A 57,032-nucleotide genomic window follows, 5' to 3' on the forward strand; every position below is an offset into this window, starting at 1 on the left:
GTGCCTTTGTAGATCGGCATGTCGATCGACGGGCTGCCGTCCGAGAACGACAGGGTGGCTTTGGTATCAGAGATGTTCATGGCACTTCCTTCTTGTGGGAGTGGGTCTACAAAATAAAACGAAACCGGGGGGCGCCGCAACGTGCCGCGTTGGCGAATCGGATGCCCATAGTTCGCTTACGCTAGCCGCAGCTTCGCCAGCAAGGCGTGCACGTGCGGCAGGTCGAGCTCGCCGGAGAGCTCATTGCGCCCCAGCAGCAGGTCCAGCAACGGGTTGTCAGCCAGATCAAGCAGGCGCGTCAGCGCATCGACCTCGTCGTCGGTCAGGTCCTGTTCGTGCGCGTCGAGAAAGCGCGTCAGGATCAGATCGTTCTCGAGCAGGCCACGACGTGCACGCCAGCGCAGGCGTGAACGGTTGGCAGGATCGGCTTGATGTGTAATCACATTAAAATCCGTTGTTGGTTCGACATCATACTCCGGCTGCCATGATTCGGCAGTACGGTACTTTTACGGTAATGCACACATTCGTCGAGCGCAATGCTCGACGCACGTCTGGACACCGGAACGCGTGCGACGTCCTTTGGGGCGCCGCACGCATTGCATCGCTTAAATCGCGCGACGCACCAGCAGTTCCTTGATCTTGCCAATCGCCTTGTTCGGATTGAGGCCCTTCGGGCACACGTCCGTACAGTTCATGATCGAGTGGCAGCGGAACAGGCGGTACGGATCTTCCAGGTTGTCCAGGCGATCGTTGGTCGCTTCGTCGCGCGAGTCGGCGATGAAGCGGTACGCTTGCAGCAGGCCGGCAGGACCGACGAACTTGTCCGGGTTCCACCAGAACGACGGGCACGAAGTCGAGCAGCAGGCGCACAGGATGCACTCGTACAGACCGTCGAGCTCTTCGCGCTCTTCAGGCGACTGCAGACGCTCTTTTTCAGGGCGGATCGACTCGTTGATCAGGTACGGCTTGACCGAGTGATACTGCTTGAAGAAGTTGGTCATGTCGACGATCAGGTCGCGCACCACCGGCAGGCCTGGCAGAGGACGCAGCACGATCGGCTGAGTCAGCTCGTTCAGGTTGGTCGTGCAGGCCAGGCCGTTCTTGCCGTTGATGTTCATCGCGTCCGAACCACACACGCCTTCACGGCACGAGCGGCGCAGCGCCAGCGAGTCATCGACATCCGCCTTGATGCGCTGCAGGACGTCCAGCAGCATCTTGTCGGTGTCTTGCAGCTCGACCGAAACGTCTTGCATGTAAGGCTTCGAATCCTTGTCCGGATCGTAGCGGTAAATTTTCAGTTGGACAGTGCGTGCCATGTTTTACCTATCTCATCACGGCCGCCGGGCGACAATCGCCCGGTAGCCACAAAATATTTAGAAAGTACGTGCTTTCGGCTTGAAGGTCTCGACCGTCAGCGGCTTTTGCACAACGCCCTTGTACTCGAGGCGGTTGCCTTCGGAGAAGAACAGCGTGTGCTTCATCCAGTTCGCGTCGTCACGGGTTTCGTAATCGCTGTGGGCATGGGCGCCGCGCGATTCCTTGCGCGCCTGGGCTGAAACGATAGTCGCTTTCGCGGTCTCGATCAGGTTGTCCAGCTCGAGCGCTTCGACACGGGCCGTGTTGAACACCTTCGACTTGTCCTTGAACGACACGTTCTTGCGACGCTCGTCGAGTACCATGATTTCCTTGACGCCCTGCGTGAGCAGCTGGTCGGTGCGGAACACGCCGCAGTACTTCTGCATCGTGGCGCGGATATCGTTGGCGACGTGCTGCACTTTTTCGGTGCCGGTCGACGTTTCCAGGCGGTTCAGGCGATCCAGCGCGAAGTCGGCAGCGTCAGCCGGCATCGGCTTGGCCACTTTCTTCTTCAGGTCGGATGCGACGACGTGGTTGCCGGCCGCGCGGCCGAACACGATCAGGTCGAGCAGCGAGTTCGTGCCCAGGCGGTTCGCGCCGTGGACCGAGACGCAGGCGCATTCGCCGATCGCGTACAGACCGTTGACGATCTTCTGACCGCCCGCGCCGTCCGGTGCCACGACCTGACCATGGATATTGGTCGGGATGCCGCCCATCTGGTAGTGAATCGTCGGCACGACAGGAATCGGTTCCTTGGTCGCATCGACGTTGGCGAACTTGTGGCCAATTTCGAGGATCGAAGGCAGACGCTTCTTGATGGTGTCGGCGCCGATGTGGCGCAGGTCCAGCAGCACGTGGTCCTTGTTCGGACCGCAACCGCGGCCTTCCTTGATCTCTTGGTCCATCGAGCGCGACACGAAGTCGCGTGGCGCCAGATCCTTCAGCGTCGGCGCGTAGCGCTCCATGAAGCGTTCGCCGTTGCTGTTGATCAGGATACCGCCCTCGCCGCGCACGCCTTCGGTGATCAGGACGCCCGCGCCCGCCACACCGGTCGGGTGGAACTGCCAGAACTCCATGTCCTGCAGCGGCAGGCCGGCACGCGCCGCCATGCCCATGCCGTCACCGGTGTTGATGAAGGCATTGGTCGATGCGGCAAAGATACGGCCTGCGCCGCCGGTAGCGAAGATGGTGGTCTTCGCTTCCAGGATCATCACGTCGCCCGTTTCCATTTCCAGTGCCATCACGCCGACCACGTCGCCTTCGGCGTCGCGGATCACGTCCAGCGCCATCCATTCGACGAAGAAGTGGGTGCGGGCACGGACGTTACGCTGATACAGCGTGTGCAGCAGCGCGTGACCGGTACGGTCGGCTGCTGCGCAGGCGCGCTGGACCGGCTTTTCGCCGAAGTTGGCCGTGTGACCGCCGAACGGACGCTGGTAAATCGTGCCGTCAGGGTTACGGTCGAACGGCATGCCGAAGTGTTCCAGCTCGTACACGACCTTCGGTGCTTCGCGGCACATGAATTCGATCGCATCCTGGTCACCCAGGTAGTCGCCACCCTTGACGGTGTCGAACATGTGCCAGTACCAGTCATCCTCGCTCATATTGCCGAGCGAAGCGCCGATGCCGCCCTGCGCCGCCACGGTGTGCGAGCGGGTCGGGAAGACTTTCGACAGGACAGCAACGTTCAGGCCGGCTTCGGCCAGTTGCAGGGATGCGCGCATGCCGGAACCGCCGGCGCCCACGATGACCGCGTCAAAACGACGGGTAGGAATTGCAGTTTTGATAGCTGCCACGATTACACACTCCAGAGAATTTGCACGGTCCAGGCGGCGCAAGCGAGCAGCCAGAAGATCGTTGCCAGCATCAGGAACAGACGCAGGCCTGCCGATTTAACATAGTCCATCCAGATGTCGCGGATGCCGACCCAGGCGTGGTAGTACAACGCGAGGAAGGTCACCAGCGAGAACAGCTTGAACCATTGGCGGGAGAACAGGCCTGCCCAGCCTTCGTACGTGAAATTCTGCCCGGTCAGGAACGCGACCAGCAGGATGACCGTGTAGACCGCCATGACGATGGCGGTGATGCGCTGCGCCAGCCAGTCCTTGACGCCGTAGTGTGCGCCAACGACAAGGCGGCGCGGGCCGATATTATTCTTGGTTGCCATGATTTAGAACACTCCGAACAGTTTCAGGCCGACCAACGCGGTCAGCGCCAGGCTGATGACCAGGACCCAGCGGGCGGTCGACTGGGCTGCATCCTTGTCCAGGGCAATGTGATTGTCCATGAACAGGTGACGGATGCCGGCGGTAAAGTGGTGCAGGTAAGCCCACGACAGGCCCAGCAAAATCAGCTTGGCGAGCGGGTGCGAAACAATGCCGGCAAAATAGACGAACGACGATTCCGACAACAGGCTTTGCTGGAACAGGTACAACAGGAAAGGCAAGGCCAGGAACATGCCGGCGCCGCTGACGCGGTGCAGGATCGACACGATCGCCGATGGCGGCATGCGATATTTGCTGGTGATATCGGTGATGCCGATATTGCGGAACTCCGGCCGCCCCTTCTGCTTTGCTTCTCTCACGGCTTCGGACATGATGGTACACCTCCCTTATGACAACAATTTTTATGTGAGCCCTATGGATTTTCGCTGATTTCCCTGTCCTGGTCCGTTCACGCGACGCCAGGTGGGCGGGACAGCGGGCGTAGGACCGGGTCATGTCCGCCGCACACCCAAAACCAAACTATTTTAGTCTCTCTTGCCGACTTTCGCTGCAGGCAAAATTTACCGCTGCAAAGTTTTCCCATACTGCTGAGCTACTTGTCAGGACAGCTCGTTCTGATAGTGATGTTGTTCAGTCAAGTACATGCCACGGCGCAGCTCGACTGCCTTGTCGCCATACGTGAACGAGACCCGCTCGCCGCACAGCAACGGCGTGCCCTCGGGCACTTTCAAATACTCGGCCGTGGCGGCATCGGCCGTCACCGCGCGGATCTTTTCCGTCGCGCGGATCATGCGGGTGCCAAATTCCGTTTCGAACAGGCCATACATCGGGCCCTTGTATTCCACCAGGCGCTCGGCGCTCAGGCCCTTGAACAACTGGCCCGGCAGCCACAGCTCTTCCAGGATGGTGGGCTTGCCCTCGAACGACTGCACGCGCTTGATGTAGACGACGGCGTCGCCCGCTTTCAGGTCGAGCAGGCGCGCCACCTCGGCCGGGGCCCGGATGCGCTTGACCTCGAGGAAGCGGTTTTCGGGATGGTGCGGCAGGCCTTCGTCGGGCCGCAGGCGCAGGAAGCGAAAATGCGCGCGTTCTTCGGCGTGGCTGGCAACGAACGTGCCCTTGCCCTGGCGGCGCAAGACCAGGTTTTCGGCCGCCAGCTCATCAATAGCCTTGCGCACCGTGCCCTGGCTGACCTTGAAACGGCCGGCCAGCTCGACTTCACTCGGCATCATCTCGCCCGGTTTCCACTCGCCAGCCTGCAGGCTTTTGGTGATCAGGGCCTTGATCTGCTGGTACAGCGGCCGGAAGGACGGCGAGCCGCTGGCGGCAGGGTCGGCAGCCGGATTGGACGAGGTGGAATTCATAGACCGGGATTTCACCACAAAAGTGACATACCGTCCAGCTTTTGAGGCATTCAGATATCTGTCTTATATAAGACATAAGATATGAATTGACAGCGTTCATGGGGCAGGCATACACTCATGCCCGACCGGGAGTCGGTGGCACTCTTGCCAGAGTACGCGCGCGACACCCGCGATTGACTTTTGAATAGCCCGGCCGACGCTTTTTGTTATCATTGCAGTCTGATTAAAGTCTGATTGCAGCTGAGCCCTACAAGCGTATGCTCGGCGTCGACCTCGGTGCAAACCGTTTTCATTCCCACTTTTGGAGATTCATCATGGCTAAAACCCCAATGCGCGTCGCTGTGACCGGCGCTGCCGGCCAGATCGGCTATTCCCTGCTGTTCCGCATCGCCAACGGCGACATGCTCGGCAAGGACCAGCCGGTCATCCTTCAGCTGCTCGAAATCGACAACGAAAAAGCACAGAAGGCGCTCAAGGGCGTCATGATGGAAATCGACGACTGCGCATTCCCGCTGCTCGAAGGCATGACCGCGCACTCGGATCCAATGACCGCGTTCAAGGATGTCGACGTCGCCCTGCTGGTCGGCGCCCGTCCACGTGGCCCGGGCATGGAACGCAAGGACCTGCTCGAAGCCAATGCCCAGATCTTCACCGTGCAGGGCAAGGCACTCGACGCCGTCGCGTCGCGCAACGTCAAGGTCCTGGTGGTCGGCAATCCAGCCAACACCAATGCCTACATCGCCATGAAATCGGCACCGAACCTGCCAGCGAAAAACTTCACCGCGATGCTGCGTCTGGACCACAACCGCGCGCTGTCGCAAGTGGCTGCCAAGACCGGCAAGGCCGTCAAGGACATCGAAAAAATGGTCGTCTGGGGCAACCACTCGCCAACGATGTACGCCGACTACCGCTTCGCCACCGCCGGCAGCGAGCAGGTCAAGGACCTGATCAACGACCAGGAATGGAACGCCAACACCTTCCTGCCAACCGTCGGCAAGCGCGGCGCTGCGATCATCGAAGCGCGCGGCCTGTCGTCGGCAGCCTCGGCCGCCAACGCAGCCATCGACCACGTCCGTGACTGGGTCCTGGGCACGGATGGCAAGTGGACCACGATGGGTATCCCGTCGGACGGTTCGTACGGCATTCCTGAAGGCACCATGTTCGGCTTCCCGGTCACGACCGAGAATGGCGAATACACGATCGTGCAAGGTCTGGACATCGATTCGTTCTCGCAAGAGCGCATTAACCTGACCCTGAAAGAGCTGGAAGAAGAAAAAGCCGGCGTCGCACACCTGCTGGGCTAATCAGTACAAGGCGCATGGCAGTTGCCATGCGCCAACCACGCCGTGCCCGTCAACCGGCACGGCGGTGTTTTATGCAACCAAGCGTTGTCAAGAAATCTATGCATCCTTCCGAGGTTTTATTCCAGGGCAAACGCCAGCCGCTGCTTCTCCCTGCCTGCGATCACTACGCCGGCTCAGAGAAACTGATGCGCAAATCGCTGACCCTGCAACAAGAGCTTGGCCCCTTGTTTGACATCACCTTCGACTGCGAAGACGGCGCCCAGGCCGGCGTCGAGCACGAGCACGCTGTTTTGGTGGCGAGCTTGCTGAACAGCGAAGAGAACCGCTTTAACCGCGTCGGCGCGCGCCTGCACGAGCCGGCCAGCATCCACTTTGCCAACGACGTCGCCCTCATCGTCGGCGCCGCTGCGGCGCGCCTGGCGTACGTGGTGCTGCCGAAAGTCGACGGCGTCGACGAAGTACGCGGCGCCATCGAGTTGATCAACAAGTATGCGCTCGCCGCCGGCCGCGCCGCCCTGCCCGTCCACGTGCTGATCGAAACCCACGGCGCGCTGCGCGACGCCTACGCGATTGCGGCGCTGCCGCAGGTCGAGTGCCTGTCGTTCGGCATCATGGATTTCGTCTCGGCCCACTACGGCGCGATTCCCGCCAGCGCGATGCGCACGCCGGGCCAGTTCACGCATCCACTGGTGGTACGCGCGAAGCTCGAGATGGTGGCGGCCTGCCACGCGCACGGCAAGGTGGCGTCGCACAATGTGACGACCGACATCAAGGACAGCGCGACGGTGGCAAACGATGCCCAGCGCGCCGGCGCCGAGTTTGGCTTCACCCGCATGTGGAGCATCCACCCGGACCAGATCAAGCCGATCCTCAAGGCGTTCACGCCGCGTTTGTCCGAAGTCAATGAAGCCACGAATATCCTGACCGAAGCGATGGTGGCGGGTTGGGGACCGATTGCGCAACACGGCCGCTTGCATGACCGTGCGAGCTACCGATACTATTGGTCGGTGTTGCAGCGGGCCAAGCTGGCCGGCCTCGCACTGCCCGAGGCAGCTGCAGCCATCGTCAACCTCTCCGACTCCCGATAATCCCGACCATGGCCACCCTCCTCTCTCCAATCGTTGCTGCCTGCGCACTTGCCCTTGCCACCGCCGTCGCCTGTGCACCGGCCAACGCCGCCACACCGGTAGCGCACCCGAAAGCCTCCGCCGTACTCGCTGCTGAAGCCGCCAAAAAGCCGGCGAAGGCTGCCGCCAAGAAGCCGGGCAAGAAAGCGAAAGCTGCTGCTGCCACCGCTGCCGTTACGGCCGCCGTGATGGCCGCCGACCCGCTCGAGGTCGACGAACCGGACATCACCGATACCAAGACCACCGAGTACGATTGCGAGCTGGGCAACAAGATCACGATCTACACGAACGACAACGATGCGGCCCATATCGCTTTGCGCTGGAAGACCCGGCTGCACCGCCTGGCCCGCATCGGCACCACCACCGGCGCCTTGCGCTTCGAAAATCCGCACTATGGCCTGATCTGGATCGGCATTCCGTCCAAGGGCATCCTGCTCGACTCGAAGCTCAACCGCCAGCTGGCCAATGAATGCAAGAACGCCACCCAGTCCGCGATCGTGGCGACCGCGGCGCCGGAGGCGAGCAAGACTTGAGCCGCGGCCTGGGTTTCCCGGATCCAGACCGTCCTGTCGCCTGATGTTATTTGATACTGTTGAAATAACAACGTTGTTGATAACAATATTCCACTGAAGGAGAGATTATGTCTCGCAACACCCTGAATACACTGAAGGAATTCCCGATCGGCGCAGGCCAGAGCGGCCAGTTTCACTCGCTGCCAGCGCTGGCGGAATCCCTGGGTGTGAACCTGTCGCGCCTGCCGGTGTCGATTCGTATCGTCCTGGAATCCGTACTGCGTAACTGCGACGGCAAGAAGGTCACCGAAGAGCACGTCAAGCAGGTCGCCGGCTGGAAAGCCACCGCCGAGCGCACCGACGAGATCCCGTTCGTCGTGGCCCGCGTCGTGCTGCAAGACTTTACCGGCGTGCCGCTGCTGGCCGACCTGGCCGCGATGCGCAACGTCGCCGCCAAGATGGGCGCCGATCCGAAGAAGATCGAGCCACTGGTGCCGGTCGACCTGGTCGTCGACCACTCGGTCACGATCGACCACTTCCGCGAGCCAAACGCACTCGACCTGAACATGAAGCTGGAATTCTCGCGCAACAACGAGCGCTACCAGTTCATGAAGTGGGGCATGCAAGCCTTCGACACCTTCGGCGTCGTGCCACCGGGCTTCGGCATCGTCCACCAGGTTAACCTGGAATACCTGGCGCGCGGCGTCATGAAGCAAGGCGACGTGTACTACCCTGACACGCTGGTCGGCACCGACTCGCACACCACCATGATCAACGGCGTTGGCGTGGTCGGCTGGGGCGTGGGCGGCATCGAAGCCGAGGCCGGCATGCTGGGCCAGCCGGTGTACTTCCTGACCCCGGACGTCATCGGTGTCAACCTGAAAGGCAAGCTGCGCGAAGGCTGCACCGCGACCGACCTGGTGCTGACCGTCACCGAACTGCTGCGCAAAGAAAAAGTCGTTGGCAAGTTCGTCGAGTTCTTCGGCGCCGGCACCCGCTCGCTGTCGACCACCGACCGCGCGACCATCGGCAATATGGCGCCTGAATACGGCGCGACGATGGGCTTCTTCCCAGTCGACGAAGCCACCGTTGACTACTTCCGCGGCACCGGCCGTACCGAAGAAGAGCTGGCGGCGTTCGAAGGCTACTACCGCGCCCAGGGCATGTTCGGCATCCCGCAAGAAGGCGAAATCGACTTCACGCGCGTCGTCGAGCTGGATCTGTCGACCGTCACGCCATCGCTGGCAGGCCCGAAGCGTCCGCAGGACCGTATCGAACTGGGCAACGTGAAGAACAACTTCACCGAACTGTTCAGCAAGCCAACGACCCAGAACGGCTTCAACAAGAACCCGGACGACCTGAACAAGCAATACACGACGACCAACGGCGTGAACGTGAAGAACGGCGACATCCTGATTGCCGCCATCACGTCGTGCACCAACACGTCGAACCCGAGCGTGCTGCTGGCCGCAGGTCTGCTGGCCAAGAAAGCCGTCGAGCGCGGCCTGACCGTGGCGCCGCACATCAAGTCGTCGCTGGCCCCTGGCTCGCGCGTGGTCACCAATTACCTGACCGCTGCCGGCCTGCTGCCATACCTGGAAAAGCTGGGCTTCGGCGTGACCGCCTACGGCTGCACGACCTGCATCGGCAATGCCGGTGACCTGACCCCGGAACTGAACGCCGCGATCACCCAGAACGACATCGTCGCCTCGGCCATCCTGTCGGGCAACCGTAACTTCGAAGCGCGGATCCACCCGAACATCCGTTCGAACTTCCTGGCCTCGCCACCACTGGTCGTCGCTTACGCGATCGCCGGCAACATGACGCGCGACCTGATGACCGAGCCAGTCGGCCAGGACAGCAACGGCGTGGACGTGTACCTGGGCGACATCTGGCCGACCTCGCAGGAGATCGGCGAGCTGATGCGCTTTGCCATGAACTCGGAAGTGTTCAAGTCGAACTACGCCGACGTCAAGGGCAACCCGGGCGAGCTGTGGGAACGCGTCACGACGACCGAAGGTCAGGTCTACAACTGGCCTGAGTCGACCTACATCGCCGAACCACCGTTCTTCGCTGACTTCGAGATGACCCCGAAAGCGGTCGCTACCGGCATCACCGGCGCACGCGCACTGGGCGTGTTCGGCGATTCGATCACCACCGACCATATCTCCCCGGCCGGTTCGATCAAGGAAGACGGCCCAGCGGGCAAGTGGCTCAAGGAACACAACGTCCTGAAAGCCGACTTCAACTCGTACGGCTCGCGTCGCGGTAACCACGAAATCATGATGCGCGGCACCTTCGCGAACGTGCGTATCAAGAACCGCATGATCCCGGTCGGTCCGGACGGCTCGGCAATCGAAGGCGGCATCACGCAGTTCCAGCCAACCGGCGAACAGATGTCGATCTATGACGCTGCCATGAAGTACGTGGCTGACGGCACCCCGACCATGATCTTCGGCGGCGAAGAGTACGGCACCGGCTCGTCGCGTGACTGGGCAGCCAAGGGCACCCAGCTGCTGGGCGTGAAGGCCGTGATCGTGCGTTCGTTCGAACGCATCCACCGCTCGAACCTGGTCGGCATGGGTGTGCTGCCACTGCAATTCATCGGCAACGACAGCGTCGACAGCCTGGGCATCACCGGTAAAGAAACGTACGACCTGAAGGGCCTGGAAGGCGAGATCAAGCCACAACAGCTGGCCACGCTCGTGATCCACCGTGAAAACGGCGAGTCGCAGGAAGTGCGCGTTCTGCTGCGTATCGATACGCCAATCGAAGTCGACTACTACAAGCATGGCGGTATTCTGCCGTTCGTGCTGCGTCAGCTGCTGGCGTAAGCGGTTTGGCCGGGCCCGCGCGAGCGGGCTGCGTCCAACGACAAAGGGCTGGAATCCTCGCGGGTTCCAGCCCTTTTTGTTGTTCGTCGCGGCTTCTGCGGCGCGATTACACCTCGGCCCACATCCTCAGCAGATTGTGATAATGCGCCGTCAGCCCAACCGTCGTGGCTGAATCGCCGTGCTCCCCCCGCAGCGCCTGGATATGCGTGTCCAGGTCAAACAACATCGCCCGCTTGCCGTCATCCCTCACCATACTCTGCGTCCACAGGAACGATGCCACCCGCTCCCCACGCGTCACGGGCCGCACCTGGTGCACGCTGCCGGACGGGTACACGATCGCATCCCCGGCCGCCAGCTTGACCTCGTGCGTGCCATACAGGTCCACCACTTCCAGTTCGCCGCCGTCGTATTCGTCGGGCTCGCTCAGGAACACGGTGGTCGACACATCGGCCCGCACCGCCGGCATGCCGCCGCGCTGGGCCCGGATGGCGCCGTCCACGTGCAGCCCGTAATGCTCGCCACCGGCATACGCATTGAAGTATGGCGCCAGCACCCGCAGCGGCAGCACGGCCGCGAAGAACAGCGGGTTGGCCATCAGCGCGCCGCTGACCACCTGACCCAGCTCGAGCGCGAGCGGCGTGCCCTCGCCCAGCTGGCGGTTGCGTTTGACCTGCGCGCCCTGGGCGCCGACGCTCTCGCGCCCGTCGATCCACTCCGGCGCCTGGTCGAGACGGGCGCGGATTGCCGAGACCTGTTCTGGCGTCAGCACGCCGGGGATATGCAGCATCATGATGAGATCGTGGTTGGTGCAACGAACAAAAAAATCCCCCCTGGCAGAGCCAGGAGGGGCGAATCCGGTCTCCCGGCGGGGGTGGTACTCCGTGAAGAGCATCTGCCAGCGCTTTCCCGGTCGCCGGCAGAGTCCAACATTCCTTCCGTCTTCCCACTGATGTTTGAATGAGAATTGTTCTCATTATGGCCGCTAGGTGCGTACTTGGCAAGCGTCTTGGTGCAATCGGTGCATACGGGGCGCGCCAGGCCCCCATTGTTCATGGCATATGGCCGAATCAACTACAATACCGGGGATAAGGGATTATCATCATTATCCGGCTCCGGCCCGCTCCACTGACATTCGATTCACTAACTGACAAGAGACTCACTCGCCCCATGCGTCGTCCTTCCAAAGATTCAACACCCAAACTTTCCGCAGAAAGCCAGCGCCTCGTCAGCCTCTCGCAAGCCCTCATGCAAGCTGCCAGCCGTGCCGAAGAACGGGCGTGGGAACGCCAGCTCGACACGCAACTGCAAAAGCTGCTCAAGACCAATCACCAGGACAGCATCGACAGTGCGCTGAACGCGTTGTTCAAGAGCGATCTGGCCTCGTACGACGTCCTGATGGACACCGTCGAAGCGGTCAGCGAATCGGCCATGATGGTCGAGCAAAAAGACGGCGTCGACGTCACCTGGCAGGCGTTGTTGATCGCTGCCCCGATCCTGGCCTGGACCCGGTTTTCGATCGCCACCGGCGCCATCCCGGCCGACCTGCTGTCAACGCTCGGCGCGCACTTTTCGGCCCACCTGCTCGCAGGCGGCACGAAGATGGCGATCGCCCCTACCCTGTATTCGATCGACCAGCTGCCGCGCACCCACGCCGAAACCTACGCGCTGACGCACAAGCTGGCCGCCGCCGCGCACAAGGGCGGCACGATCAAGCCGGCGCCGCAGTTGGAGGAAACCGCACCGTTCCTGGCCGACACGCGCTACATGCTGATCACGATCGTGGCGCCAGCGGGTGACCCGCTGTTCCGTTGGCAAGAGCCGCAGCATCAGCTGCACGTCGTGCAAGAGCGCGAACGCAGCCTGGAACAGTGGCGCACGCAAGCCACCGCCAACGTCGCGCGCCTGATGCCCGGCTGTGGCATCGAGCTGCTGCTGCCGGAAGCGTATTACGTCGCCTGCCGCGAAGCCGATAAGCTGATCCGTCCAATCTCGATCCGCGCCGCCGTCCACTATCTGACGAACACGCTGGGCGTGGAACCGTCCGACCTGCGCGCCGTCGTCGCCGGCTTTGGCGAAGAAGCACCGGACATCCAGATCGACGAATACCGCGTGGCCTTCACGATGCGCCAGAGCGCCGATGTCGTGTATGGCATCGTCTGGCCGCTGTACGGGCAAGAAGACGAGTCCGGCACACCGGTGGAAGGCCCGCTGGCCATCACGCACGATGCGCTCAGCCCGCTGAACGAAATCGTCGCGCACCTGAACGAAGCAGGCATCGCCCACATCAAGCGCATCAACGAACGCTACGCCGCCGAGTACTGCGACGACTGCGGCTCCCCCCTCTTCGCCGACCCAACCGGCGAACTGGTACATGCCGAAATGCCGGACGACACGCCGACAGGCAGCGAGCACTTCCACTGATATCCCACAGCCGGGGTCAGGTCTGACATTCGGACACGACCTCAGCTCTAGCCGATTTCACAGCCGGGGTCAGGTCTGACATTCGGACACGACCTCAGCCCTAGCCGCTCGCAACGATGTCGTGCTCAGAAGCAGGATCGCCAAGTGCCAGCTAGTTGCGATTATTCGACTGTCGAGATCGTGTCCAAATGTCAGACCTGACCCTCGCTTTTCGCTAACCAGTTTCAACGATGTCGTGCTCAGAAGCAGGACGGCCCGGTGCCAGCTAGTTGCGATTATTCGACTGTCGAGATCGTGTCCGATTGTCAGACCTGACCCCGGCTTTTCACACATGCAAAAAAAGGCCGGGCACTTGATCGTGGCCGGCCTTTTTTTATGACTGCGTTAGTGCATTACGCCATCGGGTCGATGGTGAATGCCGGCATGCGGGCGTTGGTGCGGGCGCTTTCCAGGAACTTGTCGGATGTGGCCAGTGCTTCGGCGATCGTGACGTCCATGTCCAGGTAGCGGTAGGTGCCCAGGCGGCCGACGAACGTGACGTTCGGTTCGTTCTGCGCCTTGTTCACGTACAGCTCGAGCATAGCCTTTTCGCGGTTCTGGCGGATCGGATAGTACGGGATATCCTTTTCTTCGCACTGACGGCTGTACTCGGCGTAGCAGATCGTCTTTTCGTGCTTTTCCCACGGCGAGAAGTGCTTGTGCTCGGTGATGCGGGTGTATTTCTTTTCGTTGTCGCAGTAATTGATGACAGCGTTACCCTGGAAGTCGCCGTCGGCGCGGAAGACTTCGAAGTCCAGCGTGCGGTAAGGCAGGCGGCCTTCGGTGTGCTTGAACCAGGCGTCGATCGGGCCGCTGTAGAACACGTGCTCGTATTCGCCCTTGGTGGCCGGATCGAACGTGGTGTTCAGGTGCACCGTCACGCCTGGCGTGTCGATGATGTTCTGCACCAGTTGCGTGTAGCCTTCGGCTGGCATGCCCTGGTATTTGTGGTTGAAGTAGTTGTCGTCGTAATTGAAACGCACTGGCAGACGCTTGAGGATGCTGGCCGGCAGTTCGCTTGGCTCCAGGCCCCACTGCTTGATCGTGTAGGTCTTGAAGAACGCTTCGTACAGGTCGCGGCCCACGAAGCGCAGTGCCTGCTCTTCGAAGGTGGTCGGGTTCTCGATCGTCTTGTCGCCCAGGTTCGCCAAGAATTCCTGCGCTTCGGCCGGGCCCATCGTCTTGTTGAAGAACTGGTTGATGGTCAACAGGTTGATCGGCAGGGTGAAGACTTTGCCGTCGGTGATGGCCTTGACGCGGTTGACGTACGGCTTGAACTCGGCAAAACGGTTGACGAATTCCCACGCACGCTCATTGTCGGTGTGGAAAATGTGCGGGCCGTAGACGTGAACCATGACGCCGGTCTCGGCATCGCGCTCGGAATAACAATTGCCGGCCACGTGCGGACGCGACTCGAAGACGTCGACCGTGTAGCCCGCTTGTGCCAGTTGGTTGGCGATCACTGCCCCGGAGAATCCTGCACCAACAATGGCGATGTTCTTTTTCATTCTTGTGTCCTGGTGATATTGGCAATGCCGGGGGAGGCTTGCGCCGGACCCCTGTCAAGGCCGTGGCACGCGTCGCCGCATCGCGAGTGTATTTAGTGGCAAAAGAATATCACCCAAACCCCCTTTTGCCCCGCACAATTGGACAAGGGGGTTTGTACGAAACCGGGGATGCAGCCATGGGGCAAAATGCCGTCCGGATGCGGTCTGAGTGAGGTCGAAAAGGCGTACGATGTGCTACCGAATGACGATCTATTTGCGGATCGCGCCCACCACGCGTGTGGCAAATTCAGCAGCGTTACCCGCGTGCCAACGCCAGACGATGACCAGGTCGTGCTCCGGCGAGACGACGATGTCGTTGCTGCCCGCGCCCAGCGCGGCAAACGTCGTGGCCGGCATGCCCGGCAGGTTCTTGCCCTTGGTATTGAGCCACCACAGGTAGCCGTAATCCGGGCCATTCGCGCTCGGCGTGAGCGCCGCCGTAACGTAGGCCGGAGGAAGTATCTGCTTGCCGGCCCAGTTGCCCTGGCGCAGCCACAGGTAACCGAAGCGCGCCATGTCCCAGCTGTCGATCCACATGCCGCCACCCCAGCGCGTGCCGCCACTGACCGAGGCCACCTGCTTGCCGTTCAATTCGACGTAGCTGTTGTGGTACGGAACCCATTTCCAGGTCGACGAGGCGCCGATCGGGTCCATGACCTGCTGCTGGAACACGTCCGGCACCGACTGGCCGAACACGCGCAGCAGCGACAGCGCCAGGCGGTTCACACGCGTGTCGTTGTATTCGTAGAAGGTGCCCGGCGTCTTGATGGCGCGCGGTTTCTTTTCACCCTTGCCGAAAGCGGCCTTGCCGATGAAGTTGCTGTGCTTGCCCCACAGCTCGCCATCCCATTCGGACTCTTGCTGCAGATGCTGCTTCCAGGTCACGGCCGCGTTATGCGGCGTCGCGTAGCCGCCATCGGTGACGCGCTGCGCCACCGGCTCATCGACCTGCAGGCGCCCTTCCCGCACGGCCACGCCCGCCACGGTGGCCAGCATGCTCTTGGCCACCGAGTAGGTCGGATCGACAAAGCGCGTGTCGCCAAACTCGGCCACGACATAGCCCTTGTAAATCACCACACCGTTGGTCGCGGCGCGTTTGGTCGGCATCGAGCCCAGACGCGTGCCGAAAATGGCTTCCTGGTCGGACAGGTCGAGCGGCCGCTCGGTCTCGCGCGATTGTGCGAACGCGATGGCGGCGGCGAGCGCCACCGGATCCATGCCGAGCGCCGCCGGGTCCTTGCGCGCCCACTCCCCGGCAGGCGGAAAGTAAGCCGCCCCGACTGCTGAGGCCGGCGCGGCCGAGGCGCCGGAAAACGCCAGACTCAGCGCGGTAACGATGACAACTTGGATGAGGCTGCGGCGCGCGCGATGGGTCATGTCGGGGTATCGGTCCAGGTGGAATACGGCGCCCTGATCAGGCTTGAATTGTAATAACGCTTGTCACCAGTGACTTCCTGGCCGATCCAGTCGGGCTTGTCAAACACGGCGTCTTCGGCCGGGAGTTCGATCTCGGCCACGACCAGGCCCGCGTTCTCGCCCAGAAATTCATCAACTTCCCAGGTAAAACCGGCATGCTCGATGCGGCGCCGGGTCTTTTCGACCAGGGGCCGCTCGCACAGGCGCTCGAGCAGTTCGGCGGCTTCAAGCAGCGGGATCGGATACTCCCACTCACCGCGCGAAGCGCCTTCGCTCTTGCTCTTGATGGTCAGCACGCCCTGCTCGCCCTCGATGCGTACGCGCACCGTGCGCGTCGGGTCGGCGCACAGATAGCCCTGGCGCAGCAGCGTGGCCGTGCCCAGCGTGCGCCAGCCATCGCCTGCCAGCAGAAACTTGCGTTCGATCTCGATGCCCATCGGGTCAGCCCAGCCCTTGCAGGATCGGTTGCAGCATGGCGGCGCCCAGGCCTGCGCTGCGCGCGCCGTTCCAGCCGGTGTGCGCGTCGGGCAGGTTGGCGTTGTCCTTGAACGGCATCTCCAGCGTCAGGGACAGGCATTTGTAGTGGTGGCCGACGTACTTCGACGCCAGCGTGAGCAGTTCGTCGTTGTACTTGCTGGCGGCGTAGCCGAATTCTTTCTGGAAATCCGGGCTGCAGGCGATGTAGCGGTCGATGAAGGCGGTTTGCTCCATGGCGCGCTCGGCCGTGAAATCAGCCAGCATTTCGCAGCCGGCCACGAAGTTGTACGGCAGCGCTTCGTCGCCATGGATGTCGAAGAACATGTCGATGCCGACTTCTTCGATCTTGCGCTTGACGCACAGTACCTCGGGGCTGCGCTCGAGCGACGGGTTCATCCATTCGCGGTTCAGATTGGCGCCGGCGGCATTCGTGCGCAGGTTGCCGCGCACCGAGCCGTCCGGGTTCATGTTCGGCACGATGTAGAACACGGCGCGCTGCAGCAGCGTGCGCGCCACCGGGTTGGCGCTGTCGAGCAACGCATCCATCATGCCTTCGACGAACCACTCGGCCATCGATTCGCCCGGGTGCTGACGCGCGATGACCCAGATCTTCTTTTCGGCCTGCGGATTGCCGATCACCACCAGGTTCATGTCGCGCCCTTCGACCGTGCTGCCGAGGTCGACCACGCGTGCGATCGGGTTGTCGGCCACTTCGCCCAGCAGGCGCAGGTGGCGTTCCCAGCTGTACGGCTCGAAGTACGCGTAATACACGCTGTCCGTTTCCGGCGTGTGCTCGATCGTCATCACCTGGCCATCGAACGTGGTCGGCACGCGGAACCAGTTGTCGAGGTCATAGCTGGCCACTGCCTGGTAATCCTCGAACCCCTTCGGATACGTGGCCTGGCCCGCGTTCAAGAAGCGCATCGTCACGGCCTGGTCGCGCGCACCCTGCAGGCGAAAATGGAACCACTGGTGGATGTCGGCGTGCGAGTCGGCGCGCAGGTTCAGGTCGATCCGGGACGGATGCTCGGCGTTGACGACATCGATCGATCCGGCGTCGAACATCGTGCTGATCTTGATGGACATGGTGATCCTTTCATGGCCCGCCGTGGAAGGCGGCGCAGGGTGACAAAGCGCCGGACGCGAGCCCGGCGAGAGGCGCGGACGAACAGTATTTACTGCGCGTCGAGGTCAATCAGATCCTTCGTATACATCGCCATGATCTGGCGCATCAACTCGACATTGCCGCGATCGAGCACGACCGTCAGGTCCGGCTTGGTCTCGAGGGCAAAGGTCATGCGGATCATGCCTGGCAGCTCTTTGCAATTGACGTACTGGACGCGCGGCGTGTTCGGATTCTGCCAGTCGGCCTCACCGATCACGGGGCCGGCGGGGGGCGCCTTGAGCTGCGGATCCTTGTTGGCCGGCAGATGCTTGAGCAGCCAGAACACGACATTGGCCGGGATATGCACGGCGACATCGCTCGCACCGATGGTGGAGAACTTGGTTAGCAACAGGTTACCAACCCGGTCGCAGGACATGGACAGGCTCTTGACTTGACGAATGACCGCTGGTTTCACGACGTTGATCCTCGGGGGAAGGTTGAAAAAGGCGCTGCGATTCTACCGCATCCCCCCGGCCTTTTGGGCAGTTTGCACCGCTGGACAGCAAAACGGGGAGCATGACGCTCCCCGTGAATTGCTGTGCCGGCGCGCTGTTGGCGACAGCGCGCTTATTCCTTGGCGCCACCGCTGCGGCTACCGCTCCCTGCGCTCTGGCGGTTACCGCTCTTGACCGCGCTGCTTACCATGTCGGCGGCGCTTGCTGACTGGCGATTACCGTGGCTCAGGCTGCCTGCGCGGCGGGCTTCTTCGGACGTGAATTCGTGCGCCGTTCCCTTTGCGTGTGCGGCCTTGCCGCCCTGGCTGGCGATTTCACGCTGGCGTGCAGGATCCATCGATGCAAAGCCGCGATTACGCGTGCCGCTGGCACTTTGACTGTTACCCGCCGTGCCTGATTGCTTGTTACCCTGATTGCTTGAGGCCATGATGAGGTTTCTCCCATATCCACGATTGGAAACCGCCGCGTCCTGCGGCAGGCTTGAGGCCTGCCGACGCCAGAATGGCGGCGACGATGAGCCCAAATCCATAGTAGGCACGCCTTTTGGAAGCTGCTATAGGAGTAGTCCAGATGACTTTGTAGGACAACGCGCGAGAATTAGTGCAGTTACGAAATTAAATTTCTGCCATTCATTCTTCGGCTCAGGAACAGTCCTACATACACCCCCTACGTGCTCCTATTCTGTGCGCCCCCGGGTGCGCGCATGATGGACCCATGCGGCAGGCATCGACCTGGCAGTTCACCAATACACAGGAGACCGACATGGATGCAAACCAACGTAGCGAAGTGAATAACCAGACCAATAACGGCGCCAACGAAAAGTGGAATGCGAACGCCAAGGGCGCAACGCGTGACGGCGCCACCGAGCAACGTGAACCATCCGGCACCGGCATGGCGCAAACCGATCGCCCGGGCGCGGCAGAGGGCCAGCTGGCCACGACCGGCGCGCAGCAAGGCACGACCGACAGCCACCAGCGTGCAATGGAAGCGCATTCCGGCGAATGGGGTCAGTTGAACGAACCCGTGGGCAATCGCCAGGGCGAGACGCGCACTGTCGATAACCCGAACGCACCGGCGTCGGTCCAGCCAGCGCATGCCGGCGGCACGACGGTTGGCACGGGCGTGGATACCGGCATCGTCCCTGGCACCGGTACCGAAGATCGTAATGCACGCGGCACCGAAGCCGGCGTGCCCGGCGTGCAACATGGCGACATCTATGGCAACCGCCAGAGCGTGGACAATGCCAACGGCGACAATCGCGCCGATACCCAGGACGCCAGCTCCAGCAAGATCCAGGAAAGCACTGATCGCAACGGAACGCAGACGGGCGAAACTCCCCGCGAAGTGCCGGCCGACCGCTTCCACCAATCCAACGATCTGGCCGGTGGCCTGCCACGCAGCGGCGGCAACAGTGGCCCGCGCACCGAGGGCGAGGGTTACCAGACGGGCGGCAGCATGAACGCCGAACCGAACCCGGTGCATGAATCGAACGATGCGGCAGGCGGCTATCCGCGCAGCCCGGGCGGCGCCAACAAACTCGCTGGCGACAGCAAGATGGACGACGACACGGGCTTTTCACGCCAGTAATCGCGCAGGTTGTTCGCAATAACACATTCCGGGGCGCCATTGGCGCCCCGGTTTGCATGCGGGCGCGCTTGATCCAGCGCCAAGCCGCCCGCCACCGCTGGAACCAGTGCACGCCCTTGGCAGTCGAACCGCTCGCCATCGCCACCCATGTGCGGTGGCACGCAACCAGCGGAGACTTGCCATGCCAGCGCTGCACGCCCCACCCTGCCCTGCCGCCGCACCGCCTTTCGGCGCGCACCCGCCGCGGCCCGTCCTGGCGCGGCGCCGGCTGGGCATCGATCCTGCATGCTTCGTCGTGCTTGCCAGCCACCTGCATGCCGGTCGCCTCGCGCCACGCGCCGGCCTCGACACCGTGATCGTGGGGGTTGCCAGGCTGCGCCAGCGGCATGGTATCGATGCGATGCTGCTGGTTGCCGTGGGCGCCGGTGCGGATGCTGATGCTGATGCTGATGCCATGGCTGATGCCGATGCCATGGCTGATACAGATGCTGACGCAGAACTGGCGCGACTGCGCGAACTGGTGCGCGCGCTGGCCATGACAGCGCATGTCCGCTTCATGGTCGCCGCGTCGCTGAACAGTTTGCGCGACTGGCATGCGGCGGCCGACGTGCTGGTCAGTACGCCGTGGCGCATGGCAGGCACCGGCATCGCGATCGACGGCGGGCGCGATGCGGCGCGCGGGCGGGCTACCGCCGTCGTCCTGCCGCCGCGCGATGCCGAGACGCTGACGGCCCATCTGGCCAGGCTACAGCGCCGGCGCGCCCCGGCGCAGGTAACGGGCGACGCCAATCGCGTGACCCTGACCGCACCGTGCAAGGCGCCCGCATGAAAGCCATTTTCCTGGACAACGACGGCACGCTGGTCGACGACATGCCCTTCGCTGCCGAACCGCGCCGCATCCGCCTGGTCAGCGGCGCCGGGCCCGCGCTGCGGCTGCTCTCTGGCCTCGATTACCGGTTATTTGTCGTCGCCAACCAGTCCGGCATCGCGCACGGCTGCTTTGGCGAAGACGCGATGACCCCGATGTCCGACCGCTTGCGCGACCTGCTGTTTCGCGAGCAGCTCACGCTCGACGGCTTTTACTATTGCCCGCACCATCCGCTGGGCACTGTCAGCAACTACGCCCATGCCTGCACCTGCCGCAAGCCGTCACCCGGCATGTTGCTGCGCGCCGCACACGAGCACGACATCGACCTGCGCGCATCGTGGATGATCGGCGACATCCTGCACGACGTCGAAGCCGGCAACCGCGCCGGCTGCCGCACGCTGCTGATCGACAACGGCAACGAAACCGAGTGGCGCCTGGGTCCGCGCCGGCTGCCCACCCGCATCGCGCCCGATCTGTACCACGCGGCCATGCTGATCGCCGGGCATGGCGACCAGCGCTAACGGGCCGGCATGCGAACGAGCGCCCCTTGCTGCAATTCGCCCCGTGCCTGCCGGATGATGTCGCGCGCCGCATGCAGGCCAAGCAGCGCCATGATCGACGCCACCACGATATCGGGCCAGCCGGCGCCGGTGCCGAACACGCCCAGCGCAGCGAGCATCACCGCCACGTTGCCGATCATGTCGTTGCGCGTGCACAGCCATACCGAGCGCATGTTCGCGTCGCCGTTCCTGAATGCGTACAGCAACGCCGCCACCGCGCCATTGGCGGCAAACGCCAGCACGCTGACCAGGCCCATGGTCTGCGCCTGTGGCACGTGGCCCCCCGTGCCGAGCCACACTGCCCGTCCCAGTACCAGCAGCCCGAAGGCGCCCATCACAAGACCCTTGGCGTAGGCTGCGCGCGAACGCCATACGACCGCCAGGCCCAGCACGAACAGCGAAACGCCGTAGTTGGCGGCGTCGCCCAGAAAATCGACCGAGTCGGCCAGCAGCGCCACCGAGCCGGCGGCCAGGCTGCTGACGATCTCGACGCCAAACATCACGAAGTTGATCACAAGGGCGGCCCACAGCACTTTGCGATAGCGCCCGTCGGGCGGCGGCGTGGCAGAACTGCACGATCCGGAACAGCATGACGACATATGCACCTCCAAAAACAATGGATGCATTAGAATCCCTGTAGTAACTACAAGGTCAACGTCTATGTCAACGTCAACGTCAACGTCAAGGTGAACGAGAATGCGAATTGGTGAACTGGCGAAGCTGACCGGGTGTCAGGCCGAAACGGTGCGGTTCTATGAACTGAAGGGGCTGTTGCCGCCGCCCGTGCGTTCGCAGGCGAACTACCGGGTCTACGATGCGAGCCACGCCGAGCGGCTGCATTTCATCCGGCGCTGCCGGGCATTGGGGATGTCGCTGGCGGAAATCGCCACGCTGCTGGGCTACCAGGACCAGCCGGAGCGCTCATGCAGCGGCGTCAATGCGCTGGTCGACCACCAGCTGTCTGAAATCGATCGCCAGATCGCTGAACTGCAGCAGCTGCGCACTGCCCTGTCGACCGTGCGCGCGCGCTGCGACTCGGTGCAAACGGCCGGTCAGTGCGCGATCCTGCGCGAGTTGACCGAACCCGCCTGAGGCTGCGCCGGTCGCCGGTCGCCGGTCGCTGCTCCCTGCCAGTTACATGCGAGGATCGTCGATCGCGACCTGGTCGTCCATGCGCACGTGATAACCCATCAGCACGCGGTGGATGACGGCGCCTTGCACGCCATGCTGCTTGAGAAATTCGACAGCGCTGAGCGTGCCCAGGCTGGCCTGGATCTGCATACCCTGGCGCACGATGTGGGTGGCATCCGCGTACGGATTGGATTGCATGTACGGCAGGCCGACATAGCGGCGATCAATCTGTGATGTTTGCATCTGATTTCTTTCGTGGGGCGCGAGCACAAAAAATCCGTCGGCATTGCCGCCGACGGAATAACGCGAAATCCGTCGGGGATCACGCGAGAGAGAGACACAGCACCGATCTTAGCGGCGCTACATTTCAGCTTGATGACATCGCGCTAGCGTGCCGACATCGCACCTGATCCTGCACATGGCGCGCGTGGATGGCTCTACAATTGCCCATCGTTGATTCAACCTGGACGGGAAATGGCGGCATCCAGCTTCAATTACGGCTCAGACAATTCGGGCCTGGTGTGGGGTTTCCTGATCGATCCCGAGGCTGCCGCCGCACCCACTGCGGTGCCCATCGGCGTGGCCGACGCGGTGCGCTGGATGGCGGCGCCGCAGCCGAACCAGTTCATCTGGCTGCACTTCAACCTGTCGAATACCGCCAGCGAGCGCTGGCTGCGCCAGCACGCCGGCCTGGCCGACGAGTTCTACGCCACACTGCACCAGGGCTCGCGCTCGACCCGCATCGAAATCGCCGATGACGCCCTGATCGCCGTCATCAACGACGTGCTGCACGGCTTTTCGCTCGACAGCGCCGAGATCTCGACCTTGTGGGCCCACGTCACGCCGCACGCCGTCATCAGTGCGCGCCGCAAGCCGCTGGCCTCGATCGAGCGCCTGCGCCAGGACGTGCTGGAAGGTGCGCCGCTGCGCTCGTCGAGCGAGTTGCTGGTGCACCTGCTGCGCGACCAGGCCGATGTGCTGGTCAACATCGTGCGCGATGCGGTAACGCGCGTCGACACCATCGAAGACCGGCTGCTGGCCGGACGCCTGACACGCCAGCGCGAAGAACTGGGGGCATTGCGGCGTGTGCTGGTGCGGCTGCAACGCCTGCTGGCGCCGGAACCGGCGGCGCTGTTCCGGCTACTCCAGCGCCCGCCGGTCTGGGTCGATGGCGACGACCGGCAAGACCTGCGCCAGGCCACTGAAGAATTCACCGTGGTGCTGAGCGACCTGGCCGCGCTGCAGGAACGCATCAAGCTGCTGCAGGAAGAAATCGCCGCGCGCGTCAACGAAGACAATGCGCGCAGCCTGTACCTGCTCACGATCGTGACGGTGATGGCGCTGCCGATCAACCTGATCGCGGGCCTGCTCGGCATGAACGTGGGGGGTGTGCCGCTGGCGGAAAACAGCCATGGATTCTGGATCGTCTGTGGCCTGATCGCGACCTTCACCACGGTCGCGGCCTGGTTGCTGCTGCGCCTGCAACGCAACACATGATTGCCGCACGCCATTGGCATTGCGCATTGCGCAGCCAGCCCGTATCTTGAACGTTCGACCATCCCACCATCGAACCCCTTGAATTCACCCTTCAGTTTTTTGGCCGGCGGCGGCGAGATGGGCGCCCTCATGCGCGCCCACGACTGGCAAGCTACCCCGCTGGGGCTGCCGGATACCTGGCCCATGGCGCTCAAGACCATGGTCCGGGTCGTCTTGTCGAGCAATCACCCGATGTTCATCTGGTGGGGCGACGAACTGATCCAGTTCTACAACGACAGCTACCGCCAGACCCTCGGTCCGGAACGCCATCCGTCCGCGCTGGGCCAGCCCGGCCGGGATTGCTGGGCGGAAGCCTGGGACCTGATCGGCCCCGAGATCGAGCGCATCATGACTGGCGGTCCCGCCGCCTGGCATGACGACCGGCTGATCCCCCTTACCCGCCATGGCCGGCGCGAAGACCTCTGGTGGACCTACGGCTACAGCCCGATCGAGGACGAAGGCGGCGTGCGCGGCGTGCTCGCCATCGTCAACGACGTCACGCACAGTCACCTGCTGCGCCAGCGCCTCGAACAGACCCACCACGCGCTGTTCGACACGATGGACGAAGGGTTCGGCATGATCGAGATGATCGACGATGCCAACGGCAAGGCAGTCGATTACCTGTTCGTCGAAGCCAACCCCGCGTTTGCCCGCCACACGGGCCTGGTCGACAGTATCGGCCAGACGGCGCGCGCGCTGGTGCCCGGCATCGAACAGAGCTGGGTCGACATCTATGACGATATCGCGCGCAGCGGCGTGCCACGCCGCTTCGAGCAAGGCTCGGAAGCAATGGGGCGCTGGTTCACCGTCTACGCCAGCCGCATCGCGCACCCGACCCGGCGCCGCGTGGCGCTGCTGTTTACCGACATCAGCAACCAGAAGAACGCCGAGCGCGCCCTGCAGGCGAGCGAAGCGGCCGCGCGCGCCGCCCTTGCCCAGGCCGAGGCCGACCGGCGGCGTCTTGATGCGCTGCTCAGTTCGGCACCCGTGGGCATCGTCTATGCCGACGCCCAGGGCGCGCTCTCGTCGGCCAACCCGATGATGCACGTCCTGTGGGGGGAGTACCCGATGACCACCAGCACCGAAGGTTACGCCGACTGGCGTGGCTGGTGGGCCGATGGTTCGGCACGTCACGGTCAGCTGGTGCAGGCCCGCGACTGGTCGCTGGTACGCGCGCTGCGCGGCGAGCAGGTCGACGCCGACTTTGTCGAGATCGAACCATTTGGCCGGCCGCATGAGCGGCATACCCTGCTCACCCGGGCCGCGCCGATTCGCGACGACGCCGGCAACATCACCGGCGCCGTGGCGGCGTCAATGGACCTGACGGCGCAAGTGCAGGTCCAGCGCGCGCTGCGCGAGAGCGAAGGTAAGTTCCGCACGATGACCGAAGCGATGCCGCAGATGGTGTGGTCGGGCCTGCCTGATGGCACCAATGATTATGCAAACGGGCGCTGGTGCGAATTCACGGGGATGTCGAGCCAGGCGCTGGCCGGCAGTGGCTGGACCCGCGCCATCCATCCCGACGACTTGTCGGCGCTGCGGACGCAGTGGATGGCCAGCCTGGCCAGCGGCGCGCTGTTCGAGATCGAGCACCGGCTGCGCCACCACAGCGGCGACTACCGCTGGGTGCTCAACCGCGCCCTGCCGGTGCGCGACGAGACCGGCGCCATCATCCGCTGGATGGGCACGGTCACCGACATGCACGACCACCGGCTGGCCGCCGAAGAGCTCAAGGCCGCCAATGCCCGCAAGGATGAGTTCCTGGCGATGCTCGCGCATGAGCTTCGCAATCCGCTGGCCCCGATCAGCACCGCTGCCCAGATGCTCAAGCTCTCTAACCTCGATCCGAAACGCACCGCGCATGCGGCCGACGTGATCGGCCGCCAGGTGCGGCACATGGTCGAGCTGGTGGACGATCTGCTCGACGTCTCGCGCGTCACGCGCGGCCTGGTCGAACTCGAGCGCCTGCCGGTCGATCTGAAGACCGTGATCCATAGCGCCATCGAGCAGGCACGCCCGCTCATCGAAAAAAAAGGCCACACGCTCGCCACGCGCCTGGGTGCGGCCAACGTCACTGTCACGGGCGACCGCAAGCGGCTGGTACAGGTGATGACCAACCTGCTGGGCAACGCGGCCAAGTACACGCCGGATGGCGGCGAAATCACCGTGTTTGCCGAAGCCGACGCTGCTACCGGCTGCGTGACCCTGTCGGTCAGGGACAACGGGATCGGTATCGAGGCCAGCCTGCTGCCCGACATCTTCGAGCTGTTCACCCAAGCCCGGCGCACGCCCGACCGGGCACAGGGCGGGCTGGGCCTGGGACTGGCCCTGGTGCGCAGCATGGTGACGCTGCATGGCGGCAGGGTCGAGGCGCACAGCGACGGCCCCGGCCGCGGCAGCTGCTTTGCCGTCACCTTGCCGCTGGGCCCGGGCGGGGCCGGTCCCGCCGCCGCCACGCACGACGACAGCGCGCTGGCTTCGCACACGGCGCTGCGCATCATGATCGTCGACGACAACCGCGACGCCGCCGAGTCGCTGGGCATGGTGCTTGCGGCCGTGGGCCACACGGTGCAGGTCGAGGAATCGCCCCATGGCGCGCTGGTGCGGGCCGAAGCCGAGGCGTTCGATGTCTGCCTGCTCGATATCGGCCTGCCCGACATGGACGGCTACCAGCTCGCGCAGCGGCTGCGGGCCACGCCACGCGCGGCCGGGGCAGTCATGCTGGCGCTCAGCGGCTATGGGCAGCCACAGGACGTGGCTGCGTCGCAGGCCGCCGGCTTTGCGCGGCACCTGGTCAAGCCGGTGGACATTCCTTGTCTGCTGGCGTTGCTCGACGAACTGGCACCGGGCCCGGGGCGCCTGCCGACCTGACCACAATCGGACGGCACGCTCTCTTGGAGCGGCGTAAGATGGCCGCTCGTCAATACGATATCCGCCAGGGAAGGGACACCATCCAGTGAGTTTCGCCACCGACCAGCAAAGCGCTTCCGGACAATTGTCGGCCAATGCAAAGCAAATGCTGGGCTTGCGCGAGGCCGTCTTCGCGACCTGGGAGGCACGCGTGCGCGAACAGGTGGCCCAGGCGCGCCACGTGCAGCATCCGATCCTGATCGATACGCTGCCCGTGTTCTACGACAATATCGTCCAGAGCATCAGTCCCGACTACCCGCGCGCGTCCGCCGTGGACGGCACCACCGTGGCGGCCGAACATGGCGGCGAGCGCGCACGCATCACCTCGTATGATCACAGTGCGCTGATCGAGGAGTACCAGATCTTCCGCTGGGCCATCTTCGAGGTGCTACACCGCGAACAGGTTGCCCTCGATCGTCGCGAAGTCCATGCAATCCACGCATCGATCGATTCCGGCATCCAGGAAGCGGTCGAAGCGTTCTCACTGGTGCACAGCGGTTTTCGGGAACGCTTCGCCGCCGCGCTCACGCACGATATGCGCGGTCCGCTGGGCGCCACGGTGACGGCGCTTGAACTCATCCTGCGCAGCAATGACCTGGACCAGATCCGCGTGGTGGCCGGCAAGGCGCTGGCCAATACCCGGCGCATGAGCGGCATGGTCGACGAATTGCTCGATACGATGGCGTTTCACAGTGGCGAGAACATTCCGCTGACCATCACGGACATTGCGATGGGCGATCTCGTGGCCGAGGTGCTGGCCGACGCGCGCACCGCGCATGGACCGCGTTTCGAGCTCGATGCACAGCCGGTCAATGGCTGGTGGGATCGCCCTGCCCTCAGGCGGGCGATCGAGAATCTGGTGTCCAACGCCGTGAAATACGGGGCGCCGGATACACCGATCACCGTCAAGGTGGCGCAGCTTCACGAACGCCTGAAGGTGTCGGTCCACAACGACGGCCCGCCGATCCCGCCACACGAGCAGGAATGCATCTTCCAGATGTACCGCCGCGCCGAACTGGCGCAGCGGGGCGATCCGCAAGGCTGGGGCATCGGCCTGCCCTACGTGCGCGCAGTGGCCGAAAGCCATGGCGGCAGCATCGGTCTGGACAGCAGTCACGAGCGTGGAACGAACTTCTTCATCGATATCCCGATCGACGGGCGCGCATATGGCGGGAGACCGACGCTGGTCACCGGAACGCCGGGCACTTGATGCCAACCGACGCGCGGCTGCAGCACCACCACAGGGAAACTGACATGAAGCATGCCATTACGCTACGCACGCTCTCGCAGCACGAGGCGCTTGCCTGCAGCGAGCAACTGGCCGACGTGCTGATCGATTGCGTCGAAGGCGGCGCGTCGGTCAGCTTCATGCTGCCGCTCGCACGAACGACGGCGCTGCAGTTCTGGCACGACGTCGCCGCCGGTGTGGGGCGCGCAGAACGAACGCTCATCGTGGCCGAAGACAGCGCCGGCATCCTTGGCACCGTCCAGTTGATCACGGCGATGCCGGACAACCAGCAACATCGCGCTGACGTGGCTAAGCTGCTGGTGCGGCGCCGGGCGCGCGGTGCAGGCGTCGGCCGGCGCCTGATGGAAGCGGTCGAAGATGCAGCACGTGCCCAGGGGCGCAGTGTGCTCGTTCTGGACACCGCCGACGCGGTCGCCGAGCGCCTGTACGAACGGTCGGGATGGCAACGTGCCGGAGTGATACCGGATTTCGCGCGCCTTCCCGATGGCCCGCTGTGCGCAACGACGTTTTTCTACAAACGCTGCCAGCCGGCCGACGCAATAGCGTGCTGATCTGTGATCCAGGGGTACGATACAATACGAGCAATTAAAACGAATTCAGTGAATTCTCATTGATGGCGAGATTGGCGGGGAGTGGTTCTGGTGGCAACGAAGAAAAGTGCAGTGATGTCCGACGAGGTGTGTACCACGCAGGTTGCCGCCCACATGCTCGGCGTATCGGTATCGCTGGTGCAGCAACTGGCCGAAACGGGTGTGCTGGAGGCCTGGAAAACCCAGGGCGGGCACCGCCGGATTCCGCTCAAATCCATCCTCGACTACAAGCACAAGCTGGCCGGTAGCACACCGCGCGAAGGCGGCGGCCGCGCGACCATTCTCGTGATCGAGGACAACGCCATCCAGCGCGCCTTGTACCAGCGCCAGTTCGGCGGCTGGGATCTGCCGGCAGAGTTCATCTTCTGTGAAAACGGCTACCAGGCGCTGCTGGAGATTGCCCGCCGTCCGCCCGACATCCTGCTCGCAGACATCGTCATGGATGGCATCGATGGCTTTGAAGTTATCCGCACCGTCATGACCGACCCGGAGCTGGCCGACGTCAGCATCGCCATCCTGTCCGGGCTGCCTGCCGACGAGCTGGCAGCGCGTGGTGGCGTACCGGCGGGCGTGGTGTTTTTCCCCAAACCGATCAACTACGACGAATTGCGCGGGTACCTGCGTGCCAATCTCGCGCAACGCTCCCGCAACCTGAGGCCAGCGTAACGGACACGCCATGCCCAATCAACAAATTCGTTAAATACAATTTATTAAATTAAATTAACGGATTTAAAGGTTTTACCCTATACTTCTCGTGCCGACCAAAACCGACGGGGGCATGGGTGATCGCGGACACATCGATGAACGGCGTGCCATGGTGGCACCGCTTGCAGCAACTGGACACGCGCAGCACCAGTGGCATGATCTGCGCGGCTCTTGTGCTGCTGCTCACGCTCGGGCTGGTCAGCTCGGCATGGGTGTTGCGCGCTCGCGAGTTCGACGACTGGGCGAGCGACCTCGACAACCTGACACTGGTGCTGGCCGAAAGCACGGCGCAGTCGATGGCCTCGTCCAGCCTCGCGCTCGACAGCATCATTGCGGCGTTGCCGGCCGAGAACGACGATCCGGCCATGGGCGGGGAAGCCCTCTTTCGCACCATGACCGACAAGATCAGTGGCCTTCCCCAGGCCGCAGTTGCCAGCATCATCGGCGCGGATGGTGCGATGCTCAATTCCACCCGCGCCTGGCCAGCCCCGGTCATCAACCTGTCCGAGCGCGATTACTTCGCTTACCACCGGGCACACCGCGGCACCGCCCATCACATCAGCCGGCCGGTGCGCAACAAGGTCAACGGCGCCTGGACGTTTTACCTGAGCCGCCGTCGCGAGACGCCGGATGGTCGCTTCGCCGGCGTGGCGGTGGTCGGCATTTCGTGCGCATCGTTCAACGACTTCTTCCATTCCGTCAGCCCGGGCCAGGAGGCAGCGATCTCGCTGTTGTCGAGCGACCGGGTCGTGCTGGCCTCGTGGCCGCAGCGTGACGCCATGCTCGGCCAGTTGCACGACACCGGCTCAAGCGCTGCTGCGCCGCGCATGGTGGCGCAGCGGCCGGTTCGCAACTACCCGTTGATCATCGAAGCGTCCGTGCCCGAAGCGCTGTTGACGAGCCATTGGTGGCGCAATCTGCGCCCGCTGGGCGCGATTGCGTTGACCGGCATGATCGGCGTGGCCCTGGCGTTTGCCACGGTCCTGCGCATCGTACGCCAGCGCGAGCGCGATGCCATCGAGGCGCTGGCGCTGAAAGCCCAGGCCGAAGCCGCCAATCAGGCCAAGTCACGGTTCCTGGCGATGATGAGCCACGAGATCCGCACGCCGATGAACGGGATCGTCGGCATGTCCGAGTTGCTGCTGGGCGCCGGCCTGGCGGCCCCACTGGACCGGTATGCGCGCACCGTCCACCAGAGCGTGCTCGAGCTGCTGCGTACCATCAACGACATCCTCGACTTTTCAAAGGTCGAGTCCGGCAATTTGGAGATGGTGCCGCAGGCGTTCGACCCGCTGCGCCATGCGACGCAGCGGGTCGATTCGTACCGCATGAGCGCAGAGCGCAAACGCCTGGCGATCGTGCTGCGACCGGGCGTGCTGCCGCCCGCCGTCATGGCCGACGCCGATCGCATCGGCCAGGTGCTGGGCAATCTTCTCAGCAATGCCATCAAGTTCACGCCAGCCGGCGGCGGCCCGATCGAACTGACCGTGCTGGCGCGGCGCGATCCGGAAGCAGCCGGCGGCTGGGTGCTGCTGTACCAGGTCACCGATCACGGCATCGGCATCGAGCCAGCTGCGCAGGCGCGCCTGTTCCAGCCATTCAGCCAGGCCGACAACACCATCAGCCGCGTCTACGGCGGCACCGGCCTGGGGCTGGCCATCTGCCGGCGGCTGGCGGACCTGATGGGCGGCAGTATCGACCTGGTTCCGCGCACCGGCCCCGGCGCCTGTTTCCGCCTGCTCGTGCCGTGCAGCCTGGCGACGACGCCAGTGCCCGACCCCGTTACCGCATCCGGCCTGCGCGCCGCCGTAGGCTCGCCGCGCGTGCTCGTCGTCGAGGACACCGAGATCAACCGCGAACTGCTGCGGATCCTGCTCGAAAAACTCGGCTGCCGGGTCGATGAGGCCGTCAATGGCGAGGTCGCGCTGGCGGCGCTGGCGACCAGCACCTACGACCTGGTGCTGATGGATTGCATGATGCCGGTGCTGGACGGCTACGAGGCCTGCCGCCAGCTGCGCCAGCGCGAAGACGCGACCGGCGCGCCGCGCCTGGCGGTGGTGGCGTTGACCGCCAGCGCCATCGACGGCGACCGCGAACGCTGCCTGGCGGCCGGCATGGACGATTATCTGAGCAAGCCATTCACGGCGCAGCAGCTTGGGGACCTCGTGCGTCGCTGGACGCAGCCGGGCCGCTGAAAGACAGCCGCAGCCGCAGCACGTTGGCTCAGTGCGCTACCGCCACCGGTACGGTTGCCATTAGCGAGCGCGCAGCGGCCTCGGCGGCGCGGAAATCGAAGCGGCGCAGCGGATGCCAGACACGATCGAGCACCGCCGCAGCCAGCATGGGCGCCAGCGCCGCCAGACAGGCCTCGGCCTCTTCCAGCGCGTCGGCCTCGAGTGCATCCAGCAAACCGGCCAGATACGCGTGCAGCACTTCCGGTGGCGCTGCCACGGTTGGGACCGCCACGGCCGGTGCCGGTCCGAGGTACTGGTCGATGGCGCGCCGCGCCTGCGCCAGCACCTCGGTCAGTGGCGCCAGGTCGACTGCGGCGGCGTCAGCGCCCGGATCGCGCATCGCGGCGTACAGCATGCTTTCGGCCTGATGGGCTGCAGCGTGCGTGGCGGGCAGGGCCAGGCTGGCGGCCACGCCAGCCAGTTTATGGGCCAGCGCCGCCGCTTCTGCCGGCCGGCCGGCAGCCAGGCTGGCGCCGATGACCGTCGCGCTGTCGCCATGCAGGTCGAGAAACTGGGCCAGATACTGGCGGTAGGCCGCGCCGTCCAACCACAGCGCAAGTCCGGCGGCCACGTCGAGCGCTTCGGCGTCGTTCTGCGAGGGCGCCTGGCCGGTCGTGATGGCTTGGCCATGGCACAAGCGCGCAATCAACGCGAGCATCGCCGGCACGTCGAAGGGCTTGCTCAGCACATGGCACATGCCGGCCGCCAGCGCAGCCTCCTGCTGCTCCTTGAACGCCCCGGCAGTGAGCGCAATCACCGGCAGGTCGTCGAACTGCGGCATGCGGCGCAGCTGCCGGGTGGCCTCAATGCCGTCCATGACCGGCATCTGCACGTCCATCAGCACGACGTCGGCCTGCTCCGGATGCGCCAGCAGCCAGTCCAGCGCCTGCCGGCCATCGCCGACGCCGACGGTCTCGGCGCCCTGGTCGCGCAGGATGCGCTGGACCACTTCGCGGTTGATGTCGCTGTCGTCGACGACCAGCACGCACACGTCGCGCAGGACTTGCTCCTGGGGAGCATCGGTCGCGCAGACGGGCGTGGCATCGACCTCGGTGGATGCCTGCAACGGCAGGCTGAAGCTGAACACGCTGCCGCGCCCGGGCGCGCTGTCGACGACCAGCGCGCCGCCCATCAGCGCGACCAGCTGGCGGCAGATGGTCAGCCCCAGGCCGGTACCGCCGAAGCGCCGCGTGGTGGAGCTGTCGGCCTGGGTGAACGGCGAAAAGATTGCCTCCTGGGCGGCGGGGTCGATGCCGATACCGGTGTCCTGCACGCTGAACTGCAGCACCAGCGCATCGCCGTCGCGCCGCAACAAGGTGCAGCGCAGCGCGACCTGGCCGTTTGGTGTGAACTTGACGGCGTTGCCGGTCAGGTTGAGCAGCACCTGCTCGAGCCGCAACGCGTCCCCCAGCAGAACGCCGACACCGTCAGGCGGCGTGTCGACGATCAGTTGCAGATCCTTGTCGGCAGCGCCGATGCGCATGCTGATGGCAACCTTGTCCAGCAACTCGGCCAGGCAGAACGGCGCAGTCTCGATCAGCATGTGCCCGGCCTCGATTTTCGACACATCGAGGATGTCATTGACGATGGCCAGCAGGGACTGGCCGGACACGCGGATATTACGCACCATGCTGCGCGCGTCGGCGTCGATCGCGCGCTGCTCGAGCAGATAGGCGAAACCGAGCACGGCGTTAAGTGGCGAGCGGATCTCGTGGCTCATATTGGCCAGGAACTCGGCCTTGCTGCGGCTGGCCGTTTCGGCCGCATCACGGGCCAGCTGCATTTCGGCCTCGGCGCTTTTTTGCGCCGAAATATCCTGCGCGAAGACCAGCGTTGCCGGGCCATCCGCCAGCTTCACCTGGGCGGTGGTCTTGTAGACCGGCACGTTGTAGCCCCACTTGCCCAGGCCGATGGCCTCGAAATGCTGCTCGGTCGGGGTGTCGGCCTCGATCAGGGCCTCTTGCCGCGCCAGGTCGTCCAGCGACTGTGAAGCAATCATCGCGCGCCAGCGCAGCCCGGTCAGATCGTCCGTTGCCGCATAGCCATGCAAGGCCCGGTAGCGCGGGTTGGAATAGATGAAGCGGCCGTGGCGCAGGATGGCAATGGCCAGCGGCGCGTCTTCGATCAGCGTGCGAAAACGCGCTTCGCTGTCATACACGCCCTGCATGGCGACGCGCGCCCGCGCCTGCTCGGTATCCTGGCGTGCCCACTGCGCCCCCTTGCGCTGCAGGACCGCCAGCGCCGCGCAGGCGCCCGTTGCCAGCACGATAAACAGCACGGCCAGCGTCAGTCCCTGGCGCCGCAGCGGTGCAGCGACCGCAGTCACGTCGCGGCTCAAGCCGATCACGAGTGGATAGTCCATCGCCAGCGCCGCCGGCGCGATTGTGACCATCGCCATGACCCGCTGCTCGCCCGTGGTGTAGACCTTGCCTTCGAGTATGCCTGCCACCGTGCCGCTGCTGCGGTGGCGCTGGAAGAATGTGCCTGGCCGCGCCAGGTTGGTACCGTCGATGTTCCCCTTTCGCGGATAGTTGAGTAATTGCCGGCCGCGGCCGTGGATCACCAGTGCCCAGACGTCGGGCGCATACATCGCGGTACGAAACTGGCCGGTGAAATATTCGGGGTCGAGGGTGGCGAGCACGAGGCCCGCAAACCTGCCGGTGGCGTCCGGCACCATGCGCGCCACCGTCACCACCTGGTCGCCGCGGATCGAGCGGAATGGCTCGGCCACGTACAGCGTGCGGCTGCTGGGCGCGCTGCGCACTGCTGTCACATAGTCGCGCCGGGAAAAATCGCGCCCATACAGATCCTGGTGGCTCGCAGCACGCACTTGGCCGTCGCGGTCGAAGACCATCATCGCGCGCAGCCCGGGCATCGCACCGACCAGCGCGGCAAGGCGACCGGACAGCGCGGCATCGGCGACGATGCCGTCCGGCTCGCTCAGATAGTCGCGAACGATCCCTTCCAGCGCCACATTGGTGGCCTCGAGATCGGTCTGGATGTTGCTGGCCAACAGCGTGGTGAGCGACAGCAGCCGGGCCCGCTCGTTGCTTTCGACGCGCGCTACCTCGGTCAGATGCAGGTACGCGAGGCTGGCGCCGAGCAATAGGAGTGCGCTCGCCAGCATGGCGAATTCGACATACCGACGCCGCTTGACGGACCCGAGGGGTGGAATGACCATTTTTCTCATGCTGCACCTGGCTGGCGAGAACAAACAAAATCATGTCTGGATTGCAATGAACGCGTTGCTGTCGTCATGCGTCCTTCCATGGTGCACCACATGCGGCTCGCCGCGCCACTGAACGTGAAAAATCGCAACACAACCGCAAAAATAATTCAATTTATTCGTTTTATTTGCGGCATTCGATTTTTATGACTTAAAATTGTTGCCGGAGTGAATCAAATCGGTGGCGCACCACGCCCGCCCCACGTCAAGCAGGAGTCTTTCATGCGCAATAATCTTCCAGTTACCAACGTTGAAATCGAACTGAGCGACACGGACACCATCGTGTCGACCACCGATTTGCAGGGCAATATTACGTACGCGAACCCGTACTTCATCGCCATCAGCGGCTACACCGAGGAGGAGCTGATCGGCGCCCCGCAGAATATCCTGCGCCATCCCGACATGCCGGTGGAGGCATTCGCCGACTTCTGGGCCACCATCCGCTCGGGACGGTCGTGGACGGGCATGGTCAAGAACCGCTGCAAGAACGGTGACGCTTACTGGGTCATGGCAAACGCGACACCGGTCATGGAGAACGGCAAGGCCGTGGGCTACATGTCTGTGCGCACCAAGCCTACACGCGAACAGATCACGGCAGCGGCCGAACTCTATCGCAATATGAAGGCCGGCACCGCCGGCAATATCCGCTTCGAACAGGGCATGGTGCGCGCCACAGGACTACGCGGCCGACTGGCCGCGTTGACCAGGATGTCGCTGCGCCGCCGCATCGCGCTGAACCTGACGGGCCAGTGCGCGGTGCTGTTGCTTCTGCTGGGATTTCACGTGTTCGACGGCGCAGCCCAGTTTGCCAATCTCGAGACCATGCTCACTGTCCTGACCGGTGCTGCCATCACGTCGCTGCTGTATTTCTGGTACGCGCTGCACGCGACGCTGCTGCGTCCGATGGAAGCCGCGCGCCAGGCGTGTCAGGTCATGGCGGGTGGCGACCTGACTTCGGATTTCAGCAGCGACCGGCAGGACGAAATGGGCCAGCTGGTGCGCGCCATGCGCCAGGTGCGCGTCAACCTGCAGTCCATCGTGGGCGACGTGCGCAGCAATTTCCAGCAGATCAGCGTGGCGACCGCGGAGATCGCCACCGGCAATATGGATCTGTCGGGGCGTACCGAATCCCAGGCCTCGGCACTTGAAGAGACCGCCTCCAGCATGGAACAGCTGGCCTCGACCGTCCAGCAGAACAGCGCCAGCGTCGGCCAGGCAAGCACCATGGCCGAGGCAGCCGACGGCACCGCCGTGAGCGGTGGCCAGATCGTCAGCGAAGTGATCGCAACCATGAACCAGATCTCGGAGGCATCGCGCAAAATCGGCGACATCATCGGCATCATCGAAGGCATCGCGTTCCAGACCAATATCCTGGCCCTGAACGCGGCCGTCGAGGCCGCCCGTGCCGGCGAGCAGGGGCGCGGATTTGCCGTCGTCGCCAGCGAAGTGCGCAACCTGGCCCAGCGCAGCAACACCTCGGCGCAGGAAATCAAGCGGTTGATCGCCGCCTCCATCGCGCAGGTCGAGGCCGGCGCCACACTGGCTGCGCGCGCCGGCGAGACTACCCAACAGGTGCAGGCAGCCGTGCGCAAGGTCAGCGGCCTGATGAACGAAATCGCCTCCGCCTCGCGCGAGCAGGTTGCCGGCATCGGCCAGGTCAACGACGCCGTCACGCAAATGGACGGCGTGACCCAGCAGAACGCCGCACTGGTCGAGCAGTCGGCCGCCGCCGCCGCCGCGCTGCAGGAACAGACGCGCAAGGTGGTGCAGGCGCTGGCCGTGTTCAAGCTGGCCACCACCGCAGCACTCACTGCAACGCCAGCGCCAGCGCCCCGTCATCATGTGGGCGCCAAGCGTACCCCTGCGCTGCAACTGGCCATGCCATGATCGGCAGCGGTCGACAGGCCGCGCCGGTCGCGCGTCACGGCTTGAAGAAAGTCGCCATCAAGCAGTTGCGGTTAGGGATGTATGTGGAACAACTGTGCTGTTCGTGGATCGATACGCCGTTCTGGCAATCGTCGTTTCTGATCGAATCGCCGGCGCAGCTCGAACGCATCGCGGCCAGTCGCGCTGTCGATGCCTGGATCGACACCGAGCGTGGCCTCGATGTGGCGCCTGCTCCGGAAAATAGCGCAACGGCGTCGGCCGCCCCGCCTCCGGCAGCTGGGCCAGCGTTTCGCTTCCGCACCCCTGCGCATTCCACCATGGAAGATGAACTCGGCCGCGCCGCCGTGCTGCTCAATGCATCCAAGCGTGCCCTGTGCGACATGTTCAACGAGGCGCGCATGGGCTGCGCAGTCGAGATGCGCCACGCGATGCCGCTGGTCGAATCCATCGCCAACTCGGTACTGCGCAATCCCGGTGCGCTGATCGGTCTGGCACGCCTGAAGACGGCCGACAACTACACCTATATGCATTCGGTGGCCGTGTGTGCGCTGATGATTGCACTGGCGCGTCAGATGGGTCTGGACGACCATCTCACCCGCGAACTGGGCCTGGCCGGTCTGCTGCATGATGTCGGCAAGATGGCGATCCCGGCCGAAGTGCTCAACAAACCGGGCAGCCTGACCGAGGACGAGTTTTGCGTCGTACGCGGTCACCCGGAAAAGGGCCACGCAATGCTGCTGGCCTCACCCGACGTCGGCCCGATGGCGCTGGAAGTGTGCCTGCACCACCATGAACGGCCCGACGGCCGGGGCTATCCGCACCGGCTGTCCGGTGACGCTCTGGGACTGTACGCGCGCATGGGCGCAGTGTGCGACGTGTATGACGCCATCACCTCGAACCGGCCCTACAAGGCCGGCTGGTGCCCGGCCGAGTCGCTGCGCCGCATGGCCGAATGGGCCCGCGCCGGCCAGTTCGACGAGGCGGTGTTCGCCGCCTTCGTCAAGTGCCTCGGCATCTACCCCGTGGGCACGCTGGTGCGCCTGCAGTCAGGCCGCCTCGGCGTCGTCGCGGAACAACCCTGCGGCAAATCGCTGCTGCTGCCGAAGATCAAGGTGTTTTTCTCGACCCGGGCACGGGCGTACATCCGGCCGGAGTTGATCGACCTGGCGGCGCCAGGCGCGCGCGATGCGATTGTCGGATGCGAAAACGCTGCGGACTGGGGCTTGCACGACATCGACCATCACTGGCTTGGGGACAGCGTCGCGAAGACGCCTTGAAGGTGGGCTGGCCGCAGCGTGGATGCTGTAGCTGGGCAGAAAAAAGGCCAATCCGGAGATTGGCCTTTTCTTGATTCGATTGGTCGGGGCGAGAGGATTCGAACCTCCGACCCCGTGCACCCCATGCAATTTCTATAGCGTTCCACGAAATCCCGAGAAATCCCAATAAAATAGTTTTCCCTTTTTAAATCAATTGCTTGAGAATTCCATTTGTCCCGAATGGTCCCAAGCTGTACCATACGAGCCAGACAAACTGTAGGGGTAATTGTAGGGGTAAAAATCTTTTCACCCGACCCCGTGCATCCAAATGGCCAAGCTGACACAAAGAACACTTGAGGCAATTCGACCCGACCAGGCCGGCACCACGGTACGCGACGAAGGCGGCTTGCTCGGCCGCGTGCGGGTGAAGGCGGCAGGTGGAGTCACCGTTTCATTTTACTACCGGTACCGCTTCGACGGAAAATCGAAAGACCAATCCTGCGGCACTTGGCCAGCCGACAGTTTGTCCGCGATCCGTACTGCGCGCGATGCAGCGCGTTCAAAGGTCGCTGCCGGCATCGATCCAGGCGCCGACAAGAAAGTGGCTCGCCACGAGCAGCAGCAGGCCGTCGCAGCGAAGCTTGTCGAGATCGAAGTCGCGCGCGTAGGCGAGCTCACCGTCGAGGATATGTTCGACGCCTGGATCAAGGATGGGGTGCGGCGGAAGGACGGCAATGCGCAGCTCATGCGCCTGTTTGGCGCATACGTGATCCCAGCCATCGGGGCGATCGGTATCAAGATGCTGACCGAACACGAAATCCGCGATGCTCTCCGCTGTCAGGTCGACCGCGGCGTCAACCGAACCGCAGTCATTCTTTACAGCAGCTTGGTGCAGATGTTCGCCTGGGCCCAGAAGCGCCAGCCGTGGCGCAAGCTCATGATAGATGGCAACCCGATGGACTTGATCGAGATCGAGAAGATCGTGTCACCCGACTACGACATGCACAACCAGAGCGACCGCGTACTGTCGGCGGCAGAAATCACCGAGTTGCGCGACCTACTGCAGCTCGGAGAAGACGAATTCGCCAACGCGGCCGACAAGCGCCGCGCGCGCCGGCCGCTGGCGAAGCCGACGCAACGGGCGATCTGGATCATGCTGTCGACGCTGTGTCGCGTGGGAGAGCTGAGCATGGCCCGCTGGGACGACGTCGACCTGGCCGGTGCAGAATGGTTTATCCCGAAGGAGAACGTAAAGGACAATGTGGGCGACATGCGAATTTACCTTTCGCCCTTCGCGCTCGCTCAGTTCAAGCTGCTCCACGCCGTTACCGGACATTCGCCCTGGTGCTTCCCGTCGGCCGATGAAAAGTCGCATATCGACACCAAATCGATCACGAAGCAGATAGGCGATCGGCAATCGATGTTTAAGAAATCGAAGGACGGTGGTGTGCGCAAGCCGATGAAGAACCGGCGCTGCGACAATACCCTAGTGCTGGCCGGCGGCAAGAGTGGCGACTGGACGCCGCATGACTTGCGCAGGACTGGTGCCACTATGATGCAGGCACTAGGCGTGCCGCTCGACACGATCGATCGTTGCCAGAATCACGTGCTCAGCGGTAGCAAGGTCCGTCGGCATTACTTGCACCACGACTATGCTGACGAGAAACGCCAAGCATGGCGAGTCTTGAGTGATAAGCTCTCCGAGATACTTCAGCCGCATAACGCGCCGGGCACGTAGCGCACTGCCGCAGCAGGCCGATCGCCTAGTCCTCCCATGCGTCGTAGTGGTCGGCGCCCGGACGCTCGACTACCGGGCGTGGTAACGCCAGCGTGCTATCAAGGGATGCTTTTGTTGTCAGCTTCGATCGCGGCGTCTAGGTTACGCAGGCGGTCAGCATCAGGCACCTAACCCGCGGGCACAGGTGTGCCATTACGCGGGTTAGTGGCGAGCATGGCCTTGAGCCGCATGACAAGAGTACTACTCATGCATCCGGTATACAGGCTACGTTTTAGCAACAACAGCAGCCTCGGCACTGTATATATTGCTGTCTCGCGTAACTACCTATTGTCAACGAAGAGTGGCGAAATTATCCTCGCTTGACATGGTATTTACGAGAGAAGATATGTTGCGAGCAGTGCTGAGGTGGTTGAACCCGCCACGCCATGAGTGGATCTTGTCCGATGACCTCGAACGCCGCTATTGCAGCGTTTGTGGACGTAGGGAGCAGTACCTCGATGGTGACGAGTGGAACGGCTTTTATTGGGAGATGACACAGACCGGCGACAAGAGCGCTCATGTTCCTAACTATAACGGCTCATAGCAACGCGACTAGACGAAGCAAACAGACACTTCTTCGATAGGCTTCAGGCTATTCTGTCGAGGCCACGCCAGCGTAATGACGTACTCAATACGCGCAAGATGCTGATGCAAGTGTGAGCCGACTATTGCGCAGCGCCAGCCGTGAGCGCGTCGGTGGCGCCGGTGCGGCGCATTAAAGCTGCTGTCTATCGGGGGTGATTATGGGCAACGAGATTTGCGACCACCTGGACGAACTGCCGGCGGCTCCACGCGTTGACATTCCGGACGCCGACTTGGTGATACTAGAACGGGCCGCGCGCGCGATCGGCGCCTCGCGCCTGGACGTGGTTGATGGCGAAGGTTATGTCAATGTGCACTTCGCCGACGGATCGGTCGTGCACAGCTGGAATCCGCTCGTCTTCAGCGACGATGCGCTCGACTTGGTCGTGAGGCGCCGACTTCAGGTCTACGTACAGGAGCAGGCCACGCTGGTGATGAACGCCGATCTGGAATGGGCAAGCGAGCAACACGGGGACGACGCCGTCGCCGCCACTCGGCGAGCCATCACCCGCGCTGCGGGCGCGGCCGAGAACTAGCGCCCTATTTCGGCCACGCCTGGACCGTCTTCGCGTGGAAAGCTGCGCACTTCGAATACTGGCGCAGCAGCTCTATATCGCAAGCCTGCCACGCGTCGTCTTCAGAACTATAGGCCGCTCAGCCGTCGGCATGGGGTAACCAGCGCTATAGAGTCGACGCTGTTTCCTTTACAGAAATGTTCGCGTAAGCTTAAGGCAAGAGGCCGCTATCGGCCAAGAGCGGACGGTCACGATAGACACCTCAACAATCAACTGGGAAGTCAGTATGTCCTTATGCGATGCACTCGTGCGTGACCTTTCAGCATTGATTGGGGAAGAATGTTGGGGTGTCGTTTGCGGTGAAGGCTCAGGGTCTGTCCTCGGGCTGCACATGGGCCTCCGAACACTCGCACGTAAGCCCGTTAACAATCCTCATTTGAGTGAGCTAGTTCGGCTATATGACGGTGCCTATTCGTTGTTGGTCTGGTGCCCTTGGCGGATCGATTCAGACTCGAAAGTCGTTGCTGGAAGCTATATGTCGAACGCCAACGATGGTCCAATGGTCAACGGCAGCCAATCTATTTGTGGACAACGAATCATGGCTGTGACTTGTTCCACTCCGGCTTTTGACCTGCGTCTCGAGTTTGAAAACAGGCACTCGCTCGTCGTTCATTGTGGCGCCATCGGAAGGGATTACGAAGATTGCTATACGTTTGGAACACCGCTCGGTCACTATGTCATTGATCTGGAAGGAGAACTTAGCTTCGAAGCCTGAAAGTGACCGTCTGCTTCGGGTCGAAAACGGTCTTCATGACAGTCAGAGGTTTTAAGCCTTGGCGGCCTGCTATGCTGAGCCCACCGCCTAGGTTAGGCCATGAGTGGACGCGACAAGGTATACGAGCGACCTGAGAGAATTCCTGTTCACAGTTACCGAGGGTGCGGCTAACCGCCGCAGAGATTACCGATGTATCCGCTGACACGACTCATACCTTGGTTATTGGTCATTGCCAGGGCACTACTCGCTCCGGTCGCAATATGGATCGCAGTTGCAGGACTACCTGCAGCGCTGTGGATGGGGCAGTTCGTCGTGGCTGCGATGTCTGATTGGTTTGACGGGAAGCTGGCCCGCCGCTGGGGAACTGCAACACCAGGTTTGCGCCAGGCTGACAGCATAGCGGACACGATCTACGCTTTTGGGATCGCGATCAGTCTCTGGGTGAGTCATCCTGAAATTATCTATGCGCATCGCTGGGGTATCGGCATCGTGATCACATTGGAGCTACTTCGTTATCCATTGGATTGGTGGCGATTTGGGCGCGGCGCGAGCTACCATGCGTTGAGCGCAAAGCTTTTTGGAGGTTCACTGCTGGTCGCAGTCAGTATGATTGTGATGGTCGATTATGCGGGACCCTTGCTCTGGATCTCCTTGTTCGTAGGCCTTCTGTCGGAACTGGAAGGTATTTTGATTTCACTAGTCCTTCCGAAATGGACCCATGACGTCAGGAGCCTAAAAAGTGCGATTGACATCCGTGCCGGCAAAGCGCAGTAACAGGCCACGATGCTTGATCCTATGTCTGCATTGGGTCGCATCCGGCCAGTTTCGACAGGCAGGAATCGGCCAGAAGCGGACGTTAGCGTTAGATCTAGACGTGCTAGGTTTAGCTGAACTGCAGAGTTCGGTCATGGCGTCGTGCAACTTATCACCGTTTCATGGCTCGCTTCAACATACCGTTTGTCACGGAACTGTAATATTTCTCGTCTATCTTCAAGTGTCTCTTAGATGTTCTACTTTCTGCCCGCTGACACATTGTTGCCGGGCTATTTTTTTGGTGAGCACGCGTGTCTGCCCTAGCACGATGCGCTTTTACGAACACACATTGAGGCCAAGATGAATACTCTGATTACTGAACGACGTTCAAACCAAGTTGATGAGGCGCATCCAGTAGACTCGTCTCATATCTCTAACGCGATCCGCCAAGGTCTACTCCTGCAAAATCGAACTGGCACGCGCAGCGCAGTCGAGTGCATGAAAGCACTTAACGTTCCAGGAAGCGTCATTGGACGCGTGCTATCTGGTGGCACCATGCGAGCGGCGGACTGGGGTCCCGCAGTTCAGACTTAGCCGGACCTGTTCGACCGCACTCAGTCACCCATAGGTGGTGCATGATTAAGGCTGTGCATAGCGCTTATCGTCGGAAAGATGTATCAAAGGGGCACAGCCCGGCACTCTGCGGATTCCTTTAAGAGCAGTAGAGTTTTGATTTGGAAAACCTGATGTTTTCTCTTATCGCTGGCATGTTTATTGCAGTCGCGCTCGTCTTACTGGGACAGCGTCGCGCTGCAGGCTATGCTCTTCTAGCCGGTTTAGCGGGTCTCCTCCTACACCGCCTTGCTTCGGTTGGGTAGTCGCGCACTCATTCGAAGGTCCTATAGTCGGTCGACATAAACATTGACGGCACTCGTTGCCAATGTGACGTGATAGAGTTCTGAATTAACATTCATTCCGTCTCCTGCACTTATGGAAAATTCAGCTGGGCAGCACCGAATACTCGTCGTCGATGATAACCAAGATGCTGCGGAGCTGCTGCAGATGATCCTCGAAATAGAAGGCTACAAAGTGCGAGTAGCATTTGATGGAGCGTCGGGCCTCAGACAGGCTGCAGACTTCCATCCTCATGTGACATGTTCTGATCTCAATATGCCGGGATTGTCTGGATTCGAGCTTGCGTTAGCATTAAGAAAGAGCAATCACAGCTCTGGCACACACTTGATCGCAATGACTGGGCTCGATACACAGGAAAATTTTAGCAGGATGATGGCTTCGGGATTCGACGTACATTTTTGCAAGCCATTCAGCTTGGAAGAATTCACTAACCACCTTCGATCGTTCTTCACGACGATCGATACCCGCTAGAGCTCAACCACATTCACGCTGGCCACGCATGAATGTTTGTTGCATTGCGAAATGCGCATTTCGCCGAAATTCCTGATAAGAAACCTCCACGTATGCGAACGTCTGCAATGGGTCGATAGCAGCCTCTCGTGGTGTGCTAGAAGTCATCAAGGCAATCCCGCCTCACTTCGGCCAAGCCTGGACCGTCTTCGCGTGGCGCGCAGCGCACTCCGCGTACTGGCGCAGCAGCCCAATCGTCCACTCTTGCCACGCGTCGTAGTCGTCGGCGCCGGGCGGCTCGACCTTCGGGCACGGCGCAGCGAGCGCGCTATCGAGGGATGCTTTTGTTGGCGGCATCGATTGCGGCGTCGAGGTTGCGCACGCGGTCAGCATCAGGCATGCAACCAGCAGGCAGAGGTTTCGCATTGCGCAGCTCCTTGGTGAGCGCCGACATGCGCGGCGCCAGGGTGGATTGAATTGTGGCGAACTCAGCGGCCGCCTGGCGGATCTTGGCAGCATCGGCCTGGACGTCGGCGAGTGCAGCCTCCGACAGCGTGGCGCGGAACTCCGCGTGCGCGCGCTGCAGCTCGGCGATCTCGGCGTCGTGCCGCCAGCCGTTCGTGAACCAGCCGGCAGCGCCGGAAAGCGCCAGCATCAGCAGCAGGCCCAGGCCGGCCGCCAGTGCGCGGTACTGGGCCGGGATCATGGCAGCCCCTTCAAGCAAAGCTCGCGCTCGGCCTGGCGCCGGCGCGTGAGGCCGCGCACTTCCTTTCCGCCGACCTTGTTCCACATGAGCAGCGCATTGCAAGCGCCGACCATGTCACCCGCGTTCGTGCGCCACGCCATGCTCGAGCCGCAGAAGCCGCTCACGCCGATGTTGTAGGCCACATCGACGAATGCCACCTTCTGGCCGTCGGTCAGGCGCGCGAGCGGGATGCACATCGCGATGCCGGCGGCGTGCCGCTCGAGGTCGCGGTCGAGCTGGGCGCGGCACTGCGCGGGCGTGTACGTCTTGCCCCATGCCGCGTTCTCGGTGGCGCCGGTGCAGTACGTGAGCACGCCACCCATGTCGCGATAGGTGGAAAGCTCGGTGCCTTCGAATGCCGGAGTGAAGCTGAGCAGCGCCGTCGCGGCCACGGCGCCGACCAGCGCGACCAGCCCGCGCCGCTGGGTGGGTGCGCGCTTATTCATCGCCCGTCAGCGCCGGTTGTGCCACGACGCGCGCGATCGCGGCGCCGAGCGAGGTCAGGCCGGCAGCCACCACCAGGAGCGGCGCGGTGCCGCTGGCGTACAGGTTCATGCCGGCCTCGATGGCCGAAGCGATGGCGGCCAGCAGCGCGAAGCGTACCGACCAGAGTTTGGGGAATTGCGCGCGCGCGTCTTCGATGAATTTCACGATGAGCCTTTCGGGTTGTGCGCCGGCCAGGCCGGCACTGGATAAGTTATTGCAGGTGGGTCAGCCGCGCCATTGGCCGACGATCCAAGTCAGGGCGCCCCCGAGTGAGCCAGCTGCGCCGCCGATGAGCATCAGCGTGCGCCAGCCGCCGCGCGCCTCGGCCATCTGGAACAGCACCTGGTCGAGCTTGCGGTCGAGCTCCGCGTTGGTGGCGCGCAGGTCGGAGACAGCCATCTTGAGATAGCTGACCTCCACCTGGATGGCTGCGATCGAGGTCGCGTTTTGTCGTTCAGTCGTCGTGTCCAATGAATTCCTTTTTTGGAGCAATAAAAAACCCGCCGAAGCGGGTTGGTTTGGATGGGCGCGAATGCGACCTATATTTCCTCGACCTCGAGCGTGGTCGCGTACGCATTCATGAACTGGTAGGCAAGGTCCGAGTCTTTCGTGCGCCGGCCGTACACCATGAAGTCGCGCTCGAGCGCGGCGTCAGCATCCATCGGGAACACCGACAGCAGAATTGGATGCGCGCGGCTGTTGCGCACCAGGTTGAGAAACGTGGCCCGGTCCGCCGGCGGCATGGCGCGCAACTCAACCGGCACCTTGCGGCTCATCGTGCCCGGGTCGACCAGCTGGCCGCCGCCGCCGCGCGTGATCGCGGTGCGGTCGACCATTCCCACCGACGCGGCTGAGGCGTTGTAGGTCAGCGACCAGAACGAGCTGGCCACCATGCAGCCGGCCTCGATGTAACCCTGCAGGTTGTCCGGATCCGTGATGTCAACCGCCACGGCGCGCGCGGCGATCTCGACCGGCAGCCAGTGGCGTGCGTATGCACCGCCACCGTAGGCGTACGCGCTGGCGGCCTGCGCTGGCGTGAAGCCGCGCAGCCGAACCGCCGGCGCTGGGCAGGCCAGCACCAGGCCGCTGTCGTAGTCGTACGACTGCCAGCTGTCGATGTGACCTGTCGGGCGCGTCGCCGCGGCGCTCGTGCTCGGGTAATACGACCCGGCCACGGGCCCCGCCACGCCCATCGCCCCCCACAACAGGATCCCGGCCGTGCCATTGCCAGCGTAAGCAGCCCCGTTGGTCGAGCGATTGGTGTAGACCTGGACGAACGAGGTGGCCGCTGACGTGGCCGATGCAGTGATGCTGCATCGGTACCAGCCGCCCGGGCGCGCATTCACCCGCGCGGTGCAGTTCGAGGTTGCGACCACATCACCGCTGTCGAGGTCGAAGTCGGCAAACGAGTTGGTGAAGCCGGAACCGAACTGCAGGCGCAGGTACCGCTCCCCGGTGTCGCGCTTGGCAAAGAACGATTCGGTGTGCAGCCCGTTAAGGGCCACCGCGCCGATCGACTGTTGGACGTAGTGGGCGCCGCTGGTTGTAGTGGCGATGATGCGATCGGCCGTGACCGCACTGTCGGGCGCCGCTGCCGCGTTGGCCGCCACCGTGACCGCGCTCTTCGTCCAGGCGGCGTTGTCGAATGCCTCCGTGTGGATGTGGTTGTTCGTGATGGCCGCCTCACCCGACACGCGCACGCGCACCCGCGCCGTCGGCGACAGGTTGCAGAACGGGAGTCCGACGAAGCCGATCGGCTCGACATTGTCGAAGACGGCGGTGACCCGGGCATCCCGCGCGGTGGCGCGCCACACAGGGTGGACCTGCGCAGCGGCCAGGTTGGTGACGGCGAGCGCGCCGGCCGCGCTCGAGGCGGTCAGCGTCGCGCGCTCGATCGCGTTGTCGGAAACGATTCTCAGATTGGGCATGCAGTCTCTACCAGGTGATTGATTCGATTTCGGCGGCGGTAGTCGCCAGGTCCAGTTGCGCCTTCAGTTCCTGCGCATGCTTGAAATGCGCTGTACCTCGGTCGCCTATAGCGACGTTGAATTCAACCCATGTGGCCAGGTCAGGAATCGGTACCCACCCATCGTTGAATGTCTTCCACGCACTAGGCCAATCCGGATTGGCTGGCATTGCTCCGGTGAGCATGACGATATTATTGATGCCCTGGATACTGACTCGGTCTGACTCGACATACCGAATACGCTCACCCCTGAATTCAAAATAACTGTTGTTCGCATCTTGCCACCACGCATTGATCAAAGTCCGGCGACGCTGTTTGAGTGTCTCGATATCCTTCGACAGGTCAGCAATTACTTGCCCGCCAAAGAATGGTAGATGGGTTTTGGCAACTAACGTCTGTTCCAAGCCTTCCAGCATGCCGCCGCCACCACTGAAATCGGCTATGCCAATACTGTGTTGCCACGAGTAGGTGTGGGGCATGCCGGATAGGAAGGCAGCCTCATTCATATATGACAGCACACCCAGCAACGCGAAGTCTTGTGTCAGATCGACATCAGCCTTGACGATGCGGTGGTACTCCAGAGGGATACCTGTCGGGGATAGTACCTTTGCGAGAACTGGCATCTTATTTCTATAATTGGTGTTGATAGCGGTCGATGACCATTAAATTGCGCGGCTGCGCAGGCATGACGATGTGACTGTATGGAGTGCGGTTTTTAATAGATTCGTCCTCTGTGAACTCGTAGCGCGAAAAGATACTTTGCAATTGATCGCCAAGGAATCGGTAAAAAATTCGAGCGCGCGCTTGCGCAATCCCCGACTTGTTGCCCCAACTTGCGTATAGCTCGGCCTCGTCCACGCATATCGCCGGGCTATCAGGTATTGCACCCTTGGGCGGACCGAAGCCGTTCAAGATGAAGCCTGCTTCTGGAGTTGCCCAAGTCATATTGTGGTTCAGTCCAGTGAACATCTGGTCGATATTCAAATGGCAGTTTCCGCTGTCATACAACAGCTGTCCAGTCGGCCCCCACGTCCTTTTCCCGTACCGCTGATTGCCGTAGCTCACGTAATCCAAAGCAAAGTAGTAAATCGTAGGCGGCTCAGGGGTAGCGCCCGGTTTGAAAATGCACCGGGAACCTGTGTAGTAAACTTCGTTTTGTGCCTTCGGTAAGCTGAAGAACACAACGCACGGCCTGTCTATTGCTGCCTGGGGCCTCTGCACGACCCATACACGCGTCCAAAATCCACTCTGAGCCAGCGCGTCGTAAGCAGGGAACTCACCGCACCAACTTGTCGCAATCAATTGCGGAACCATGTGCTTGTTGTCAACTTGTCGTCGACCGTCCGCACTGATTATCCGTGTCCCATAATCGCTCATGTCGCAAAGATCCCTATCTGGGTACTGTAGTCAATATAGGTCGGTGCCCACTGTCCGGCTGGTGGTGTGTATGGTGCAACCTCAACGTAGGGATACCCATTCCTATCGCGGCCATACGACACGTCACCATAGCAGCCCCGCACAATTTTTCCGAAGATACTCATACTGTCCAGGTTAGTGAATGTTCGCCGCCCACCACCTGCAGGGAAGGTTACTAATTCGACGAAAACGCCTCCGAACCCATCCGGGGTCAGTACAGCGCGACCTTGTCGATAGCTGATGTGTCCGTAACGAGCCATTACCACAACCTCCCTGACATTTCACGGATGTTCCCGCCTTCGTCATACACGATAGTCTGATCGCCACGGATGACTGTACCAGCGCCTTGCCCATTAACGCGGCTGGTCAATTCACCGACGTTGGCGCTTAAAGCAGACAAGCTGTCTGTTTTGACCTTTCGGGCAGTGACTGCTCCGTCTTTAATAAGCACTTCGTCCGTCAAGCGGATTAGATTAAATGCCCCAAGTTCGCATGTTCCCGAACGAATACTACGCAGAATGAAAAAGGAACCTTCCGTGACAGATGCCAAGTCGGCAGGGATTGTGATTTCAGTTGAAACTCTGACCCACTCACGAGTGTATGCAGGATATTGAATACCATTACCATCTGCAAACTTGTACGGTGAGTCAGGGATAATCCCAAGCCCCCCCAAAAGATTGCCGGTCCAATTTGAGGCGTAAAACCAGATTGATAAGTCGCCGTCCCAATCGTTATGAAACAAAATATCGTACTCGATACGATATGTCGCGCCGGGGATTAGCGGCATTTTCTTTGTTTCGGTGTTGTACTGTGCGCCACCAGTTGACTGAAGGTATAGGGACACATTGTACCTAGGCCACGATCTTTGGGCAGTGCCATTCCAATCAACAGGGGTGACACCTGTGTTGACACCCGTGTTGCTGGGATGGATTAGCCCCCACCACGGAAGGTCTTTAAACCGTGGATCGCGGATCAAGTTATTTTGATCTTCACCAATTTGCAAATTGCTTGCTCGGACAATTCCACCAAAGTCACCGTTTGCGCCGAGCAGCAGCCTGCCATCCGGTGCACGGATATCAAGTGTGCCGGCACGGATCGCCGCACCGTTGATCGATTCTGTCACGAACAAGCTGCCATCGAAGATCGCGCCCATTGGCAACCAACTCGCACCGTCCCAGCGCTTTGTCATCGCCCACCTGCCGCCGTTGGAGATCGTCACGACGTCGTTGACGACGTTGCCACCAGGCGTAGCGGCATCAGCCGCGCCGTCAGACCAAGCGTCGCCAAAAGCGTAATGCTGGCCCGGGCCGCGCGCGCCGGGCGTGCCATTGCCTGGTGCGCCATCGCGCACGACGGCAATGATGCAGCTCTGCGAGAAGGTCTGGCCGCCCGCGACGATGCGCGCGGTGACGATCGCGGCCGGGCCCTGCATGTCGGCGTAGCGCACGTCAGTGCTCTTTCCGGTCACGCTGGTCAGTGCCGCGCCGTCGGCCGTGAAGGTCACGTCACCGTCCAGGCCGACCAGCGTCGCGGTGACCGTAACGGTGGCCACGTCAACGGCGCCAGCAGCATTGAGGTGAAACAGCGACGACGAAGCATTCAGCAGGATCGAGGCGTTCTTCGGGTTGATGACCCGCACCGAGGCGGCTTGCAGGATCGCGTCGCGGTCGTTCAGTGCTGTGCTCATACGAGGAATCCAACGGTGACCCGGCCGGTTTCCCAGTCAGGTGCGAGTGAAATAACGATGCCGTTCACGCCGGCGTCCATACCGAAGCGCGGTGCGTAGACCGTGACGGCCTGGCCCAGCTCGAGCGAGAGCAGTTCTGGCACGCCCTCAAACTCGTACGTGGTGCGCGGCACCTTCCACAGGTCGAGCCTGCGCTGCGCCTCGGCGTCGGCGTCAGCGCGCGTGAGCAGCATGGTGTCGACCTGGACCGGCTCGGCGTTAAGACGGTAGGTGGCCAGCGTGGCCTGGTCGGTCTTCGTGGTCGACAGCCATTCTTCGGCAAACAGCGCCTTGTGCACCTCCGGCAGGTTCGCCAGCGTGCCGGCGTCCTGCACGGTCCAGCACTTGGCAAACCCCAGCTTTACGGCCCCGACGACGTCCGTGCGAGCCGCCGGCTGCAGCGTGCCATCGACCATGTGCTCAGGCTGGATCACCACCGGCGTACCGGCTGCCGGCAGTGCGACTTTGACCAGCCTGAGCTTCCCGAGGCGGGACATGACCATCTGTGCCCCCAAGCTGCTCAATAGCATGCGGCACGCCTCAAGCACGTTCAGGCGCTCTTTCGAATACAGCCCCATAGACTGCGGGTGTGCTGCATCAAACGCGGCGAAGCTGCTTAAGTCGAGATCATCCTCCGTGAAGCGGTCGGCGATTTTGCCGTAACCGGTCACCAGGCGCTTGACCAGCTGCGCCGCGGTGTCGACGTAGCCGCCGCCGGCAGCGCCGCGCACCGAGGCGGTGACCACGCCAGCCGGGGCGTCGTGCAGCTGGAATGTGCCAGCCGCCAGGTCAGCGGTGAACGCCACCGGCGCACCGTTGTCGCGCACCTCGATGATCGAATGGATGGCGCCTGCGTGCACTTGGTATTTCAGGATTGCCGCATTGACCAGCAGCGGCGTCACATTAAAGGCCTGCCCCATCGCGATCGGCAGCAATGCGTCCCGCTGCTCGGTCGTGCCGCCTAACTTGACCTCACTGATTGGCGTGTTCAACCGTTGTAACTTGTCGCGCAGTTTGAGCGCCAGGGCTTGGCGGCCGCTTGGGACCAGGTCGGCGGTGACCCCGTCGAATATCTGGCGATATTCCGCACGCGGCCAACGGACATCGCCGATGTAAGCGCCGTCGGCGCGGTTCTTCCAGACGTACCCAGGCGCGGCCCAAGCATCGCGCGCGCCACCGACGTTCTCGATCGCGAGCTCGCCAGCCGACAGCCCGCCCTCGCCGTCCAGCGACAGCCGCTCGGTGAACAGCCGGCCGACGGTGGCGATGGGCAGGTAGGTCGTATTCGCCGGCGCGTCGCCGGGCCCGGTGGTAAATGGTTTCGTCGCCAGGTACACGACGGACTCCACGCTACCGATCTGCACGGCCGCCTCGATGAGGACGACACGATAGGCGGCCGAGCTTTTCAGCCAGGCCAAGAACGCTGCATCTGTCATTCGAATGGAACCCTCTGTTCGCTGTTGGCGACGGCTTTAACTGCCGTCGTGGTGGCGCCCGAGATCTGGTCAGCAGAATCGCTGGCCGCCTTGGCGTTCGCCTGGATCAAATGCCCGGTCTGCACGGCTTGCTCTGCCCGCAGGCTGGCCAGCTCCTGGCGCACCGACTTGAGTTCGGCCACCAGGGCGACGGTGTTGTCTGCCCCGTACGAGGCATACATGACCGGCGTCGGCATGTTGATCTGCGGCGCGGCCATGGCGCCCGGTGCTGGCGGTGCCGTCGTGCCCATGGCCTGGTGCATTTGCAGGATCGCATCGCGCACCGACAGCACCGACTTGTCGATCGTGATCAGGCCATTCACCGACAGCTTCAGCGCGTCCAGCTGCGCCTGGCCGACGTCGACCTGCGCGCCCGCCCAGCGCTCCGCCTCTGCCGTGGATGCTTGCGCATACGCGAAGTCGGCCTGGTACTGGCCACTGCTGGCGAACACCGCGCGCGACGCCGTGAGGAACGAGTTGAACGCGGCCGAGTAGTTCGACTGCGCCGATTCATCACCACTGCGCGCCGCCGCCAGGACCGTCTCGTACTGCGCTTTCGCCTCGGCGTATTTCTCCTGCGGCGACAGCGGCGACAGATCGCCCAAGAGCGCGCTCTTGTTCAGTTCTCGCAGACTGGATGCGAACGACCCCATGCGGGAAACCGTTCCCTGGATCGCCTCAGATTCGGCGTTATAGGCATCGGTCAGGCTGGCCCGGTAGGACGTCAAGTCGTTCGTCACGTCCTGAATTTCCGGCGTGACCTGGGCGAATGCTCCCTGCAAATCCATCAGGGCTGCATACTGCCGCGCCCCTGCGTCGGTTGCCAGGTCCAGGCCGAGAACGATCTGCCGGAACTCTTGGCGCGTGTCCACGCCAGCCAGCCCCAGCCCCGCCATCTGCTCCGTAACCCGCTTGAGAACCTGTGCATTGCGCTCGCCAGCGGTGAAGTAGTTTTCCTCGAAGGCAGCAGTATTGCGCGCGAATGCCTCCAGCCCGCCCGACAGCTCGATCAGACGCCCACGTGCCGCGATGGAGCCGGCGCCGACGGGTCCGAACGATTTGCCGAACGACGACAAAGCGGTCTCGATCATTGCGTAATTGACGGCCACGCGCTCAAGCGTAGCGCTGGCGCCCTCGCCTTCTTTGGCGAACTGGCTGATCGTTGGCAGAACCTCGCGCGCGATCGTGTCGCCCACGTTGACGAAGAAATCGGCGATCGCTTTTTTATTCGCCTCCCCGTCGGCGCCAAGCGCAATGCTCATCGACTGCGAGCGGGATTTGATCCACTCAGCATCAATCCCCAACGTACTCGCGAAGTCCGCTGAGGCAAACTTCAGCGCGTCGTACCCCGCGGTGAATTGCTGGATGGTGGCAGCGTCTACCGAGACTTTGTCCACACCGCGCTTGTCGCTGCGGAACCATCCACCGTCTTGCTTCCAAGAGGTGTCGGTCGATCCAGCAAACCCCGCGGCGCCGAACGTGCCGTTCAAAGCCGTCCCGGTGACTTCCTTGTCCTTGCGCCCGAAAGCACGGTTGATGAGGCCACCGACGGCCCCGGCGATCGCGCCACCGATTGGTCCGCCGATGAAGCTGGCAACAGCTGTCCCCACCTTCTGCGCAGTCATGAAGCCACTGCCAGTCTCATATCCGCCCGAGATCCCGGCGTTGATCGCATTGCCAGCCATGTAGCCCGCAACGACGCCGCCAGCGCGACCTGCCCATTGCGCCGCTTGACCTGGCGCGCCGCTTCCAGACGAGAGGCCAATCTTGTCGAATCCGGTCTGGACGCCTTCAGCGACCGACTTTTCGAACGAGCCCCCGCTCTTGAACGAGTTGTAGAGACTCGAAACGGTTTGCGTCAGATTGCCGGTACTGCCTGATACGCTGTTTGAAGGCATGCCAGGGAGCATGCTCGATACGCTATTGCTCACCGGCGACAGAGCAGCTTGGATCGTCGGGCGCAGCACCAGCGTGCTGAACATGTTTTTCAGCGTATCGACCAGGTTCTGGCCGAAGCCTTTGCCCGATTCGAACCCGCGCAGCAGTGCGTCGGTCAACGACTGCTCGATCGAGTCCGATGCGCGCTTCCACTCCTCTGCCGCCTTTTTCGCGGCGTCGACCTGCTCCATCGCGGCGACAGCTGCTGCGTTGCGCTGCTTCAGGCCGATCAGCTTTTCCAGATTCTCGATCTCGTCAAGCGTCAGCCCCAGCGTCGAACGTTGCGCCAGCTGCTCCTGCAGGCGCGCCGGCTCCAGCGCCTCGATCGCCGATTTGGTCAGGCCGTAAGTACTGGCCAACTCTTCGTTGCGCTTAGCCTCGTCCTCTGCGTCCTGTGCGCGCTTCGCGTAGACAGCGCTCGTCGCTTCCAGCCCCTTCGAATAGCTGTCCTGAAAATCGCTCACTTCTTTCAGTGCGCGCAGGCGATCATCTTCGGCCTGCTTTACGAACGGCTGCATGCCGATGTACTTCTCGACGGTACCGACATATTCGGAGAGGGTCTGTTTGCCGGTTTGATAACCCTTGTACAGCTTGGCCAAGTTGTCGTAAAAAGCCGGATCCAGACCAACCGACTTCCCGTTGATCCGATCGATCAAAGCCTCATATTCCTCCAGCGCCTTCGCGGCTTCTTTCGCACCCTTATCAGTAGTTGCAGGCGGCAAGGCTGGTTTTGGCTTGTCATCGCCCTTTGCGGCGGATGCGTCTCTTGCACCCATGCGCGCACGGTATGCCGCCTCAACCTGGCCGGTTGGGCGAGCCAAAAGATCTTCGAGCTCCTTGTTCGCGTCTTCGACTTCTTTGTTGCGAGCGGCCAGCGCTTTCTTAATGTCCTCAGTCGGCGACTCTCCTTTCCAAACCTTGTATCCAGCGACAAACGGATTGGCGTTCGTCATCACCTCGCGCGCCAGATTGATGTCGGCCTTCACCGCCTTGATGCTGTTCCAGATACCGGAGATCGTGCGCGCGAGAATCGTTGCGGCATCAGCGGCTTTCGCGATACCGATGCCCGCGAGGTCAGCCCATTCGGACCAGTCGCTTTTACTGAGCGCAGACTGCTGCTTGTTGACGTCGGAAAACGCACCGGTGAGATCAACCAGTGCTGGCAGCAGGTCGCTGGTGGCCGATGTCACGAAGCCCTTTACCTCAAGACCAAGGAATCCCATCTGATCCTGGAAAGCGGCAGCAGCCGATGCGGCCGCGCTGGACGTGCCAGTGACGCTGTCGTAATTTTCTGCCAGGTCGTTCAGGAATGGCAGCAGATCAGGCCCCGATTTGCTCAGAAGGTCGGTAAGCAAAGCGGCCTTGCCGGCGCCGTCGCTGTAATTTTGAAGACTTTTTGCGGCATCGACTAGGACCACCGAAGGATCACGCAGCGCTCCTGCCGCGTCGCGCGACGAAACGCCGAGCGTCTTGAGCGCCTTCTGCACCTTGTTGCTGTCGTCGTCCAGGCCTGCCATACCGCGCGACAGTTTCGTCAGGGCTCCATCGATTCCGCCCATGTCTTCGCCGAAGACGCTCGCCAGCTTCTGAATTTTCGAGAGGCTTTCGACGGTCGATCCGGTCTTTTGCGCCATGTCGTCAAGTGCGGCAAGATCATTGATCGACCCGTTGACGAGCACCGCGCCGGCAACCGCTGCTGCGGCCGCAGCTGAGGCGACTGCCAATATGGCGACCTTGTACTCAGCCGCCTTTTCCTTCAGGCTGCCAAACGAGGATTCGCCAGCCTGCTCCTGTTCGCGCAGCTTTTGAATCATTTCGGCTGCGGCGTCGCTGACGCCCAGCTGCTCGGCGCGCAGCGCAGCAAGTTCGGACGCGGACTTTCCGATGCCCTCGGTGCGCGAACGCAGGCTGTCCAGGAACCGGGTCGAATCGTCGAGCTTGCGCTGGGCATCGGCCGCGAGCGCGCTCTTCTTCGTCATCTCGTCCAGCTGTTCCAGGTATGGACGCAGGGCGTTGACGTTCAGACCGCGCGAGTTCGCCAGCGCTTCGTAATACTGCGCCGATCCTTTGGCGCCGGCATTCATCGTGGCCAGCGTGCGCTGGATCGAGTCGGCCATGTTCTTGGTGGCGCGGTCCATGCGGCCAGCTGCCACGACGGCGCCATCGCCCGCCGTCTCCATGCCCGGTGTGCTGGCGACGCCTTCCAGGGCGGCCGTCGTCTTCTTCGCGCTGGACTCGAGGTTGTCGAGGTTCCGGCCCGTCTTGGCCGTTGCATCATCGACCTTGCGCAGCCCTGCCTCGACACCGCTCGCGTCGGCGGTGATCATGATTGTTGCGTTGTTGACGATATCGCTCATGTCCCGCCCATAAAAAAAGCCACCTCAGGGGTGGCTTGGTGATTAGCCCCGCGTTTAGCGGGTATGGTTTTCGAGTTCTATTGAGGAACCAGCTTGCAGCCGCAATGCTTGCAGATGCGCGCGTCGCGCAACACGAACTCCCGGCAGTCCGGGCATTTCACATGCGTATCCGGCGACGGTGCATTTTTGTCTCGCTCTCGTGATGGCAGAACCGCCACAACGATGAGCGCAAAGAAGCCGAACAGCAACCCCAGCAAGAACCACCCTCCGGCGAGCCGCGCTTTGCTATTGGCAATCGCCCAGCAGGCGATGGCACAGCCGAACCACAAGAGCAAAAAGATTTCCATCGCACCTCCGAATTAACGTGGTGCAATGTTACACCAGTGCGTGCTCAGTTACCACCTCGCATGGCCTGCAGCGCCGCTGACTCCATGACGCGAACGTCGGCCATCAGCTGCTGCCAGTCGGTGCGCGGCGCGGCGATCATGCGCAGCGCCATCGGCAGCGCGGCATAGTCCATGCCCGTGGGCCCGGACATGCCGATTCGCCACTGCGTATCCATCGTGCAGAACAGCAGGTAGGCCTGATAGTTGTCAGGCCAGATTTCGACCGACGTTGCCACCTCGTCCCGGGTCAGGCCCGCGGTCGCCAGCTCGGCGTCGGTGGGCCCGGCTTCGTAGAGGGCGGTGGCAACGTCGCTCAGTTTTTTGCGCGAGCGCCCGTCAGTTCGGCCATGTAAACGTCGAGCACGGCACGGGTCGAACCCATGTAGCGCTGCTCGAGCTTTTCAACAGCTTCTTTGCCGAAGGGCTCGTCGAGATCCCAGCCGCTGGCGACGTCCATCAGCGCGTCCGCGTTTTCGGCGCCGGGCAGAGATTCCACGAACTCCTTGAAGTCATCACGGGTGCGATGCTTGAAGATGAACTCGACGTCGGCAGCCTTGCCACCAGGGACCGGGATCGACACGATCGCCTTGAAAGTTGCGGCGACGGCCAGGGAGAGTTTTGCTTTTGCCATGATGTTTTTCTTTCAGTGGGGAGGTAAAAAAAGACCCGCGAGGCGCTACCCCGCGGGCTGGGAAAAGGCCAGCGCCGATCATTCGGCGCCAGCTGGCAACACGGATCAGTAGCGGACGACCTTGTTCTGCAGCGAGAACATCGACTTCACAGCCATGA

54 protein-coding genes (2 of these 54 only partly in view) are annotated in these 57,032 nt (G+C 62.6%); 22 read left to right on the forward strand and 32 right to left on the reverse strand.

Annotation, left to right across the window (positions count from 1 at the left end; genetic code table 11):
- The 7 genes from gltA to AC56LH_RS12630 all read right to left on the reverse strand — a co-directional run.
- Positions 1–80 carry the beginning of a citrate synthase gene (gene gltA / locus AC56LH_RS12600; RefSeq protein WP_499580263.1) on the reverse strand. Its footprint begins 1,222 nt before the window's first position, so 80 of the gene's 1,302 nt are visible here — the first part of the coding sequence; its start codon is at positions 78–80; its stop codon lies off the left edge, out of view.
- A gap of 96 nt (positions 81–176) precedes the next feature.
- Positions 177–443, reverse strand: coding sequence for an FAD assembly factor SdhE (locus AC56LH_RS12605; protein WP_499646485.1), 267 nt, complete (start codon positions 441–443; stop codon positions 177–179).
- A 162-nt stretch (positions 444–605) separates the two neighbouring features.
- Entirely contained in the window at positions 606–1,316 is a 711-nt protein-coding gene (locus AC56LH_RS12610) for a succinate dehydrogenase iron-sulfur subunit (RefSeq protein ID WP_183555470.1), read from the reverse strand.
- Positions 1,317–1,373: 57 nt separating this feature from the next.
- Positions 1,374–3,152, reverse strand: coding sequence for a succinate dehydrogenase flavoprotein subunit (sdhA, locus tag AC56LH_RS12615; protein WP_499570208.1), 1,779 nt, complete (start codon positions 3,150–3,152; stop codon positions 1,374–1,376).
- Between the two features lie 2 nt (positions 3,153–3,154).
- Complete coding sequence (sdhD, locus tag AC56LH_RS12620) at positions 3,155–3,523, reverse strand: succinate dehydrogenase, hydrophobic membrane anchor protein (protein ID WP_499646486.1); 369 nt, start codon at positions 3,521–3,523, stop codon at positions 3,155–3,157.
- 3 nt (positions 3,524–3,526) lie between these two features.
- Positions 3,527–3,952: a succinate dehydrogenase, cytochrome b556 subunit gene (sdhC, locus tag AC56LH_RS12625; protein WP_499646488.1), complete on the reverse strand. Its 426-nt coding sequence runs from the start codon at positions 3,950–3,952 to the stop codon at positions 3,527–3,529.
- Between the two features lie 228 nt (positions 3,953–4,180).
- A complete protein-coding gene (locus AC56LH_RS12630; RefSeq protein WP_499646490.1) occupies positions 4,181–4,945 on the reverse strand; it encodes a GntR family transcriptional regulator in 765 nt (254 codons plus the stop codon).
- A gap of 314 nt (positions 4,946–5,259) precedes the next feature.
- Here AC56LH_RS12630 and AC56LH_RS12635 point away from each other — a divergent pair, with 314 nt between their 5' ends.
- The 4 genes from AC56LH_RS12635 (at position 5,260) to acnA (ending at position 10,722) form a co-directional block, all read left to right on the forward strand.
- Positions 5,260–6,249, forward strand: coding sequence for a malate dehydrogenase (locus AC56LH_RS12635; RefSeq protein ID WP_499580268.1), 990 nt, complete (start codon positions 5,260–5,262; stop codon positions 6,247–6,249).
- 98 nt (positions 6,250–6,347) lie between these two features.
- The gene (locus tag AC56LH_RS12640; RefSeq protein WP_499646492.1) at positions 6,348–7,337 is read left to right on the forward strand and encodes an HpcH/HpaI aldolase/citrate lyase family protein; all 990 of its coding nucleotides are present in this window, start codon (positions 6,348–6,350) and stop codon (positions 7,335–7,337) included.
- Positions 7,338–7,345: 8 nt separating this feature from the next.
- Positions 7,346–7,909: a hypothetical protein gene (locus AC56LH_RS12645; protein ID WP_499646494.1), complete on the forward strand. Its 564-nt coding sequence runs from the start codon at positions 7,346–7,348 to the stop codon at positions 7,907–7,909.
- Between the two features lie 107 nt (positions 7,910–8,016).
- Positions 8,017–10,722, forward strand: a complete 2,706-nt coding sequence (acnA, locus tag AC56LH_RS12650) for an aconitate hydratase AcnA (RefSeq protein WP_183555478.1) — start codon at positions 8,017–8,019, stop codon at positions 10,720–10,722.
- 106 nt (positions 10,723–10,828) lie between these two features.
- On the opposite strand, the gene AC56LH_RS12655 is transcribed toward acnA, so the two are convergent.
- Positions 10,829–11,512 carry a Fe2+-dependent dioxygenase gene (locus AC56LH_RS12655; protein ID WP_499646496.1) on the reverse strand — a complete coding sequence of 228 codons (684 nt, stop codon included), beginning with the start codon at positions 11,510–11,512 and terminating at the stop codon, positions 10,829–10,831.
- 377 nt (positions 11,513–11,889) lie between these two features.
- Here AC56LH_RS12655 and AC56LH_RS12660 point away from each other — a divergent pair, with 377 nt between their 5' ends.
- Positions 11,890–13,143, forward strand: coding sequence for a DUF2863 family protein (locus tag AC56LH_RS12660; RefSeq protein ID WP_499646498.1), 1,254 nt, complete (start codon positions 11,890–11,892; stop codon positions 13,141–13,143).
- A 392-nt stretch (positions 13,144–13,535) separates the two neighbouring features.
- Here the strand turns inward: AC56LH_RS12660 and glf are convergent, their stop codons facing one another.
- The 6 genes from glf to AC56LH_RS12690 all read right to left on the reverse strand — a co-directional run bounded on the left by glf (position 13,536) and on the right by AC56LH_RS12690 (position 18,669).
- The gene (gene glf / locus AC56LH_RS12665) at positions 13,536–14,690 is read right to left on the reverse strand and encodes a UDP-galactopyranose mutase (RefSeq protein ID WP_183555481.1); all 1,155 of its coding nucleotides are present in this window, start codon (positions 14,688–14,690) and stop codon (positions 13,536–13,538) included.
- A gap of 249 nt (positions 14,691–14,939) precedes the next feature.
- A complete protein-coding gene (locus AC56LH_RS12670) occupies positions 14,940–16,106 on the reverse strand; it encodes a serine hydrolase domain-containing protein (protein WP_499646500.1) in 1,167 nt (388 codons plus the stop codon).
- Positions 16,103–16,582, reverse strand: coding sequence for a CYTH domain-containing protein (locus AC56LH_RS12675; RefSeq protein WP_499646502.1), 480 nt, complete (start codon positions 16,580–16,582; stop codon positions 16,103–16,105). The genes AC56LH_RS12670 and AC56LH_RS12675 overlap by 4 nt, the downstream gene beginning before the upstream one ends.
- A gap of 4 nt (positions 16,583–16,586) precedes the next feature.
- On the reverse strand, positions 16,587–17,708 hold the full coding sequence (locus tag AC56LH_RS12680; protein WP_499646504.1) for a M14 family metallopeptidase: 1,122 nt from the start codon (positions 17,706–17,708) through the stop codon (positions 16,587–16,589).
- Between the two features lie 89 nt (positions 17,709–17,797).
- On the reverse strand, positions 17,798–18,163 hold the full coding sequence (locus AC56LH_RS12685) for a hypothetical protein (protein ID WP_499646506.1): 366 nt from the start codon (positions 18,161–18,163) through the stop codon (positions 17,798–17,800).
- Positions 18,164–18,354: 191 nt separating this feature from the next.
- Positions 18,355–18,669: a KGG domain-containing protein gene (locus AC56LH_RS12690; protein ID WP_499646508.1), complete on the reverse strand. Its 315-nt coding sequence runs from the start codon at positions 18,667–18,669 to the stop codon at positions 18,355–18,357.
- 335 nt (positions 18,670–19,004) lie between these two features.
- Here AC56LH_RS12690 and AC56LH_RS12695 point away from each other — a divergent pair, with 335 nt between their 5' ends.
- From AC56LH_RS12695 to AC56LH_RS12705, 3 genes are all read left to right on the forward strand, one after another.
- The gene (locus tag AC56LH_RS12695; protein WP_499646510.1) at positions 19,005–19,829 is read left to right on the forward strand and encodes a hypothetical protein; all 825 of its coding nucleotides are present in this window, start codon (positions 19,005–19,007) and stop codon (positions 19,827–19,829) included.
- 181 nt (positions 19,830–20,010) lie between these two features.
- Entirely contained in the window at positions 20,011–20,658 is a 648-nt protein-coding gene (locus AC56LH_RS12700) for a glycosyltransferase family protein (protein ID WP_499646512.1), read from the forward strand.
- Positions 20,655–21,218 (forward strand): D-glycero-alpha-D-manno-heptose-1,7-bisphosphate 7-phosphatase, encoded by a 564-nt coding sequence (locus AC56LH_RS12705; protein WP_499646514.1) that lies wholly within the window; start codon positions 20,655–20,657, stop codon positions 21,216–21,218. The genes AC56LH_RS12700 and AC56LH_RS12705 overlap by 4 nt, the downstream gene beginning before the upstream one ends.
- Here AC56LH_RS12705 and AC56LH_RS12710 read toward each other — a convergent pair.
- A complete protein-coding gene (locus AC56LH_RS12710; RefSeq protein WP_499646516.1) occupies positions 21,215–21,856 on the reverse strand; it encodes a cation efflux transmembrane domain-containing protein in 642 nt (213 codons plus the stop codon). The genes AC56LH_RS12705 and AC56LH_RS12710 overlap by 4 nt on opposite strands.
- Before the next feature lie 97 nt (positions 21,857–21,953).
- Between AC56LH_RS12710 and cadR the strand changes: the two genes are divergently transcribed.
- Complete coding sequence (gene cadR / locus AC56LH_RS12715; protein WP_499646518.1) at positions 21,954–22,349, forward strand: Cd(II)/Pb(II)-responsive transcriptional regulator; 396 nt, start codon at positions 21,954–21,956, stop codon at positions 22,347–22,349.
- Positions 22,350–22,391: 42 nt separating this feature from the next.
- Here cadR and AC56LH_RS12720 read toward each other — a convergent pair whose 3' ends face one another.
- Positions 22,392–22,631 (reverse strand): hypothetical protein, encoded by a 240-nt coding sequence (locus AC56LH_RS12720; protein WP_499646520.1) that lies wholly within the window; start codon positions 22,629–22,631, stop codon positions 22,392–22,394.
- 231 nt (positions 22,632–22,862) lie between these two features.
- Here AC56LH_RS12720 and AC56LH_RS12725 point away from each other — a divergent pair, with 231 nt between their 5' ends.
- The 6 genes from AC56LH_RS12725 (at position 22,863) to AC56LH_RS12750 (ending at position 31,573) form a co-directional block, all read left to right on the forward strand.
- Complete coding sequence (locus tag AC56LH_RS12725) at positions 22,863–23,885, forward strand: transporter (protein ID WP_499646522.1); 1,023 nt, start codon at positions 22,863–22,865, stop codon at positions 23,883–23,885.
- A 78-nt stretch (positions 23,886–23,963) separates the two neighbouring features.
- A complete protein-coding gene (locus AC56LH_RS12730) occupies positions 23,964–26,795 on the forward strand; it encodes a hybrid sensor histidine kinase/response regulator (protein WP_499646524.1) in 2,832 nt (943 codons plus the stop codon).
- 85 nt (positions 26,796–26,880) lie between these two features.
- Positions 26,881–28,044, forward strand: a complete 1,164-nt coding sequence (locus AC56LH_RS12735; protein ID WP_499646526.1) for a sensor histidine kinase — start codon at positions 26,881–26,883, stop codon at positions 28,042–28,044.
- A 44-nt stretch (positions 28,045–28,088) separates the two neighbouring features.
- Positions 28,089–28,634: a GNAT family N-acetyltransferase gene (locus AC56LH_RS12740; protein WP_499646528.1), complete on the forward strand. Its 546-nt coding sequence runs from the start codon at positions 28,089–28,091 to the stop codon at positions 28,632–28,634.
- Between the two features lie 153 nt (positions 28,635–28,787).
- Complete coding sequence (locus AC56LH_RS12745; RefSeq protein ID WP_499648472.1) at positions 28,788–29,339, forward strand: response regulator; 552 nt, start codon at positions 28,788–28,790, stop codon at positions 29,337–29,339.
- Positions 29,340–29,473: 134 nt separating this feature from the next.
- Positions 29,474–31,573 (forward strand): hybrid sensor histidine kinase/response regulator, encoded by a 2,100-nt coding sequence (locus tag AC56LH_RS12750; protein ID WP_499646530.1) that lies wholly within the window; start codon positions 29,474–29,476, stop codon positions 31,571–31,573.
- A gap of 28 nt (positions 31,574–31,601) precedes the next feature.
- Here AC56LH_RS12750 and AC56LH_RS12755 read toward each other — a convergent pair whose 3' ends face one another.
- Positions 31,602–34,793: an ATP-binding protein gene (locus tag AC56LH_RS12755; protein WP_499646532.1), complete on the reverse strand. Its 3,192-nt coding sequence runs from the start codon at positions 34,791–34,793 to the stop codon at positions 31,602–31,604.
- 267 nt (positions 34,794–35,060) lie between these two features.
- On the opposite strand from AC56LH_RS12755, the gene AC56LH_RS12760 reads away from it, so the two are divergent.
- From AC56LH_RS12760 to AC56LH_RS12790, 7 genes are all read left to right on the forward strand, one after another.
- Positions 35,061–36,725, forward strand: a complete 1,665-nt coding sequence (locus AC56LH_RS12760) for a methyl-accepting chemotaxis protein (RefSeq protein ID WP_499646534.1) — start codon at positions 35,061–35,063, stop codon at positions 36,723–36,725.
- Positions 36,722–38,002 carry a cyclic di-GMP phosphodiesterase gene (locus AC56LH_RS12765; RefSeq protein ID WP_499646536.1) on the forward strand — a complete coding sequence of 427 codons (1,281 nt, stop codon included), beginning with the start codon at positions 36,722–36,724 and terminating at the stop codon, positions 38,000–38,002. Before AC56LH_RS12760 ends, AC56LH_RS12765 begins: the two co-directional genes overlap by 4 nt.
- A 307-nt stretch (positions 38,003–38,309) precedes the next feature.
- On the forward strand, positions 38,310–39,719 hold the full coding sequence (locus tag AC56LH_RS12770; RefSeq protein WP_499646538.1) for a tyrosine-type recombinase/integrase: 1,410 nt from the start codon (positions 38,310–38,312) through the stop codon (positions 39,717–39,719).
- A 782-nt stretch (positions 39,720–40,501) separates the two neighbouring features.
- The gene (locus tag AC56LH_RS12775) at positions 40,502–40,876 is read left to right on the forward strand and encodes a hypothetical protein (protein WP_499646540.1); all 375 of its coding nucleotides are present in this window, start codon (positions 40,502–40,504) and stop codon (positions 40,874–40,876) included.
- Between the two features lie 514 nt (positions 40,877–41,390).
- On the forward strand, positions 41,391–41,630 hold the full coding sequence (locus AC56LH_RS12780) for a hypothetical protein (RefSeq protein ID WP_499646542.1): 240 nt from the start codon (positions 41,391–41,393) through the stop codon (positions 41,628–41,630).
- Positions 41,631–41,819: 189 nt separating this feature from the next.
- Complete coding sequence (locus tag AC56LH_RS12785; RefSeq protein ID WP_499646544.1) at positions 41,820–42,404, forward strand: CDP-alcohol phosphatidyltransferase family protein; 585 nt, start codon at positions 41,820–41,822, stop codon at positions 42,402–42,404.
- Positions 42,405–43,373: 969 nt separating this feature from the next.
- Entirely contained in the window at positions 43,374–43,769 is a 396-nt protein-coding gene (locus AC56LH_RS12790) for a response regulator (RefSeq protein WP_499646546.1), read from the forward strand.
- Between the two features lie 162 nt (positions 43,770–43,931).
- Here the strand turns inward: AC56LH_RS12790 and AC56LH_RS12795 are convergent, their stop codons facing one another.
- The 15 genes from AC56LH_RS12795 to AC56LH_RS12865 all read right to left on the reverse strand — a co-directional run.
- On the reverse strand, positions 43,932–44,105 hold the full coding sequence (locus AC56LH_RS12795) for a hypothetical protein (protein WP_499646548.1): 174 nt from the start codon (positions 44,103–44,105) through the stop codon (positions 43,932–43,934).
- Positions 44,077–44,454 carry a hypothetical protein gene (locus tag AC56LH_RS12800; RefSeq protein ID WP_499646550.1) on the reverse strand — a complete coding sequence of 126 codons (378 nt, stop codon included), beginning with the start codon at positions 44,452–44,454 and terminating at the stop codon, positions 44,077–44,079. Before AC56LH_RS12800 ends, AC56LH_RS12795 begins: the two co-directional genes overlap by 29 nt.
- Complete coding sequence (locus tag AC56LH_RS12805; RefSeq protein WP_499646552.1) at positions 44,451–44,939, reverse strand: lysozyme; 489 nt, start codon at positions 44,937–44,939, stop codon at positions 44,451–44,453. Before AC56LH_RS12805 ends, AC56LH_RS12800 begins: the two co-directional genes overlap by 4 nt.
- On the reverse strand, positions 44,932–45,144 hold the full coding sequence (locus AC56LH_RS12810) for a DUF7940 domain-containing protein (RefSeq protein WP_499646553.1): 213 nt from the start codon (positions 45,142–45,144) through the stop codon (positions 44,932–44,934). The genes AC56LH_RS12805 and AC56LH_RS12810 overlap by 8 nt, the downstream gene beginning before the upstream one ends.
- Positions 45,145–45,204: 60 nt before the next feature.
- Positions 45,205–45,450 (reverse strand): hypothetical protein, encoded by a 246-nt coding sequence (locus AC56LH_RS12815; protein WP_499646555.1) that lies wholly within the window; start codon positions 45,448–45,450, stop codon positions 45,205–45,207.
- Positions 45,451–45,518: 68 nt separating this feature from the next.
- Positions 45,519–46,907 (reverse strand): phage head spike fiber domain-containing protein, encoded by a 1,389-nt coding sequence (locus AC56LH_RS12820; RefSeq protein WP_499646557.1) that lies wholly within the window; start codon positions 46,905–46,907, stop codon positions 45,519–45,521.
- Positions 46,908–46,914: 7 nt separating this feature from the next.
- Positions 46,915–47,568 carry a DUF4376 domain-containing protein gene (locus AC56LH_RS12825; protein ID WP_499646559.1) on the reverse strand — a complete coding sequence of 218 codons (654 nt, stop codon included), beginning with the start codon at positions 47,566–47,568 and terminating at the stop codon, positions 46,915–46,917.
- A gap of 7 nt (positions 47,569–47,575) precedes the next feature.
- Positions 47,576–47,929 (reverse strand): hypothetical protein, encoded by a 354-nt coding sequence (locus AC56LH_RS12830; RefSeq protein ID WP_499646561.1) that lies wholly within the window; start codon positions 47,927–47,929, stop codon positions 47,576–47,578.
- A 691-nt stretch (positions 47,930–48,620) separates the two neighbouring features.
- Positions 48,621–50,048, reverse strand: coding sequence for a hypothetical protein (locus AC56LH_RS12835; protein WP_499646563.1), 1,428 nt, complete (start codon positions 50,046–50,048; stop codon positions 48,621–48,623).
- Entirely contained in the window at positions 50,045–51,523 is a 1,479-nt protein-coding gene (locus AC56LH_RS12840; protein WP_499646565.1) for a hypothetical protein, read from the reverse strand. The genes AC56LH_RS12835 and AC56LH_RS12840 overlap by 4 nt, the downstream gene beginning before the upstream one ends.
- On the reverse strand, positions 51,520–55,857 hold the full coding sequence (locus AC56LH_RS12845) for a hypothetical protein (protein WP_499646566.1): 4,338 nt from the start codon (positions 55,855–55,857) through the stop codon (positions 51,520–51,522). The genes AC56LH_RS12840 and AC56LH_RS12845 overlap by 4 nt, the downstream gene beginning before the upstream one ends.
- 77 nt (positions 55,858–55,934) lie before the next feature.
- Positions 55,935–56,204 carry a hypothetical protein gene (locus AC56LH_RS12850; protein WP_499646568.1) on the reverse strand — a complete coding sequence of 90 codons (270 nt, stop codon included), beginning with the start codon at positions 56,202–56,204 and terminating at the stop codon, positions 55,935–55,937.
- A 44-nt stretch (positions 56,205–56,248) separates the two neighbouring features.
- On the reverse strand, positions 56,249–56,479 hold the full coding sequence (locus AC56LH_RS12855; protein WP_499646570.1) for a DUF1799 domain-containing protein: 231 nt from the start codon (positions 56,477–56,479) through the stop codon (positions 56,249–56,251).
- Between the two features lie 77 nt (positions 56,480–56,556).
- A complete protein-coding gene (locus AC56LH_RS12860) occupies positions 56,557–56,874 on the reverse strand; it encodes a phage tail assembly chaperone (protein WP_482898112.1) in 318 nt (105 codons plus the stop codon).
- A gap of 105 nt (positions 56,875–56,979) precedes the next feature.
- A protein-coding gene (locus AC56LH_RS12865; RefSeq protein ID WP_499646572.1) for a phage tail tube protein crosses the window boundary here: on the reverse strand, positions 56,980–57,032 show its final stretch. The gene runs 580 nt beyond the window's last position; the window shows 53 of its 633 coding nt (coding positions 581–633); its start codon lies beyond the right edge, outside the window; its stop codon occupies positions 56,980–56,982.

This window comes from Telluria sp. LT1R51-2, from assembly GCF_059685775.1.

What these genes read in the sequence shown, in the direction of transcription:
- AC56LH_RS12610 (WP_183555470.1), bottom strand. Translation starts at nt 1,316, where the DNA reads ATGGCACGCACTGTCCAACTGAAAATTTACCGCTACGATCCGGACAAG.
- sdhD (WP_499646486.1), bottom strand. Translation starts at nt 3,523, where the DNA reads ATGGCAACCAAGAATAATATCGGCCCGCGCCGCCTTGTCGTTGGCGCA.
- sdhC (WP_499646488.1), bottom strand. Translation starts at nt 3,952, where the DNA reads ATGTCCGAAGCCGTGAGAGAAGCAAAGCAGAAGGGGCGGCCGGAGTTC.
- AC56LH_RS12630 (WP_499646490.1), bottom strand. Translation starts at nt 4,945, where the DNA reads ATGAATTCCACCTCGTCCAATCCGGCTGCCGACCCTGCCGCCAGCGGC.
- AC56LH_RS12635 (WP_499580268.1), top strand. Translation starts at nt 5,260, where the DNA reads ATGGCTAAAACCCCAATGCGCGTCGCTGTGACCGGCGCTGCCGGCCAG.
- AC56LH_RS12640 (WP_499646492.1), top strand. Translation starts at nt 6,348, where the DNA reads ATGCATCCTTCCGAGGTTTTATTCCAGGGCAAACGCCAGCCGCTGCTT.
- AC56LH_RS12645 (WP_499646494.1), top strand. Translation starts at nt 7,346, where the DNA reads ATGGCCACCCTCCTCTCTCCAATCGTTGCTGCCTGCGCACTTGCCCTT.
- acnA (WP_183555478.1), top strand. Translation starts at nt 8,017, where the DNA reads ATGTCTCGCAACACCCTGAATACACTGAAGGAATTCCCGATCGGCGCA.
- AC56LH_RS12655 (WP_499646496.1), bottom strand. Translation starts at nt 11,512, where the DNA reads ATGATGCTGCATATCCCCGGCGTGCTGACGCCAGAACAGGTCTCGGCA.
- AC56LH_RS12660 (WP_499646498.1), top strand. Translation starts at nt 11,890, where the DNA reads ATGCGTCGTCCTTCCAAAGATTCAACACCCAAACTTTCCGCAGAAAGC.
- glf (WP_183555481.1), bottom strand. Translation starts at nt 14,690, where the DNA reads ATGAAAAAGAACATCGCCATTGTTGGTGCAGGATTCTCCGGGGCAGTG.
- AC56LH_RS12670 (WP_499646500.1), bottom strand. Translation starts at nt 16,106, where the DNA reads ATGACCCATCGCGCGCGCCGCAGCCTCATCCAAGTTGTCATCGTTACC.
- AC56LH_RS12675 (WP_499646502.1), bottom strand. Translation starts at nt 16,582, where the DNA reads ATGGGCATCGAGATCGAACGCAAGTTTCTGCTGGCAGGCGATGGCTGG.
- AC56LH_RS12680 (WP_499646504.1), bottom strand. Translation starts at nt 17,708, where the DNA reads ATGTCCATCAAGATCAGCACGATGTTCGACGCCGGATCGATCGATGTC.
- AC56LH_RS12685 (WP_499646506.1), bottom strand. Translation starts at nt 18,163, where the DNA reads ATGTCCTGCGACCGGGTTGGTAACCTGTTGCTAACCAAGTTCTCCACC.
- AC56LH_RS12690 (WP_499646508.1), bottom strand. Translation starts at nt 18,669, where the DNA reads ATGGCCTCAAGCAATCAGGGTAACAAGCAATCAGGCACGGCGGGTAAC.
- AC56LH_RS12695 (WP_499646510.1), top strand. Translation starts at nt 19,005, where the DNA reads ATGGATGCAAACCAACGTAGCGAAGTGAATAACCAGACCAATAACGGC.
- AC56LH_RS12700 (WP_499646512.1), top strand. Translation starts at nt 20,011, where the DNA reads ATGCCAGCGCTGCACGCCCCACCCTGCCCTGCCGCCGCACCGCCTTTC.
- AC56LH_RS12705 (WP_499646514.1), top strand. Translation starts at nt 20,655, where the DNA reads ATGAAAGCCATTTTCCTGGACAACGACGGCACGCTGGTCGACGACATG.
- AC56LH_RS12710 (WP_499646516.1), bottom strand. Translation starts at nt 21,856, where the DNA reads ATGTCGTCATGCTGTTCCGGATCGTGCAGTTCTGCCACGCCGCCGCCC.
- cadR (WP_499646518.1), top strand. Translation starts at nt 21,954, where the DNA reads ATGCGAATTGGTGAACTGGCGAAGCTGACCGGGTGTCAGGCCGAAACG.
- AC56LH_RS12720 (WP_499646520.1), bottom strand. Translation starts at nt 22,631, where the DNA reads ATGCAAACATCACAGATTGATCGCCGCTATGTCGGCCTGCCGTACATG.
- AC56LH_RS12725 (WP_499646522.1), top strand. Translation starts at nt 22,863, where the DNA reads ATGGCGGCATCCAGCTTCAATTACGGCTCAGACAATTCGGGCCTGGTG.
- AC56LH_RS12740 (WP_499646528.1), top strand. Translation starts at nt 28,089, where the DNA reads ATGAAGCATGCCATTACGCTACGCACGCTCTCGCAGCACGAGGCGCTT.
- AC56LH_RS12745 (WP_499648472.1), top strand. Translation starts at nt 28,788, where the DNA reads ATGCTCGGCGTATCGGTATCGCTGGTGCAGCAACTGGCCGAAACGGGT.
- AC56LH_RS12750 (WP_499646530.1), top strand. Translation starts at nt 29,474, where the DNA reads ATGAACGGCGTGCCATGGTGGCACCGCTTGCAGCAACTGGACACGCGC.
- AC56LH_RS12755 (WP_499646532.1), bottom strand. Translation starts at nt 34,793, where the DNA reads ATGGTCATTCCACCCCTCGGGTCCGTCAAGCGGCGTCGGTATGTCGAA.
- AC56LH_RS12760 (WP_499646534.1), top strand. Translation starts at nt 35,061, where the DNA reads ATGCGCAATAATCTTCCAGTTACCAACGTTGAAATCGAACTGAGCGAC.
- AC56LH_RS12765 (WP_499646536.1), top strand. Translation starts at nt 36,722, where the DNA reads ATGATCGGCAGCGGTCGACAGGCCGCGCCGGTCGCGCGTCACGGCTTG.
- AC56LH_RS12770 (WP_499646538.1), top strand. Translation starts at nt 38,310, where the DNA reads ATGGCCAAGCTGACACAAAGAACACTTGAGGCAATTCGACCCGACCAG.
- AC56LH_RS12775 (WP_499646540.1), top strand. Translation starts at nt 40,502, where the DNA reads ATGGGCAACGAGATTTGCGACCACCTGGACGAACTGCCGGCGGCTCCA.
- AC56LH_RS12780 (WP_499646542.1), top strand. Translation starts at nt 41,391, where the DNA reads ATGTCGAACGCCAACGATGGTCCAATGGTCAACGGCAGCCAATCTATT.
- AC56LH_RS12785 (WP_499646544.1), top strand. Translation starts at nt 41,820, where the DNA reads ATGTATCCGCTGACACGACTCATACCTTGGTTATTGGTCATTGCCAGG.
- AC56LH_RS12790 (WP_499646546.1), top strand. Translation starts at nt 43,374, where the DNA reads ATGGAAAATTCAGCTGGGCAGCACCGAATACTCGTCGTCGATGATAAC.
- AC56LH_RS12795 (WP_499646548.1), bottom strand. Translation starts at nt 44,105, where the DNA reads ATGCCGCCAACAAAAGCATCCCTCGATAGCGCGCTCGCTGCGCCGTGC.
- AC56LH_RS12800 (WP_499646550.1), bottom strand. Translation starts at nt 44,454, where the DNA reads ATGATCCCGGCCCAGTACCGCGCACTGGCGGCCGGCCTGGGCCTGCTG.
- AC56LH_RS12805 (WP_499646552.1), bottom strand. Translation starts at nt 44,939, where the DNA reads ATGAATAAGCGCGCACCCACCCAGCGGCGCGGGCTGGTCGCGCTGGTC.
- AC56LH_RS12820 (WP_499646557.1), bottom strand. Translation starts at nt 46,907, where the DNA reads ATGCCCAATCTGAGAATCGTTTCCGACAACGCGATCGAGCGCGCGACG.
- AC56LH_RS12825 (WP_499646559.1), bottom strand. Translation starts at nt 47,568, where the DNA reads ATGCCAGTTCTCGCAAAGGTACTATCCCCGACAGGTATCCCTCTGGAG.
- AC56LH_RS12835 (WP_499646563.1), bottom strand. Translation starts at nt 50,048, where the DNA reads ATGAGCACAGCACTGAACGACCGCGACGCGATCCTGCAAGCCGCCTCG.
- AC56LH_RS12840 (WP_499646565.1), bottom strand. Translation starts at nt 51,523, where the DNA reads ATGACAGATGCAGCGTTCTTGGCCTGGCTGAAAAGCTCGGCCGCCTAT.
- AC56LH_RS12845 (WP_499646566.1), bottom strand. Translation starts at nt 55,857, where the DNA reads ATGAGCGATATCGTCAACAACGCAACAATCATGATCACCGCCGACGCG.
- AC56LH_RS12850 (WP_499646568.1), bottom strand. Translation starts at nt 56,204, where the DNA reads ATGGAAATCTTTTTGCTCTTGTGGTTCGGCTGTGCCATCGCCTGCTGG.
- AC56LH_RS12860 (WP_482898112.1), bottom strand. Translation starts at nt 56,874, where the DNA reads ATGGCAAAAGCAAAACTCTCCCTGGCCGTCGCCGCAACTTTCAAGGCG.